The organism is Sporobacter termitidis DSM 10068, from assembly GCF_900130065.1.
In the GTDB taxonomy this organism is placed as follows: domain Bacteria; phylum Bacillota; class Clostridia; order Oscillospirales; family Oscillospiraceae; genus Sporobacter; species Sporobacter termitidis.
In genome coordinates this window covers 683,769-739,882 of record NZ_FQXV01000001.1, presented here as the reverse complement: position 1 = coordinate 739,882, position 56,114 = coordinate 683,769, and the positions used below count along the sequence as shown (strand labels likewise).

Here is a 56,114-nt window from a genome sequence, read left to right as displayed (position 1 = left end):
CGGAGCGTTTCCTCCATGGAGCCGCGGAATTCCTCGACGCCGATATTGAGCTTGGCCGTATACGTCTTTTTATTATGTACGAAAGCTTCCTTGGAAAAAATCTCGGTAATACTCTGCGCGGCGTTGAGGCAGCCGCTCAGGTTTGTCTCCGGCAAAAGGACGATAAAGCCCGTTTCGCCCCAGCGGCCGAGAAGATCGAGTTCCTTGAAGCTATCGCCCAAAAGCCGGCCGGCCCAGTCGGCGATATGGCGCAGCAGCTCCTGACTGCCGGCGCGGCGGAACTCCCGATCCAGGCTGACCTCCAGCAGGATGACGGAAAAAATATTCCCGTAGCGGTTATACCGTATGATCTCCCGCTGCGCTGCCTCGGCAAAGCCCTTTTTGTTGTAAAGGCCTGTCCCGCTGTCCTTGAAGCTGTAGAAATCCACAAGGTCGTTGATGGCGGACTTCGCCGCCAGAAGGCCGCTCAGCTCCTCGAACCGGGCGATGTGCGGCCGGATATCGTCGTAGCCGATATAAATCCGCCAGATGCTGTCCTCCAGGACGGCCTTTTTGCTGACGGTGTCCTTTTCGAGCCGGTCCATAACGGCGTTCTGCTCGACGGTATTGACGGAGAAGTCAATGACCTGCGGGTACGTCTGCCCGCTCAGCGTTTGATCGGCGGAGATGCTGTCGGCCTTGAAGGCGTATTCCTGCAGGACGTATATGCGCGACACGCCGCTTTGCCATTTGGCGAAGTCTTCCGGCGTGATGTTTTTCTTGTCCGTGGCGGTGATCAGGCCGTAGGCGCCCGGATAGTCGCGCTCCTTGAGGCAGCTGAAGTACCGCGCCAGCGCGTCTTTGGCCTGGGCGGGACAGAGCGTGTCCGGGTCCGGCGGCGGTTCGGGCGTTTCGTATGAGGCCGCCCCTTCGGGCGCGGGCCGGGCGTATGCCGCGGGGCGGGGCGGCGGCTCCGGCCTCAGGCGCCGCTGCGCGTCGTAGGCTTTTCTTTTCTCGCTGTCGCTGAGCGTGGCGTACGCCTCGTTGAGCTTCTTCATCCGGAACTCGGCGCCGAGGGTTTTGCTGACGTCGGGGTGGTATTTCTTCGCCAGACGTTTGTAGGCGCTCTCGATGACCTCAGGCTCGGCCAGATAATGCACCTGGAGTATTCTGTAGTAGTCCTCGAGTATCGCCATACATGTCCCACACCCTTACTTGCCGGAGAAACCGTGATTATTGACAGGCCGCCGGTGATCTTTATAGTCTTTTATCGGCAAAAAGCCTCCGGGCTTTACGTGCCGGGCCGGAAAGGAAACGCCGCGTTATTTCACAACGCCGTCATACGTCAGCAGCGCGCCGTACAGGTCGGGCCGCCGGTCGCGGAAAATTCCCCATTCAGCGCGCTGGCGGGCGAGCTTGTCCAAATCGAACTCGGCCGTCAGCACAACCTCCTCCGTCCTGCCGGCCTCGGCCAGCTTTTCCCCGGTGGGGCCGGCGATGAACGACGAGCCGTAAAAGGTGACGGCGGAATCGTCGATCCGCTCCGTCCCGATCCTGTTGGAGACGACGACGGGGACGAGGTTGCAGGCCGCGTGGCCGATCATGCAGCGCTGCCAGTGATCCCTGGAGTCCACCTCCGGGCTCTCCGGCTCGGAGCCGATGGCCGTGGGGTAAAACAAAAGCTCGGCGCCCATGAGGGCCATGCAGCGCGCCGCCTCCGGGAACCACTGGTCCCAGCAGATGCCCGCGCCGAGCCTGCCGTATTTCGTATTCCAGACCTTGAAGCCGGTGTCGCCGGGGTTGAAGTAATACTTCTCCTCATAGCCCGGCCCGTCCGGAATGTGGCTCTTGCGGTAGACGCCCAGCGTTTCGCCGTCGGCGTCGATGACGGCCAGGGCGTTGTACCGGGCGTTGTTGCGCTTTTCGTAAAAGCTGATGGGCAGCACCACGGCCAGCTCCTCCGCCACGGCCTTGAAATGCGTCACGGCCCTGTTCATCGCCGTCTCGGCGGCGTAGTCGTAAAATTCCGGCTTTTCCTTCTGGCAGAAATAAAGCGTCTCGAAAAGCTCCTGCAGCAGGACGATCTGCGCCCCCCGGGCGGCGGCCTGCCGGACAAGCCCCTCGGCGTTTTTGATATTCTCCTCGATCGAATCGGTGCAGCGCATCTGCGTGGCCGCCACTTTGACGAGTCTCATGCTGTTACCTCCCAACACGCTGAAATTTGTCATTCCGCCCGCAGCGAAGAAGCCTTCTCCGTTCGGTGTTAAGCTTTTTCGCCGCTTCGCTCCTCAGAAGAACAGGCAGCCGGCATCTGCTGGGTGATGCAGTGCACGTTGCCGCCCTCCCTGATGAGGGCCATGCCGTCCACCGCGGCGATGCCGCGGCCCGGAAACGCCCTTTGCAGTATCCCCCGGGCCTCGTCGTCCGTATCCGCCGCGTCCCCGCCGAAAACGGGGAGGACGACGCCGCCGTTGACGATATAGAAATTCAAATAGCTGAGCGTCAGGCGCGCATCCCGGTAAAACCGCGCCGGGGGCTGGGGAATTTCGACGATTTCCGGCGTTCTGCCGGCCGCGTCCCTCGCGCTGCGCAGAAGCTCCAGATTTTCTCCGGTGATTTCATAGTTCGGGTCGTCCCGGTCCCGGCACGCCTGTATCAGGATGACGCCGGGCGCCGCAAAGCAGGCGACGTTGTCCACATGGCCGTCCGTCTCGTCGCCGTAAAGCCCACGGTTCAGCCAGATGATCCGGGAGACGCCGAGGACGCTTTTGATTTCCGCCTCGATTTCCGCCTGGGTCAGGCGGGGGTTCCTGTTTTTGTTGAGCAGGCACTCCCTTGTCGTTAAGAGCGTGCCCGCGCCGTCCGTGTGGATGGAGCCGCCCTCCAGGACGATGGGGGATTCGTAAACCGGCACGCCGTAGTGCGACGCCGACCTGGACGCCACCTGATTGTCCAGGTCGTAGTGCGCGTATTTTTCGCCCCAGGCGTTGAACTGCCAGCTGACGGCGGCGCGCCCGCCCTCCCGGCTCAAAAGAAAGGTCGGGCCGTTGTCCCGGCACCAGGCGTCGTTATGGGGTATGGCGAGGTAATCCACGTCCCGCCCGCAGAGCGCTTCCGCCTCGGCGGCGGTGTCCTCATTCACGAGCATCGTCACTTTTTCAAACGCCGAAATGGCCCGCGCCGTCTCGGCGTAGCCGCGGCAGACCTCGCCGTAATTGTCCGGCCAGATAAGGGACGATTTCACCGGCCACTCCATCAAGGTCCGCTCGTGCCGCGCCCACTCGGCGGGCATGTAAAATTTACTGTCGTTTCGCATCCGGGGCTTCCTTTAATTTCAGATCACTTATTAATGTGCACAGTATACCAGAGTTTAACGCAGCGGTGAAGAGCTTTCCTGTTGACCGTCATTGTTATGTCCTAGCCCATGGGGGGCATCCGTTTCTATACCGGGAAGGCGGGGCTTGATAGACTCTGCAGGGGGAACGTGGATTCCCGCCTTCGCGGGAATGACAATGGGGCTGGGCGAATGACAATGGGGCTGGGAGGAATAACAGTGGTACTGGGAGGAATGACGGGGGGGCTGGGAAATGCAATGCAGGGGCGAACTGGGCTTCGGTCTGTTTCCGGTATACTAGTCCCGGTACAGTACAAAGTCCTGCATTTCACGGACGAAGCCGGCGCGCGCCAGGGCCTCGGCGGCCTCGGCGGGATATTCCCGCACCGTCAGGCGGGCGGCCTGGGGGAAGAGGCGGCGGCGGGCGTAATCGCGCGCAAAGGCCTTAAGCGCCTCCGGCAGGGCGTCCCGGTCAAAAACGCGCAGCGTCTTGCCCTGACGCTCGAAAACGGCCACGGGGATGCCGGCGCGCAGGGCCGCGGCGGTGCCGGGGACATTCATAAACGACCGGCCCTCCATGTGCCTGAGGCTCTTGCCCCACGGCTGCATGGGGTCCGCGGCGGGCAGCCAGAGCGTCCGGTCGTCCGGGTGCTCCAGGGCGGCCGTGATTCCGGCAAAAGCGCTGTCCCGGAGGTACTGCATGCCGGAAAGCCCCTCGATAAAGTACCCCCGCCGGACGCGGCCCGTAAATTCCCACACGCGCAGCACGCCGAGCGCGGCTGTCCAGTCCAAAACGCCCTGGGCCGTTTCCCGGCAGACGACGACAGACCGGTCAAAGAGCCGCTCCAGCTGCCGCTCTGTGGAAAGCGCCTTCAGCGGGCGTGTCAGCTCCCACCGGCCGGACGCCACAGTCATGACCCGCGCCCTCATTTGCCGCTTGACCGGCGCGTTTTCATATTTGTCTCGGCTCAGCAGCTGGCGCACCGGCATAAAGCTGTCGGCGGACGCCAGCCCCTTTTCGGCCATGCTCAAAAGCGCGCCGTAGGGCGACGCCCCGTCCGTCAGGTCGTTCAGCCGCTGGGCGAAGCTGGCGCCCGTTCTTAAAAGGACGCCGTAAACGCGCGCCTCGTTTTCGTCCAGCCCGTCCTCGGGCTCGTTCAAGTCGGCGTCCCAGTCGATATCGTCGTATGGGTGGAAGCTGAGGCCGGCCCCCGGGGCCATGCGCCAGAAAAACCTGCCTTGGCCCAGCAGCGCATCCAGCAGCTCAGGGCGGTAATCGTCCACCCGTGCGGGCAGGAGCACGCTCTCCCAGACGCCGGGCGGGAAGGAAAGACCGGAGAGCGCTGTCAGCGCCGCCGCCAGCTTTTCCGGCGGCGCGGCCGTTGTGCGGACGCTCTCCGCCAGGACGGCGGCGTAGCGCTCGGGCGGCTGCGTTTTGATCTGGCGGCGCCGGGCCTTGATCGTCTCCCGCTGGGCGCGGTCGAACAGCGCGGCGTGGTAATAAAGCCCATCGTGTAAAACGGCGGCGCCGTCCCGGCACAAAGCCGCCAAAACGTCCAGCGCCTCCCGCGCCGTCCAGAAATAGCGCTCGGCCAGCTGCCCGGCCGACTGGGCGCCCCGGTACCGCAGCAGCCGCCGCACGATGTCCGCGCGGGCCGCCGCGTCCTTTGAGCCCAGCGCGGCGCTATATTCCTGCGCCTGCTCGGCGGCGATCCACAGGCCCGGCTCGATATAGACGGCCCGCTCGCGGCGCTCCAGCGTTTCCAGCCAGTCCACCGGCACGTCGAGCTCCCCGGCGATAAGATCGCCCTCGATCATTAATAGCGTGTGCAGCTGGTTTTCGTCTTCCGGGAGGCGGGGCCTTCCGGCGGCCTGCGCCAGCTGCTCAGAGCCCGGCGGGATCGCCTGCAGCTGATCCAGCGATTCCCGGGAGGCCAGTTGGATGCCGGCGGTCGTCGGCGCGTAATCGTACATCATCGCCGCTTCCGTCTGGTGCCGGAGGGGCATCGACAGGGGCGAGGGCGTCTCCGTGTACACCTCGCGCACCCGGAGCGTCCCGGCCCTGACGCCGCTCAGGACGTACATAACGCCCGGCAGGTCCCAGTAATCCTCCAGGCATTCGCGCTTTGTCTCCCGGATGAGTGGGTGGCGCTCCTGCCGGACGAGCGCGTCCAGCATTTCGGCGCCGCGCATGCGCTGGACCCAGAGCGGCTGGCGCCCGGCCTTCCGCACGCCCATCATCAGCGCCCGGGCGGCGTTGTAGCGGAACGCCATGTTATAAAGCGGCGTCGCCGGCAGAACCGCCGAGAGGACGGACGCCGCCGAAGCCGGCGGGACGTCGTAAAGCAGCCCCCGGGGGAGCTCCCGGTCCTCATAGGGGAAGAGCAGAAAGCCGTCGTCGTCGGCCACAAAGCTGACGTTTGTATTGAGGCGGCGCCGGGCCTCCGCCGATAAAAGGATGGCCAGCGGCTCGTTTACCGGCCGGCCGAAGACGGAATGCACCATCATCTGGCGCGTCCCCGTTCCGTCATAAAAGTGCTCGACCAGCAGCGTCCTGTCGTCCGGCAGGGCGCCTGTGGCGGCAAGCTGCCGCTGCAAAAGGTCGCCCGCCAGCTCCGCCGACCTGCCGTCCAAGCCCAGCGCGCGCAGCGCTTCAAGGAGCGTCCCGCCGCCGTGGGCTTCGGCGAGGCTGCGTAAAAGCTCGCCGTAGCTCAGCCCCGTCTGCAGCCGGCGGCCTTTCATTTCGCCCTTCCAGAAGGGCGGCCGCGCGCCGCCGGGAGACGACTGCCCGACGACGACCATGTCCTTTCTGATCTCCTTGATCTGCCAGGCAAAGGTGCCCAGCAGGAACTTGTCGCCGATGCGCGCCTCGAAGACGAACTCCTCGTCCAGCTCGCCCAGCTTTACGCCGCTTTCCGTCTTGACGGCGAAAAGGCCCCTGTCGGGGATCGTGCCTCCGGCGGACACGGCCAGCATGCGGCTGTACGGGTCGCCGTCGACCCTGTCGTGGATGCGGTCGTACAGCACCCTGGGGCGGACGGGAATCTCCCGCTTGTGCTCATAATCGCCGGCCAGCATGGCCAGCACGTCCCGGATATCCTCCCGCGTCACGTCCCGGAAGGGATAGGCGCGCTTTAAAAGCGCCAGCGCGTCGTCAACGGTATACCCGTCGCCGGCGGCCATGGACACCAGGTGCTGCGCCAGAACGTCCAGGCAAAGCCGGGGCGGCCGGGAGTGCTCGATGCCGCCCCGGCGCACGACCTCCGCGGCCAGCCCGCTGTAAAGCCCCTCCGCGGCGGCGCGGGGGAAGATCGTCATGGCGCTGACCCTGTTCGGGTTGTGGCCGGCGCGGCCCAGCCGCTGCATCGTGCTGGAAATGGAGCGCGGGCAACCGATCTGAAAGACCTCGTCGATCTCGCCCACGTCGATGCCGAGCTCCATGGACGACGTGGCGCATAAAAGCCGGAGCGTCCCGGCGCGGAGCGCTTCCTCCGCCTCCAGGCGCTGTTCCCTGGACAGGCTGCCGTGGTGCGTGCGGGCAAAGCCCTCGCCGCCCAATTGGTTGACGTAATAGGCCAGCTTCTCGGCGTAGGCCCGGCCCTCCACAAACGCGACGACGGTGCGCGCGTTTTTGCAGCGGTTGTAGACGGCCTCGGCCAGCTCCTGCCAGACGGCGTCCTTTTGGGCGGTCCGCTTGCCGGACAGGGGGCTTGTCACCTCCAGCCGGATGTCCTTGCGCATCTCTGGCGCCGCGATGGTCACGGGCTCCGGCGAGAGATATTCGGCGGCCGTCTCCAGCGGCTCGATGGTGGCGGACAGGCCGATGCGCTGGAGCGGGGCGGGGCAGAGCCTGTCCAGCCGCGCCGCGGAGAGCATCAGGTGCGCCCCGCGCTTTGTGTCGATAAGGGCGTGCAGCTCGTCCAGGATGAGCCAGCCGGCCGTGCGCAGGAGGCTTTGGCCGGACTTGCCGGTCAGCATCAGGTACAGAGACTCCGGCGTCGTGATCAGGATATGGGGCGGCGTTTTGAGCATCCGGCGCCGCGCGCTCTGGGGCGTGTCGCCCGTCCGGACGGCCACCGTCAGCCCCGCCGGCTTGTCCTCGCCCTGTCCTTCCGCCAGGATGCCGTCGAGGGGGCGGCGGAGGTTTTCCCGGATGTCTCCGGCCAGGGATTTGAGCGGCGAGACGTAGATCAGCCGCAGCTCCTGCCTGAGCGTGCCGCGGCGCGCCTCGGCCATGAGCCGGTCGATAAAGACGAGAAAGGACGCCAGCGTTTTGCCCGTGCCTGTCGGCGCGGACACCAGCGTGTTTTCTCCCGCCGCGATTGCCGGCCACGCGGCTTCCTGTACCGCCGTCGGCGTCCCGACCTCCCGCGCAAACCATCGCGCGGTGACCGGATCAAAAATGTCCAGTGCGTTACCCATCGTCCGGCTCCTGTTTTTGATGTGTTTGGCTTAGCTGCTTCGGCCTGTTCTCATAAAAACTCTCACGCTGCGTTTACAGCTTCTCAAAGGTGCTTTTCAGTAACAAAGCGTCTTTCTCCACAAGGGGGCCTTCCGCGATGACGCAGCCCTTGACGGCAAAGTCCTTGAGGGCTTTTAGGCACGCGGTGTAATTAAAATCGCTTTCCTGTAACGGCAGATGCCGTTTTTCGCCTTTTTCATTATAGGCGATCCCGCCCATGTGGATGTGCATATCGTCCAGGGCGGGCCGGCCCAGCTCGGCCAGCACGTACCGCAGGATTTGGGCAAAGTCGTCATAGCTTTTGAGGCCGCCGTTCCGCCTGGCGTGTATATGGGCAAAGTCAATGCACAGCCGGCAGGAGCCGACCTCCCGGCAGAGGGAGACGAGCTCTTCCAGCGTCCCGAACTGCGTCCCTTTCCCGGTGGTCTCGAGCCTGTAGTCCACGCCCATGGCCGGGAGCTTCAACAGGTTTTCTTTTATGGCGCCGTACGCCTCCGCCCGCGTATCCTTCAGATAGAACCCCGGATGAAACACCAGGGTCCTGCCCCGGACCTTTGTCAGGGCCTCCGCCGCCTTTATGATTCTCTCCGCGGACTGTGCCTGTTTTTCGGGGTCGTCGGCGTTGAGATTGATATAGTGCGAGCCGTGGGCGGAAAGATAAAAATCATTGTCCAGCCTGGCCTCCAATATGGCGTGCTTATTTTTATCGGTCACATTGACGGCCCGCACGAACAGAAGCTCCATGGCGTCGAGCCCGATGGCTTTGAGATAGCCGATGGCGGCGGCATAGTTTATTTTCTTCGCGCCGCTCCATATGGGCAGCCCCGATATCCCAAATAATAATTTATCCGTATTTTTTCCCGCGCTTCCTGAGATTTTTGAGTTACGCGTATTCCTTGACGTTCTCCTCGCCCCGGAGGACGCGCAGGGCGCCTTCGGCCAGGGCGGCCAGCTCGTTTTCGCCGGGGTAGGTGATGACGGGGGCGATCTGGTCCACGCGCTGCTTGATGGACGCCGTGAAACGGTGGGAGTAGGCCAGGCCCCCGGTCAGGATGATGGCATTCAGGCGGCCCTCCAGCACGGCGACCATCGCCCCGATCTCCTTGGAGACCTGGTAGGCCATGGAGTCCATGACGAGGGCGGCGTAATCGTCGCCGTTGCGGATGTATTTTTCCGCAAGGCGCATGTCGTTGGTGCCCAGGTACGCCAGCATGCCGCCGCTTTTGCTGAGGAAGGCCGTCATTTCCTCCCTGGTGAACTTGCCGGAATAGCACATGTCGATAACGGGGCCGAGGGGCACGGTGCCGCAGCGCTCGGGGGAGAAGGGGCCCTCGCCGGAGATGCCGTCGTTGACGTCGATCACCCGGCCGTAGCGGTGGGCGCCGACGGTGATGCCGCCGCCCATGTGCGCCACCACAAAGCGCCCGTCCTCATATTTAACACCCAGCTCCCGGGCGACCTTGCGGACGACGGACTTGGCGTTGAGGGCGTGGAAAATGCTGCGCCGCTCGATGCCCGGGACGCCGCTGAGCTTTGCCAACTGCTCCATTTCGTCCACGACCACGGGGTCGACCACATAGGACGGGATGCCGTAGCGCTCGCCCAGGTCGGCGGCCAGCAGCCCGCCCAGGGCCGAGGCGTGGACGGTGGCCGAGTTGTCGATCAGGTCCTGCTTCATTTTTTCGTTGATGTGGTACGTCCCCGATTCGATGGGGCGGATGATGCCGCCCCGGCCCACGACGGCGTCGAGGCTCTCGGGCGGGATGCCGTGCGCCTCCAGCATCCGCATGACGTGGCCGTAGCGGATGTCCCGCTGCTCCAGCGTGCTGGCGCAGCCCTTGAATTCCTCCGGGCGGTGCTGGACGGACTGCTCCACCACCGGGTCGTCGTTCTCATAAACGGCGATTTTGGTGGACGTTGAGCCGGGGTTGATGACAAGGATGCGGAAGGTCTTAGACGGATTCATTGGCATCGGTTCCTTTCCCGGATATGGCGAGGGCGCCCGAGCGCACGACGTCGAGGAGACGGTCCTGCACGGGCAGGAGGAGCGCGTCGATGTCGCGGGGGGCTCCGGTGAGCTCAAAGCTGATTTCACGCGCGTCCCGCTCGAGAATTTTGGCGTCCCTGAAATACGCGGCGTCAAAATCGGCGGCCCTCATCCGGAGGAGCGCCAGCTCGCGGATGCAGGCGTTGTCGTCGCCGAGCACCCTGTACTCGGAGATGAAGTTGATATCGACAAGCTGCTGGCCCAGCTTGCCCACGTCGATGCGCTCGTCGTCCAGGACGATGCTGATCTGGGAGACGCCGCCCTTGGACCTGCCGGCGTTGATGCTGGTGATGTTAAAGCCGTTGCGCCGGATGAGGCCGGCGATCCGGTCCAAAACGCCGGGGCTGTCATAGACGCCCAGGCGGAGTATTGTGTTCATAGGTCACCTCGATAATTGTCGTCAGGCCTGGCCGAGGCGGCTGACGGCCTCGGCGCATGAAATGGAAAAGAGCTTGCTGGCGTCCGTATCCGAGCGGGAATTCAGTACGATGGGGGCCTTGGCGCCCATCACGAGCCCGCCGAACAGGCAGCCGCCGCCGTGGGTGAAAGCCTTCAGCGTGGCGTTGCCGGCGTCGATATTGTGCACCAGCAGGATATCGGCCCGGCCGGCCACGTCGGACGCGACGCCTTTATGCCGGGCGGCCTCCTCCGAGAGGGCCAGGTCCATGGCCAGCGGGCCGTCGACGACGCAGCCGGTGATCTGGCCGCGGCGGTTCATGGCGGTGAGCGCCGCGGCGTCCAGCGTGGCGGGCATGTCGGGATTGACGACCTCCACGGGGGCGATAACGGCGACCTTCGGGTTTTGGATGCCGAGGCCCTGCGCCGCGCGCACGGCATTTTTAATGAGCGCCGCCTTGGTTTTGAGGTCGGGATACGTCACCATCGCCGCGTCGGTCAGCAAAAAGCGCCGCTTCAGGATGGGGGAGTCGAGGACGCTGACGTGGGACAGGACGCCTTCGCCCCGGAGCCCGCTGTCCCTGTCGAGGACGGCCCGGAGCAGGTCGGCCGTCTGCACGAGCCCCTTCATCAAAACGTCGGCCCGATTTTCCCGGACGAGCGACACGGCGGCCGCGACGGCGGCCCGGGGCGACGGGCAGTCGACGAGCTCGAAGGGGGCGATATCAATATTAAAGGTCTCCGCTATCGCCCTGATTTTTTCCCGGCTGCCGCACAGGATGGGGACCGCCAGCCCGTGCGCGTAAGCCTGCGCGGCGGCGCTCAGGACGGTTTCGTCCTCCGCCGCGGCGACGGCCAGCCGCCGGGGCGCGGGGGAAGGCTGTATATCTGCGGGATTGAAAAGCGCCATGTTTTATCTCCTTTGGCGTCGTAATAATCACGCCCTGAGTATACAACAACATGCGCGCCGATGCTAGTGGGCTTTTGCGAAAACAACCGGCAAAAAAGACCGGGGTTTGAAAATCAAAACCCCGGTCCCGATGCTTTTGTTTTATTTGACGATCCGCACCGACATCGTCTTGAATATCGCATACAGCTCGTCCCCCGTCTTGATATCCATCTCGACGAGCGACCGCTTTGTGATCAGGGCGCACAGAGGGATGCCGACGTTCAGATAGACCTTGGCGCTCATGTCGTCGGCGTCGATCTGCGTCACCGTCCCGCGCAGCATATTCCGCGCGCTGCTGATAAAGGTCCCGGCGCTGAGAATGATGTCCTCCGGCCGGATCATGAGCCTGACGCGGCCGTCAAGGTCGGTGGCGACAAAGATCTTCACGGTGTTCACCAGCGCATACTTCGAATCGCCCTCGATGACGATATCGGCCTCAAAAATATTGTCGGCCTGCTTTGTGCTCAGCAGGTAAAGCTCGAGCTGCGACTCCGATATCCGGATGCTCCGCCCGATGCGGTGGGCCTGGATATCGCCATGCTTGATCATTTCATAAATAGTGTATCTCGAGAGCTTCAGCTTGCCGGCGATCTCCTCCGGGGTATAAAGCAATTCCTCCTGCATAAAAGCCTCCCACAGCATATCTGCCTACCAACAAGATACAGCATTGCGATTTATTTGGCAAGCGCAAAATATATCCCTGCCGGCGAGTTTGTTTTAGTTTGTTTAAAACATATTTTATAGGATATATATTGTTGTATTTAAGTTAAATTTAAGCTATAATGGAAAACATTCCGGGGTATGTCAATGCACCGTGTATCATTATAAGGAGGAATATCATGAAAAAGTTCAAAAAGCTGCTTACCATCCTGACCGCTGTCGCACTTGTTTTCAGCCTGTCGGCGATTATGGCGTCCGCGGCGGCCGTGACCGTTGCCGTTGACGGCAAGCCGGTCTCGATCTCCGCGTCCTACGGCGCGCCGTATGTCGATTCGGCAAACAGGACGCAGATACCGATCAGGGCCATTTCCGAGACCCTCGGCGCCACGGTTTCCTGGGATCAGAGCGCCCAGACGGCCGTTATCGACGGCAACATCAAGATCAAGCTCGGCGCCAGCACGATCTCCACGCCCAGCGGCTCCGTTACGATGGACACCACCGCTGTCGCCTCGAACGGCCGCATCTATGTCCCGTTCCGCTTCCTGTGCCAGGCCCTCGGGTATGACGTGGATTATACCACCTCGGGCGGCAACACCACCGTCAATATCGTCACCAAGGTTGAGCTGACCATCAATGCCGCCGCGAGCCTGACGGACGCGATGAACGAGGTGGCAAAGCTGTACAACGCCGAAAAACCCAATACGAAGCTGACCTTCAACTATGACGCCTCGGGAACGCTGCGCAAGCAGATCGAGCAGGGCGCGCCGGTCGACCTCTTCTTCTCCGCGGACACCAAAAACATGGATACGCTGAAAAATGAGGGACTTGCCGTCAACACGACGATTAAAAATCTCCTCGGCAACGACCTCGTTCTCGTCGTACCCAAGAACTCCACGCTCAAAATCAGTACCTTTGCCGACGTGGCGACCAGCGCCGTCAAGATGATCGCCCTCGGCGACACCACGAGCGTTCCCGCCGGCACGTACGCCAAGGAGACCTTTACATACTATAACGTCTGGGACGAGGTCCAGAAAAAAGCCACGTTTGACAACAATGTCAGAACGGTCCTCACCCATGTGGCGTCCGGAAACGTCGACTGCGGCGTTGTCTACAGGACCGACGCCCTGACCGAGCCGGACGTCAAGATCGTCTGCACGGCCATCGACGCGTCCCATACGCCGATCGTCTATCCCGGCGCCGTTGTCAAGGCGTCGGCGCATCAGGTCGCGGCGGCCGATTTCATGAACTTCATGTCCACGTCGGCGGCGAAGGCTGTTTTTGAGAAATACGGCTTTAAAACATTCTAAATAACCTGGAGGGCAAGAATGAGTTTTGATCTGTCCCCGGCATGGATATCCGTCAAGGTCACGCTTGTGGCCACGGTCGTCAACTTTTTCCTTGGGATAGCCATCGCTTGGGGGATGACAAAGCACAGAGGCAAGTGGCAGGGGCTGTTGGACGGCGTCCTGACACTGCCTCTGGTCCTGCCCCCGACTGTGGCGGGATTCGCACTTCTCATGCTCATCGGCATACACGGGCCGGTCGGCCGGCTCCTGGGGCTCTTCGGGGTCAAAATCATCTTCACGTGGTACGCCGCGGCGCTGGCGTCCATTCTGGTGGCGTTTCCGCTCATGTACAGGACGGCCCGGGGGGCTTTTGAGCAGATCGACCCGAACATCCTCAACGCGGCGAGGACGCTGGGCGTATCCGAACGGCGGATATTCTGGCGCGTGGCCGTCCCCCTGGCCTGGCCTGGCATCGCCGCCGCCACGGCGCTGTGCTTCGCGCGGTCGCTGGGCGAATTCGGCGCGACGATGATGGTGGCGGGGAATATACCGGGCAGGACGCAGTCGATCCCCCTGGCCATCTATTTCGCGGTGCAGAACGACGATACGAGGACCGCCCTCATCTGGGTGGGGATCATCTTCGTCATCTCCCTTGCCGTGCTGTTCTTCATGAACGCCCGGAGCACCGATAAAACGAAAAAAAGACTCGGCGCCGGGAGGAGCTGAATGGGACTCAACGTCGACATCGAGAAGCGGTTTCCCGGCTTCTCGCTCAAGATAAAGCTGGACTGCGCGCCAGGCGTTACCGGCATCCTCGGCGCGTCCGGCTCGGGAAAAAGCATGCTCTTAAACTGCATCGCGGGGCTCGTGAAGCCTGACGCCGGCACGATCGTCCTGGACGGCAGGATGTTTTTTGACGCGTCCAAAAGGATACATATCACGCCCCAGCACAGGAAAGCGGGAATCCTGTTTCAAAACTACGCGCTGTTTCCGCACATGACCATCAGGGACAACATCGCCTTTGCCCTTGACGGCCTGACGCCGGGGGAGAAGGACGAAAAGGTGGGCGCGCTGCTGAAGCGGTTCAACATCGCCGATTTCGCCGGCAGATATCCCGCGCAGATATCGGGCGGCCAGCAGCAGCGCGTGGCCCTGGCCAGAGCGCTGGCCGTCGAGCCGGACATCCTTTTGCTGGACGAGCCCTTTTCGGCGCTTGACCAGCATCTGAAAACGCGCATGATGAAGGATATGGCCGAGCTGCTCAAGGACTTTAAGGGCTGCGCCCTGTTTGTCACGCACAACATGGAGGAGGCCTATCGCCTGTGCGCCCGGCTCGTTATCATCAACAGCGGCAGGGTGGAGGCCTCCGGCCCGAGGCAGGAGATATTCGAGCGGCCGGAATCCTATGAGACGGCCGTGATCACCGGTTGCAAAAACATCAGGCCGGCGGTGCGGGTATCCGACCACAGCGTGCGCGTGCCGGACTGGGGCCTGACGCTGACGTCGGCCATGGAAATCGGCGCGGAAAAAGGCTTTGCCGGCATCAGGTCAAATCATCTGAGGCTGGCCGGGGAGGGCGACGCCGACAATTGCTTTGCGGCGTGGATTGCCGATGTGAGCGAGGCGCCCTTTACCACGACGCTCTATCTGAAGCCCGGCTCAAAGCCGGACGGCGCCGAGGATTATCAGCTGCAATGCGAGCTCAAAAGGGATCAGCTGCGGGAGATCGCCGATTTCTCTCAGCCCGTGACGCTGCATTTCGATCCGGCGCACGTCTTTTTTACGGAACACTGACGCTTGAAAGCGTATATGAAAGCGGGGACATCTGGGCTGCAGATTGTCCCCGCTTTTTTGAAATCTGACGTTATGATTTCGCCAATATTCAGCGATAATAGCAGTGAGAAAAGAAATTCAGGAAGAAAGGACTGTTACCCCATGAAAATCAGCGCACGAAACCAGCTCAAGGGAAAAATCACGCAGATCAAGGAAGGCGCCGTCAACGCGATCGTTACCCTCGATATCGGCGGCGGCAACAAGGTCAGCTCGACCATCTCCATGGACGCCGTCAAGGAGCTCGGCCTGAAGGTCGGCATGGATGCCTATGCCATCATCAAGGCCACCTCGGTCATGGTGGGTATCGACTGAGGCTTGCCGCTAAAGCCCGCGCACAGCGGGGAAAGCCTCGCAGAGTTTGCCGCCGGAGCGGCAAATAAATTCATGATTTGTCACGCAGGAGGACATGCGCCTCCGGAGTGACACTTCTCATGCGGGGAGCGGCTGAGCGGCGCCGCAATCCCCTTGTCGCTAAAGCCCTTCGGGCTTTAGCGATAGCCTCAGATGCCCGGTTTTGTTGAAACCGGGCATCTTTTTTACTCTTTAAATTTCGAGGCGTTTTTTTCCTCGTAAACCTTGATGCCGTGATAGAACATCCAGCACAGGGGCGTGTCGACGTTCAGCTCCTGGCCGAGCTGCAGCACCTTGCCGGCGAACATATCGACCTCCGTCGGCAGGCCGCGCTCCAGGTCCTGCAGGGTGGAGGGCTTGTTGGCGAAGGGGAGATGCCTGATCGTCTCCTCCTGCAGCTCGATGTCCTCTTCCCCCAGCGCGATGCCGAGGCAACCCGCCACGCGCACGACCTCCCACATGGCCTCGCGCCGGATGGCGTTGGCGTGGTCGCTCACCCGGTATGCGCCGAAGGGAATCCCCAGCAGGGCGCAGGTCAGGTTTTCTCCCACGTTGCACATGAATTTAAACCACATGCCCCGGATCATGTCCTCGTCGATCTCGCAGCCGATCCCGCAGCGGTCGAACAGGGCCTTGACGCGCCGGACCCTTTCGGACAGCGTGTCGTTTTTCGCCTCGCCGAAGTGTACCGTGCCGACGTCCGGATTGAAGTTTGCCGTGCCGTCCTTCATCACGATGGACACGCGCATGTAAGAATACAGGACGTTTTCCCAGCCGTAAACCTCCGCCACGCGCTCCTCGCTGTCGACCCCGTTCATCACGCAGAGGATCTGGGTCTCCGGCCCGACCTGGTTTTTAATATCGAGAATGGCCTGAGAAAGCCCCGCGTCCTTGACGGCGATGATGATAAGGTCGGCCGGGTCGCCGCTTGCCCGCGGCGTGATCACCGGGAAATGCCGGGTAACGCCGTTCAGTGTGACGCCGTTTGCCTCCAGCCGCGCCTTCCGCTCGCCGTCGGCAAGCACTCTGAAATGCCCCGCCGGCAGACAGTCGCTGAGCTTGGGCGCGAAGAACACGCCCATGGCGCCCAGCCCGATCAAGGTGACTTTTTTAATTTCCATCTCGTTATTCCTCTGCTCAGTAATTTTGCGTAAAACCGGGAGCCTTGCGGTTTGCTGCTCTGCCCATGGTTAAGAATATTTCTCGAACTTCACCAAATCGTCAAAGGGCTTGCGGGGCGGCTGCCGGCCGGGCGTTTTGGGGACGCCGACCGGCAGAACGGCGCGCACGGCGCGGCCCTCCGGTATGCCTAGGAGCGCGCTCAGCTTTTCCTGGCGCTCCGGGGTCATACCCGTTTCGCCGTCCGTCCAGACCGAGGCGTAGCCCAGCGCCGCGATGGCAAGGAGGATGTTTTCCGCCGCGGCGCCGTAATCCTTCAGCTCAAAGGACACCTTCATCGGCCCGAGCTCCTGATGCTCGGATACCAGCAGGATCAGCGCGGGCGCCGTGGCCACGCCCTTGTGGGGAAAGATTTCCGCGATTTCCGCCCGGACTCCCGCGTCCGTCACGACGAGGAAACTCTGGGTCTGCAGATTCCCGGCCGAGGGCGCCTTTGTGCCCGCCGTCACGATTTTGATCAGGTCCTCGCGCGGCATGGGCGCGTTCGTAAACTCGCCGCGATAACTGTAGCGCTTCTCGACCGCTTCAAAAAACTCCATGAAATTGGCCTCCCTTTCGCCGCAGAGCGGTTATTATTTTAAGCCCATTATACCGCAGCCTTTCAAAAAGTGAAAGCGGGAAATCGCCCGGCTGTCGATTAAAGCCCTTTGGGCTTTATCCGAAAGGGCTGCATGCAGCGCGCTCAGCCGCGCGCTGCATGCGAAGAGTCACTCCGGAGGCGCATGTCCTCCTGCGTGACGATTTTGAATTTATTTGCCGCTCCGGCGGCGAACTCTGCGAGGCTTTGCCCTCTGGATGCAGGCTTTTCGACAGCTAAAAAGGCTGCCTCACGGCAGCCTTTTTTGTGCTCTTTGTTTATTGCTCGTTGATCAGCTGTAAAATGTGCTTTCGCTTTTGATGAAAGCTTTCGGTATAGCGCGTGTCGTCCGAGTTTTCCGTGACGATGTCTTTCGTGAAATGCACGGGCAGGTCGGCGATGATTTTGCCGGGATGCTTCGACATGACCAGGATGCGCGTTGCCAGGAGGAGCGCCTCGTCCACGTCATGGGTGATGAAGAAGATGGTTTTCCCGGAGCTCCACCATATTTTTCGTATCAGGCCCTGCATCTGCTCCCTTGTCAGGGCGTCCAGCGCGCCGAAGGGTTCGTCCATCAACAGGATTTCCGGGTTGTTGATGAGGGCGCTGGCGATCGCTGCGCGCTGCTTCATCCCGCCCGACAGCTCATACACCTTTTTATCCGCAAATTCCGTCAGGCCGACCTTTTCAAGGTAGGTCGACACCTCTTCCCGGATTTTGCTCTTCGGCACCTTTTTCATCATGGGGCCGAAGGCAATGTTCTTCCGGACGGAATACCACTCGTAGAGGGGCGGCTGCTGGAAGACGACGCCCCGGTGCCAGTCGATGCCTTTGATTTCGGTCTGGTTGAGCTTCACCGTTCCGCCGGTGGGCGGAATGAAGCCGGCCAGGATGTTGAGAAGCGTGCTCTTTCCGCAGCCGCTGGGCCCCATCACGCAGACGAACTCGCCCGGGTAGATATTCACGTTGATATTGTCGATGGCCGGCACAGCGCCCGCGCCCTTGTCGTAGACAAGAGACACGTTTTCCATGGAGATCAGCTCGTTTGCCGCCTCGAAGAAATTTTCCACCGTCTTGTTCTGTTCGTTGTCCATGATGCCCCCCGCCGTTATTCCGCTCACAGCCTCAGCTTATTTTAATGCCAGTGATACAAAGGACGGATCAATGGCGTCCTCAAAGGCCTTGACGTCCGGGGCTTTGCTGATGTTGCCCTGGTCCGCGTGGAAGTCCGCGATCGTCTTCAGGATCTCTGCCAGAGCGCCCTTTTTATCCGCCGTGCCGAGGTAATCGGCGGTGAGCTGGTCCTCGCCGGATATCCAGATGTTGTCGGTGACCTGTCCCTTGGCGCCGTCCGTGGAGATGCCTTCCCAGTCGGCGACGTCTTTGGCGGCCTGCTCCGGGTTTGTCTTGACGAGGTCATAGGTGTTGATCAGCGCTTTCACGTACTGGCTGACGAGCGTCGGGTATTTTTGGGCGAATTCTGTTCTGGCCACGCCGATTTCCGGGATTTTCACGCCCTGCTCGGCCAGCTTGCCGTCGTTGATGACGATATTGCCGTCCTTGACGATCTCGTCCAGCGCCGGGCTCCAGATATATGCCGCGTCGATATCGCCGCGCTGCCAGGCGGCCACGATGTCCTGCCCGCCCATATCGAGGAGCGTCACGTCGCCCGCGCTGAGACCGGCCAGCTTCAGGGCGTTCAGCAAGGCGTAGTGGGACGTCGTCCCGAACGGGGCGGCGATCCGCTTGCCCTTGAGGCCGGCCACGTCGGTGACGCCCAGGCTATTTTTCACGGCCAGCGCCTCGATGTTGCCGCCCTCGATGTAAGAAACGAAGATCGCTTTGTAGTTGATGTTGTTGGCAATGCCCAGGGCGATCGGCGAGGCGCCGAAGCAGGCCACGTCCACATCCCCCGAGACGATGGCGTTGTTGATGTCGGTCCCCGCCGAATACGTCACGGCGTTCACCTTCACGCCGATGCCGCTGAAATAATTCTCCTGAGTCAGAATGGCGGACTCGGGGCCGCCTTCGATGACGCCGATATTGATGACGTCCGGATAAGCTTCCCCGGTAACGGGGTCTTTTGTGCTGTCCGCCGACCCCGTGCCGGTCCCCGCCGAGACGCTCGCGGAGGGCGACGCCTCGGTTTTTGCCGGAGAGCCGCACGCCGCGAGTTGGCCTCCCAGGACCAGCACAAGACCCGCGACAAGCAGACTTTTTACCAATTTCATTTCAATGACCTCCTGTTTTTTAACTTTTGCCTTTCCAAAAGACGATTTTCTTTTCTAAGTAAAGCAATATTCTGTCAAGCAAAATGCCTGTAACACCCATGATGATAATGCCCACGAATATAACGTCGCTGCGCAGATATTTGCTGGCGTCCAGCACCATCCAGCCGATGCCCGACACGGCCGCCACCATTTCCGCCGCCACGGAGGTCGCGTACGCGCCGCTCATGGCGTTCCTCAGGCCGACGAATATATCCGGCAGGGAGGAGGGCAGAATGACGTGGAAGAAGACCTGCCGTTTGCCCGCGCCCAAGGTCCTGGCGCGGTTGATATAGTCCTGCTTGACGCGCGTCACGCCCGCGACGCACGAGACGAAAATCGGGGCGAAGGCGCCGAGATACAGCAGAAAAATCTTGGAGCTGTCGCCGATGCCCATCCACAGGATAATGATCGTGTAATAGCCTAAAGGGGGGAGCGGCCGTATAAAAGCGATGATCGGCTCAAAAACCGCGCGTATTTTGTCCGAATAACCGCTTAAAAGCCCCAGGGGGATGGCGGTGCCCACGGCAAGGACGTACGCGATCAAAAGCCGCCGCAGGCTTGCGAACAAATGCTCCCACAGGGTATGGCCCTTATAGCCCTTTTCCAAAAGCTCCAGGAAGGTATTCCACATCTCGGCCGGTGAGGGGATGATGATACTCGAAATCCTGTGGTTCCAGGTCACCACTGTCCAGAGAATCAGGATGACGACGCCGGTTAAAATACTGATGAGGTATCTTTTGCTGATAGTGTTTATTCTCCGCCCCTCCAATTCATAGTAAATACATATGTTTTATATGTATTTTACTTTAACTCAAAACCGTGCCGAATGGAATACCCTTTCGCTGCATATGGGGTATTCAATATTTTCATAAAGCTCCGGGCGGCGGCTTTTTCCGCCCGAACTTGACGACCATTAAAACACCGGCGAGCAGGACCCCGATGCTCACGGCCTCAAACGCCGTGGGCAATTTTTTGAATATCAGGATACTGAGGAAAATGGACCAGATGATGTATGTAATGTTCAGGGACATCGCCTTTGGCGCGCCCGTCACGCTGATGGACTTATAGTAGAGGAGGTAGGAGCCCGTCTCCAGGAGCGCCGTGAGGACGAAAAGCAGGAGGACCCTGTCGGTCAGGACCTGCCCGGTAAAGCCCCAGGCGCGCAGCAGGGGAAGAAAAAGCGCGGCGTAGCATAAAACCGACGTCCACTGCCGGATTTGCAGGGCCGTTTCAAACGGCACGTTTCCCTGCTTCATGGCGTGGGACGAGACAACCGCCTCCAGGCCCCAGAACAGCGCGCAGGCAAGTGAAAAAACGTAATAGACGGGGTGGCCGCCGCCCCGCGGCAGGCCCACCATGCCGATCACCCCCGCGGCGCTCAGAAGGATGCCGGCCAGCTGCTTTCGGGTGAGGTCCTCCTTCAGGAATAAACGGGCGAATATCGAGCCCAGCACCGGATACAGGGCGGAGATGACGGCGGTATCCGCCGGGCCCACATAGCTCAGCGACAGGACATAGGCGCTCATGCCCAGCGGCCCGCCGAACAGCCCGCTGAGAAGCAGCCACTTTCCGGGCCCGGTCCGGAGCGCGTGAAGAACGCTGTTGCCCCGAAACCGCCTGCTCGACTTCCTGAACAAAAGCAGCCAGACGCCCGATACGGCGTCGTTCAGAAAAGCCCCGACGAAAGGCGCCAGATAAATCGCCTGCGCCGATTGTGTAAAAATCCCGGCCCCCAGCACGACGGAGAGCAGGACGGTCTGCGCCGCCCACAGGAAGCCCGACCCTAAGCCATAGAACAACGCTATTCCTCCGCCTGACTGATGTTTTTGATCTTCTTGACCGTTTCCTTGATCACATTCAGCACGATCCTGTCGATCTTGTTCGGCTTGTATTTCACGCTTTCCACGTAGCCGACCTCGAACGCCAGACTCTTGTTGGAGATGGGCAGCCGTTTTATCAGGCCGCTCTGGACGTAAACGTCGTTTTCGGACATGTATCTCGGGAAAAACGCGACGTAATCATTGTGGGTGATCATGCTTTTGATGGAGTCCAGGTTATCCGTCCGGAAGATGATGTTCGGGGGCCTGTCGGGTCCGATCATGTTTGTCAGGCCGCCGTTATACTTTTTGAATTCGTCGCGGTAGGCGATGTACGGCGCGTTTGCCAGTTCCCCGTAGGCGATGCTGTCCTTTTCCCAGTAGGGGGAGCTTTTGCCCACGTAAAGCATATATTCGTCGCGGAACAGCGGCGTGTATCTGAGGTCCGTGTTGCGCTCCAGCTCCCCGTAGTTGATCAGGATGCCGATTTCCGAGATCCCGGACGACACGTCGTGGGCCACCTGGCTGCTTTCCGCCGTGGTGATGGACAGCATGATGTCCGCCGACCGTTCCTTCAGGCGCTGCAGCGCCTTGGGAATGATCCAGTCGCAGATGCAGGGGATGCTGGTGATCTTGACCTCGCCGGCGTCCCGCTGCTCCTTTGTCATTTCAACGATCTCGTCGACCGCTTTGAAAATATCCTCTGTTTTCTGCAGGACCAGCTCGCCCGTCTGCGTGGGCGTGACGCCGGCGTTGGTGCGCTTGAGCAGCTCGGTGCCCAGCTCCTTTTCCAGATTGATGATCGCGTAGCTGACGGAGGATTGGGACATGTAATTTTTTTCGGCGGCAATGGAAATGGAATTATATTTCACCGCCTCCTTGAAAAAATACAGCTGCTCGAATTTCATGGCGAATCCTCCTGGATTATAAATCATATATGTTTAATATGAATACTATACCTGCATCCTGGCCGTTCGTCAACAGCTTTCCGGCGGTGTTTCGGGCGACGTTATCGTGGTTTTCGATATCCCGTATGCTTATTTGACGCTGTCCAGGCGCCGGGCAATCGGCTATTATAGTATGTAGATATGTATAGTATGTTATGGCGAACGATACCTGAGGTTGAAGCTGAGCATTGTACGTCTGAAAATGGAGGTTCAAATGAACAGAGATGCGCGGACAAAAAAACTGATTATCCTGGGCGTGGACGGGATGGACCCGGCGACGACCAAAAGGCTGGTTGATGCCGGCCGGCTGCCCCATATCAAAAACTATATTGAGCGCGGCGCCGCGAGAAAAGAGCTCAATATGCTGGGGGCGCATCCCACCATCACGCCGCCCTGCTGGACGACGCTGGCCACGGGCGCCTACCCGGGGACCCACGGCATCACCTGCTACTGGCGCCAGTCCCCCGAGAGCCTGGACGCCGTCGTGTACAATATGGACTCCCGAAACTGCAAAGCGGAGCAGCTGTGGAACGTGACGGCGGAAGCCGGCCTGAAGACGATGGTGTGGCACTGGCCCGGCTCGTCCTGGCCGCCGACCTCCAAAAGCCCGCAGCTGCACGTGGTGGACGGGACGCAGCCCGGCTCCGTGAACATGGGCGTGGCGCAGATGGACTGGGAGAAGATCGTTTACGCCTCGAGCGATACGGAAAAGCTGCGCTTTATCCCGCACACGCAAAAGGCCGCCGGCGTGGGCTGCAACATTACCGATATCGGCGAGGTCCTGTCGTCCGGCGGGGACGACGACGCCGACGAGATGATGGAGCTCTGGTGGGGGGACGAGGCGCGCAAGGGCGGCGAGATCAGAACCTACGTCAATACCCTGGACGACACGGAGATGATGATCGGCGCAAAGGTGGCCTACGACATGGTCTTTTCGCCCATCGCGCCGGCGCGGGATTGGGCCGGGTCGCCGGACGGCGCGCTGGAATTCACGCTCCTCATTTCAAACGGCAAGGAAAACCGGTACGGCCTCATCACGAAAAACAGGGACGGCGTTTACGATTCTGTCTCCCTTTACCGCGCCAAGGCGGACAAGGAGCCGTTCGCGGTGCTGGAAAACGGCAAAATGGTTTCCGGCATCATCGACAGCGCCACGAAAAAGGGCGCGACGAAGCCGTGCTGCAGGTCGTATAAGCTCCTGGAGCTGAGCCCGGATGGCACATCGCTGCGCCTGTGGATCAGCAACGCGCTGGATACGACAAATAACATGCTCTGGCACCCGGTGTCCCTGCACGGAAAGATTACGGAGAACGTCGGGCCCATCCCGCCCGTCAGCCTCATCGGCGGCGAGGATTCGGAGCTGGTGGAGCAGGTGTTCGAGCCGTCCTGGGATATCTACTGCAAGTGGCAGGCCGACTGCCTGGAATACCTGCTGGACCGCGGCGGCTACGACGTCGTTTTCAGCCATCTGCACAACGTGGACTGCGCCGGCCATCAGATCTGGCATCTGGGCAAAACGCTGGAGCCATGGAACCACACGGACGAAAAGGTTTATCAGGCGCTCATCGACCGCTTTTACGAGCAGACGGACCGGTATCTCGGCCGCTTCCTGCGCTATCTGGACGAGGAGTACACGATTTTGATCGTGTCCGACCACGGGCTGCTTGTGGGCGAGAACGTGCCGCCGATCCTGGGCGAGTACGCCGGCGCCAACATCAAGGTCATGGAGGAGCTGGGCTACACCGTGCTCAAAAAGGACGCGTCCGGGAATTCGCTCAGCGAGATCGACTGGGATAAAACCCGGGCCGTCCAGATACGCAGCAACTATATCTATTTAAACCTAAAAGGCCGGGATAAGCAAGGCATTGTCGACCCAAAAGACAAATACGCCCTGGAGGAGCAGCTCATCTCGGACCTGTATAACTACAGGGACGACCGCACCGGCAAGCGCGTCGTCGGCATTGCCCTGAGGAATAAGGACGCCGTCCTGCTCGGCGTCAGCGGCCCGGAATGCGGCGATATTTTCTTCACGGTTGACGAGGGCTTCAACCGCCTGCACGGCGACGGGCTGACCACGGCGGAGGGATACTACAACACCTCGGTGTCGCCGGTATTTATCGCGGCGGGGCAGGGGATAAAGCCCGGCTTCACCACGGAGCGCGTCATCCGGCAGGTGGACGTGACGCCCACCGCGGCCGTTCTGCTCGGCACCAGGATACCGGCCCAGTGCGAGGGCGCGCCGATCTATCAGATTTTGTCCGATGCGCTGTAAGGAGCTGAAGCAATGTCGGTTATCGTTCAGTTTGTGTCCGATGACGTCTGCGCTTTTTAACGTGGGACCGCAGTCAAAAGACGTATTCCAATTGGAGGACAGTCATGAAGCTCAACACCGCGCTTCTGCACGGCGTGCAGAACGCTTTTGATCCCACCGGCTCCACGCTGCCGCCGGTGTACCAGGCCTCGGCCTTTGCCCACGAATCCGCCGAAAAGCTGGAAAAGGTCTTCGGCAATAAGGCGCCGGGCTTTGCCTATACGAGAATATCCAACCCGACGGTGGCCGCCTTTGAAAAGAGGCTTGCGTACATAGAGGGCGGCGCGGATGCGGTGTCCTGCGCCTCCGGGATGGCGGCGATCGCCATGGCGCTTTTGAATATTCTGCAGAGCGGGGACGAGGTCGTCTCCGGCAGCGGCCTGTTTGGCGGGACCTTGGATCTGCTGGAGGATTTAAAGTCCTTTGGCATCGGCACGCGGTTTGTGAGGAATGTGACGGCCGAAGAGATAGAGCAAAGCGTCACGCCGCGGACAAAGGTCATATTTGCCGAGCTGATCGGCAACCCGCGGCTGGATGTGGTCGATATCCGTCAGATCGCGGCGGTGGCGGAAAAATACAAAATCCCGCTCATCATCGACAGCACCTCCGCCACGCCGGCGCTCGTCAACCCGCTGGCGCACGGCGCGAGCATCGTCGTGCATTCCTCCTCCAAGTACATCAACGGCAGCGGCGACGCCATCAGCGGCGTGATCGTGGACGGCGGGAGATTTGACTGGGACTTTAAAAAATTCCCGGCGCTGGCAAAATACAGGCCCATGGGCAAGCTGGCCTACACCGCGCGGCTCAGGCAGGATATCTGGCGGAATTTCGGGCCGTGCCTCGCGCCGCAGAACGCCTACCTCAACTGCATCGGGCTCGAAACCATGGGCATCCGCATGGAGCGGCTCTGCGCAAACGCGCTGGCCCTGGCGGAATTCCTGTCGGAAACCGGGGCACTCGACAATGTGAATTATCCCGGGCTTGAAGAAAGCCCTTATAAGCCGCTCGTTGAAAGCCAGATGCAAAACGGCATGGGCGGCGCGATCCTGACCGTCCGGGCGGGCTCCAAGGAAAAGGCTTTCGCGCTGATAAACGGCCTGAAGTACGCGCATATCGCCACGAATATCGGCGACGTCCGGACACTGGTGATCCATCCGGCGTCCACGATCTACGCGCACTCCACCGGCGAACAGAAGCAGAGCGCCGGCGTTTATGACGACCTGATCCGCATCAGCATCGGCCTGGAGGATATCGAGGACCTGAAAGAGGACTTCGCGCAGGCCATACAAAAAATGAAAAAGGGTGATTGAATTGGCGAGTGTAGATTACAAGGCGCTGAAGAACGGCGGGTTCATGCGCCAGGTGCAGAAAAATAACTTTTCCCTGCGGCTGAAGGTGGTGGGCGGCAACCTGACGGCGGCGCAGCTGGCGACCATTGCGGAAATGAGCAAGAAATACGGCGACGGGCACGTGCATCTCACCTCCCGCCAGGGCGTGGAGATCCCGTTCATCAAGCTGGACGACGTGGAAAAGGTGAAAGAGGAGCTGCTGGCGGGCGGCGTGTCCACCGGCGTCTGCGGCCCCCGGGTGCGGACGGTGACGGCCTGCCAGGGCAGCGCCATCTGCCCCTCCGGCTGCATCGATACATATAATCTGGCCGTGGAGATCTCCGACAGGTATTTCGGCCGCGAGCTGCCCCATAAATTCAAATTCGGCGTGACCGGCTGCATGAACAACTGCCTGAAGGCCGAGGAAAACGACGTGGGCATCAAGGGCGGCTATACCATCGAATGGGACGAGAGCGCCTGCACGCTCTGCGGCGTCTGCGTCAAGGCCTGCCGCGAAGGCGCGCTCACCGCCTCGGACGGCAAGCTGGAGCTGAGCGAGAGCAAGTGCACAAACTGCGGCCGCTGCGTGAAGTCCTGCCCCTTCGACGCGTGGAAGGGCACGCCGGGCTATATCCTCTCCTTCGGCGGCACCTTCGGGAATTTGATCGCCAAGGGCGAGCAGGTGGTGCCCATCATCCGGGACAAGGGGACACTGTTCCGCGTGGCGGACGCGGCGCTGAGGTTTTTCGACGAGCACGCCAAGCCCAGCGAGCGCTTCCGGGTGGCCATCGACAGGGCGGGCTGGGACACGTTCAAAGCCGCCATACAGGAGGCGTACCATGGCTGATTATACCATAGACGAAACGGTGGATATCACCGACGTTGTCTGCCCGGTGACCTTCGTCAAGGCAAAGGTGGCGCTGGAGGAGCTTGACGAGGGGCAGATACTGTCCATCCGCATGAACGATGGGGAGCCGGTTCAAAACGTCCCCAGAAGCATCAAGGAGGAGGGGCATCAGATATTGAAGCTCCTGGACAACGAAGACGGGACCTATAACCTGATTGTGAGAAAGGCGGCGGACTGATGGCGGTCAAGGTCACGGCGGATAATTTTCAAAGCGCGCTCGCCGCCGGCGGCGTGCCGGTGCTGGTGGATTTCTATTCGGAGGGCTGCGTGCCCTGCAGGAGAATGTCTCCCGTCCTGGCGGAGCTGGAGGAGGAATACGACGGCAGGGTGAAGCTCATAAAGGTCAATGTGGCCGCCGGCACCGCGCTGACGGACAAGTATGAAATCCTCGCCGCGCCGACGCTTGTTTTCTTTATGAACGGCCAGGAGCGCGCGCGCCTGTCCGGAGTTAACGGCAAGGGTGTATTGCGCGGGATCATCGATAAAATTCTGGAGGAATCGAAATGACGATAACGGTAGCGGGCAATAAGAAGGACTATCCCGGGGCGCTGACGGTCCAAAAGCTCATCGAGCTGGAAAACGTGGAGATGCCGCTGTATGTCACGGTGTCATTAAACGACGAGTTTGTGCCCGGCGGCACATTTGAAACGACCGAGCTGCACGACGGGGACAGCGTCGAGTTCCTGTACTTCATGGGGGGCGGACGCTGATGGCCTTCAGTAATGAACAGCTGGAGCGCTATTCCCGCCACATCATCCTCAAGGAGGTCGGCGTCAAGGGCCAGAAAAAGCTTTTGGAAAGCAAGGTCCTGATTATCGGCGCCGGGGGGCTGGGCGCGCCCGCGGCCCTTTATCTGGCCGCCGCCGGCGTGGGCACCATCGGCATTGCCGACGCGGACGAGGTGGACCTGTCCAACCTGCAGCGGCAGGTGATCCATACGACGCTGGACCTGGGCAAGGCCAAGGTGCAGTCGGCCAGGGAGACGATGGAGGCCGTCAACCCCGACGTCAGGGTCCGCGCCTACCAGACCTTTGTGGCGGCAGACAATATCATGGAGCTCGTCAGGGACTATGATTTTGTCATCGACGGCACGGACAACTTTCCCGCCAAGTTCCTTATCAACGACGCCTGCGTCCTGGCGAAAAAGCCCTTTTCCCACGCGGGGATCATCCGGTTCAGGGGCCAGCTCATGACGTATGTGCCGGGGCAGGGGCCCTGCTACCGCTGCGTCTTCAAGGCGCCGCCCCCGCCGGACGCCGTGCCGACCTGCCGCCAGGCGGGCGTGATCGGCGCCATGGGCGGGGTGATCGGCTCGCTGCAGGCCATGGAGGCCATCAAATACATCGTCGGCAAGGGCGAACTGCTCACCGGCGCGCTGCTGACGTATGACGCCCTGACGATGGAGTTTCGCAAAATCAAGCTGCCGGGCAACGGCTCCTGCGCCGTCTGCGGGCAGAACCCGACGATCCTGAAGCCCTTTGACTATGAACAGGCGGGGTGTGAGATAAAAGCATGACGGTAAAGCTGAAGCGGTCGGATTACGACGCCATCATCGCCCACGCGAAGGCCGGCCTGCCCAACGAGGCCTGCGGCCTGATCGCCGGGACGATCGACGGCGGCGTGAAGACGATTGAAAAGGTTTATCTTTTAAAAAATATTGACGAGAGCCCGGAGCATTTTTCCATCGACCCCAGAGAGCAGCTGGCGGCGGTAAAGGATATGCGCGCCCTCGGCCTTTCGCCGCTGGGGAACTTTCACTCCCACCCGGAGACGCCCGCCAGGCCCTCGGCGGAGGACATCCGCCTGGCCTACGACCCGAAGGCCAGCTATCTGATCCTCTCCCTGGCCGGGGAAGCGCCGGACCTGAAGGCGTTCGAGATCGAAAGCGGCGCTGCCACCCGCCAGACGCTGGTCGTCCAGATGTGACACAAGGGAAAAGCCTCGCAGAGTTTGCCGCCGGAGCGGCAAATAAATTCAACATTTGTCACGCAGGAGGACATGTGCCTCCGGAGTGACTCTTCTCCTGCAGCGCGCGGCTGAACGCGCTGCATGCATCCCCTTGTCGATAAAGCCCCGGGGCTTTATCGACAGGTTGGCCCTCGCTCCAGCTGGAGCAGGGCCGTTTTCTTTTCAAGACCGCCCGCGTAGCCCGTCAGGCTTCCGTCCGCGCCGACGACCCTGTGGCAGGGGATCAGTATGGAGATGGGGTTGTGCCCCACGGCGCCCCCGACGGCTTGGGCGGACATCGACGGGAGACGCCTCGCGGCGGCCAGCTGCTTCGCAATCTCTCCGTAGGTGGTGACGCGGCCGTACGGGATTTGAAGCAGGATGTCCCAGACGGCCTTCTGAAAGGCCGTCCCTTTTGGCGCGAGCGCGGGGAGGGGCGCGTGACGTCCGCCGGAAAAGTAGTCCGCCAGCCATTCCCGAAGGGTGTTGAAAACAGGCGCGTCGGGCGCGTCGGCCCAGGCGTCCGTGCCGGACGGGTAATATTTCTGTCCCACGAACCAGAGGCCCGTCAGCGCGTCCTGCTCCGCCGATGCCCGCACCGGGCCGAGGGGGGTATCGATGATGCTTGTATGTGTCATTGGTCAGACAGCTCCTTGCCGTTTATTTTCTTTTCTTTAAGAGAATTCCACAGGCTGACCGTCGCGTAGGAACGCCACGGCCTCCAGGCCTGCGACATGTCCAGAAGCTCCTGGGGCGTCCTGCCGGCGAGCGCTTTTTTCACCCCGTAGTCGGTGTGGGGGAAAGCGTCCGGCCAGCCGAAGGCGCGCATCCCGATATATTGCACGGTCCATGGGCCGAAGCCGGGCATGTCCAGGAGCTTTTTCATCTCAAGCTCCGGGTCCGCGCCCGGCGTAAAAAGGACCGTGCCCGCGGCGACCGCTTCCGCCAGAGCAAGGATGGAGCGGGCCCGGGCGCCTGTGATGCCCAGCGGTCCCAGCCGGTCCTCCACGGGGGCGGCAAGGCCGCAGATGGTATCCGGGCCGGGAAAGGTGTATCGGAGCTCCGCCAGAGGCGTGCTGATTTCCCCGCCGAAGGCGGCGGCAAAGCGCATGGCCAGCGTCCGCGCCGCCTTGACCGTCACCTGCTGTCCCAACACGGCGCGCACGGAAATTTCAAAAGGGTCAAAGCAGCCCGGCAGGCGGAGGCCCGGCACGCACAGATCCGGCGCCAGCGTATTCATGCCGGCAAGCCTGCCGTATATTTCGGTGGGATCGCAGTTTAGATCAAAGAGACACCGAACTCTGGCCAGCACCTTTGGCAGGACAGGCAAAAGGGAACAGGAGAGCGTCATCGCTATGGCATTTTGCTTCGGCCTGTTGGCCGCTGTGAGCCAGCCGCGGTATGTCTCGTCCCCGTTTTTTACCGTGACCGTCCGGCTGTAAGCACCGTCTTTGACAAGCTCGACGCCGGGGATCGCGCGGTCGGAGAGAAAGCCGATCAATGCGTCCCACGCGTACGGCGGCCGGTAGCCGAGCGTCAGGGTCACGGCGTCTTTGTCCCGGGGGATTTTGCCGGAGCTCCTGAAAGCGCTGGGCGTGGCCCTGTAATATTTCTTGAACAGGTCGTTGAACCGCCGCAGGCTCCCAAAGCCGGCAAACATCGCCGCGTCGGTCACGGGGAGCGCCGTGTCGGCCAGTAGGCATTTTGCCAGAAGGAGCCGGCTGGTCTGCAGGTACTGAACGGGCGAGACGCCGAACTCGGCGCAGAAGGCCCGCCGCAAATGCCGGTCCGTGATATGCAGCAGGCCGGCAAGCTCGGAGATTTTAAGGTCGGCAAGGCAATTTTCGTCCATGAGCATCGCCGCCTTCCGGGCGATTCGGGAGGTGCTGTCGATGGGCGCCAGGCCCGGCGCCAGCTCGGGACGGCACCGGCGGCACGGCCTGTAGCCGGCGCTTTCGGCGGCAGCGGCGCTGATGAAAAAGGTGCAGTTTTCTTCCTTCGGCAGCCTGACACGGCAAACCGGGCGGCAATAAATCCCGGTGGAGGACACGCCGACAAAAAATCGGCCGTCAAAGCGCGCGTCATGTGCCTTCAGCGCGGCGTAGCACGCCTTGCTGTCAAGATGGATAAGCTCTGTTTGTGACATAAGCATCGCCTCCGGTGATCTGATGCTTCATTATAACGCCCGGAAGGAAAAGCGTCCGGCTGTTTTCGGACATCATGACGCGGCGGCATACTGTACGGAGCCGGAACGGCAATGATATATAGCTTCAGGATCGTAATATTACTGATTTTACCATTAAGGCATGAGAATATCAATGTTATTAAAAGACATGAGTACTTTACACTATTAAGTAGATGTGCTATGATGAACATATTCTGTACCTAATAATGTTAAGTATCTGAGGTGAGGCTGCTTTGAACAGCGAAATGTTGAAGGGCACGATTGATATTCTGATATTGAGTGTCCTAAACGAACAGAATAATTACGGATATGAAATTTCAAGAATTATTAAAGCGCGGACAAGGGGCGCTTTTGAGATTTTAGAAGCAACCATGTACCTGGCCCTCAAAAGATTGGAAAGTCAAAAAGCAATCGAGTTTTACTGGGGAACTGAAACGGGCGGCGGACGAAGAAAGTACTTCAAGATTACCGAGGAGGGCAAAACGCAGCTTTCCCAATTGATCAGTGACTGGAAAGAAACGTCTCATATCGTGGAAAGCTTCATATAGGAGGGCTCATTTGTGAATTCATTTTTAAACAAGGTATTCAGACTTTCGGATATCCGGTATTTTTGGCTGCTTTTGGCATCAATGCTTTTTTTCGTGTTTGCCTTACTTAATAATAGGCTGAAGCCTGATATCAGCACGACGGAAGAGTGGATAACATATGGGGGCGCTCTCGCGTGTGCCTTTGTATGGGCTGTGCTGAACTACGTCGGCCAGATCAAAATCAATGCGCTGTACCGAAAACGGAACAGTATCGGGGCGTATGTCGACAGCCTGGCAATGAAAAAGGAAGAGAAAGCCGACCTGCTGACATATTTGCACGATTATGTCAAGGACCTGGAAGCAAACGGCAAATCGGAGGAAGAGGCCGTAAAGACGGCGATCGGTCAGTTTCAAATTCGGGAGTTTCTGGAGGTATCGAGGTATAGCGGACTTTTTGAGCTGCCGGCACATTACTACCTCCTGGGGTATGCCATTGTTTTTCTGGCGGCAATCATCGTCATCCAATGTTTGCTCGGTGCGGTTTTTCCGGATATGTTCCTGCTGCAGGCATTTAAATTTATGTTAATCTTATACGCTGCTGCCTTTGTCCTGCTGCCGATTTTATATAAGGTGGCGGATGTTTTGGTAAGAAAGAAAATGATATCTTAACAGTTCCCGTACGTGAGGTCCCCGCTCCGCGGCAGATCTGCCCCGGCATGGAGCGTTTGATAAAAAATCCTGTGAGTACTTTACATTGTTGAGTACATATGTTATACTCAGACTTGCGGACTACTTAAAATAATTAAGTAGTTTGCGGACTCGACTTAGCTTGGGAGAATATACATGGAACAGATAATCGTTGACATCATCGATCAATTTGGCTACATCGGCGTTTTTTTACTGATAGCACTCGAAAATATTTTCCCGCCGATTCCGTCCGAGGTCATTTTAACCTTCAGCGGTTTCATGACGACTTTCAGCACCATGAAGGCCTGGGGCGTTATTGCTGCCGCCACATTCGGATCGCTTGCGGGCGCGGCAATCCTATATATCATTGGCAGGGTACTGAACACGGAGCGTCTGGGGCGCTTATTTGAAAGCAGGCTTGGCAGGGCGCTGCATTTAAAAAAAGAGGATGTCAAGCGCGCGGAAAACTGGTTTATAAACCATGGCGGCAAAACTGTTTTTTTCTGCCGGTTTGTCCCGATTGTACGCAGCCTGATATCCCTTCCGGCAGGCAGCTCAAAAATGAAATTAAGGGCATTTCTGCCCTTAACTTTGATCGGCACTTTTATCTGGAATACGGTGCTGGTTTTCCTGGGCAGAATTGCGGGGAATACATGGGAGACAATAGCCGATTATGTTGATATCTATTCGATAATAGCTGCCGCTCTTTTCGCGCTGGCCGCCGTTTTTATCGGTATACGCTTTATCAAAAAGAGGTTTCTCGAAAGGGACCATGATGACGAAGGACCGGGGCAATCATGACGCGGAAAGCTGGCCGCCGGCGTCCTGGCTTGTCAGCAGCAGCTTCAGCATCTTCGCCGCGGTGCTGAGCGGCTGGCTCATATTTTCCACAAGATAGATATAACGGGGCGGCGGCGGCTCGGCCAGGTCGATTTGAAGCGCCTGCCCGGACCTCAGCGCGCTCTCCGCAAAGTGGCCCGGGATAAACGCGAGGCCCTGGTTATGCAGGACCAGCGACAGCATCAGATTGACGGAGGATACCTCGATATCCGGCTTCAGCTTCAGCTTGTTGGATATATAATACTGCTCGATAAAATCGTAGGTCAGCGTCCCCGGCGAAAGGCAGATCAGGGGATACTTTTCCAGCTCCCTGAGAGACCGGGTCTTTTCCCGCAGCGCCGCGAACTGGGGTCCGGCGATCAGGATATCGTGGAACTTTTTCAGCCGTGTTTTGCGCAGCGGCTTATCCGCTTCCAGCTCGGTCGCCGCGACGACCGCCAGGTCCACATGGCTGTTTTTCAGGCTTGTTATCGCTTCCTGATTTGTGCTGTCCGAGATTTTGAGCCGGACGTTCGGGTAGAGCCGATGATATTTGTCCAGCGCGTCCAGAAGGAGCTCCTGCAGGGCCGTTTCGCTCGTGCCGATGTAAAGGCTGCCGTTTTCCAGGCCGATGGCGCCGGCCAGCGCGTTTTCTCCCTGGGTGATAAGGTCGTACGCCGGGGCGATATAGGAATACAAAATCTGCCCCTCGGGGGTCAGCGTCACGCCTTTCGTCGAACGGATGAACAGCCGGCACCCCAGCTCCTGCTCCAGGCAGTGAAGACAGCGCGTCACCGCGGGCTGGCTTGTCATCAGAAATTTTGCCGCCTGCGTGATGTTTTTATATTTAGCTACGTAGTAAAGCAGTCTGTAGTAGTCTAAATTAACATTCATCCGGGCGGCACTTCCATATCATTTTGTTATAGCAAGGATAACATAATAGTATTTTTATAATTACGGCAATGGTAGTATACTGCACTAAGTTCTGTAAAAACAAGTCAATAATAACCAGATCTCAAAAAAGCTGTTATTATGTAAAGTTGTTGCCCCGACGGTAATTACGCAATTCATAAAAATCCGGCCTGAGAATAGTCAGCAGTGATGCTGCACTCATTTTCTCACGGCCGGATTTTCGTTTGGAAAAGTGGTGAGGGAAATGCACACGATATTACTTTCCAGTTATGTAAAGCTTCCGACAAATACGACGGCGCAAAAGGTGTACGACCAGCTGGTATTGGTCGCCGTGGTCGAAAATGACACGGGGAGGATCACCAAAGTCGATTGCTCCATGGTCACAGAGCTGGCCAGAAGCTTTCTGAACCAGATCATGGTCGGCTATAACCTGAATTCGGGGGCGGCGGAGCTTCAGGAAATATTGGAGCGCTGGTACTTCGGCCATTTAAAAAAGGCGCTGCTGACGGCGGTAAAGCTGCTCAGCATCGAATTTGACAAATACAAAATGCAAAGCGAGGCGGAGGTCATTAAAAAACAGGCATAAATAACCGTTTTGATAAAGAGCAGCCGTCACAACGGTTTGCGGATTTTATTAAAAGCCGGATAAATCCAGAATTCCATTCTGGATTTATCCGGCGCTTTTTTTATTCCAAGGAGAGAGAATATGACGACTTTAACGGTAATCGGGATTTTTTGCGTGCTGGCGCTGATCATCGGCGTGGGTATTCTGTCCAGCCGCAAGGTAAAGGATGAAAAGGATTTTATCAACGGCGGCGGCAAGGCGGGCTCCCTGCTGCTGTGCGGCGCCATCATGGGCAGCCTCGTGAGCAGCCAGGCGACCATAGGCACCGCCCAGCTGGCCTTTAACTACGGCCTTGCGGCCTGGTGGTTTACGCTTGGCGCGGGCATCGGCTGCCTTTTTCTGGCCGTGGTCTACGTCAGGCCGCTCCGGCGCAGCAGCTGTATGACGGAATTGCAGGTCATATCGGAGGAATACGGCGCGCTGCCGGGCAAGCTGGGTTCCGTTTTGTGCTCCATCGGTATTTTCATCAGTGTTTTGGCCCAGGTCGTGGCCTGCGCTGGTTTGATTACCGTACTTTTTCCGCAGGTGAGTATCCCCGCCGCCGCCGTGCTTTCAATTGCGGTCATGTGCGTTTACGTCATTTTCGGCGGGTCCTGGGGCGCCGGCATGGGGGGCGTGGTAAAGCTGATACTGCTGTGTATCGCGTCCATTGCCGGTTTGATATTTGTCCTTGTCAGCAGCGGCGGCGTTTCCGGCCTGCTGGGCGGCCTGAAGCATCTGCTGGCGGGGACCGACCTCGGCCTGATACAGAAATCGGCGAACGGGCTGAATAACCTCAATACGGCGTCCGACGTATCCAACCGGTTTGTCAATCTGATTGCCCGCGGCGCCGCGAAGGACCTGGGGTCCGGCCTATCCCTGGTGCTGGGCGTTTTATCCACGCAAACATACGCGCAGGCCATATGGTGCGGAAAAAGCGACAAGGTCAGCAGAAGAGGGGCGTTGCTGAGCGCCTGCCTGATACCGCCCATCGGCATCGCCGGCACAGCCATCGGGCTTTTTATGCGCGCGCACTATATTACCCAGGCGGAAGTGGCTGCCCTGGCCAACGCGGGGCTGCCGGCGCCGCAGCTGCCCGTCCTGGCAAATACCATACAGGTGTTTCCTTCGTTTCTTCTCAATCACATGCCGCACTTGTTTGCCGGCATCGTGCTCGGCACGCTGTTTATCTCCGTCGTCGGCGGGGGCGCGGGCCTATCCCTGGGCATGGCGACCATCATGGTCAAGGATATTTTTAACAAAATTACATTTAAAAATTCGGAAAAACGGCGCACCGGCGCGCCGCGTACGGAGCTGCTTGTCACCAGATGTACGATTGCCGGGATTTTGCTTGTCTCCGCCGTGATTGCGGCCACCGTTTCGGATACGACGATCAATGACATGGGCTTCCTGTCTATGGGGCTGCGCGCCGCCGTGGTGTTCGTCCCGCTGTCCTGCGCCCTGTTCCTGCGGGGAAGGATCAATCAGCGCTGCGCTTTGCTTTCCATCGTTATTTCTCCGCTTGCCGTAATATTCGGCAGCTTCCTGAACCTGTCCTTTGATCCTTTGTTCCTGGGGTTGGCGGTGGCGCTGCTGATCTGCGCCATCGGGTACTTCATACCGCGCAAAAAGGAAGCGGTTCTCCAGGGCAAGAGGGAGGAGGCGACCCTGTGAAAAATAAGGTTCCGGCACGCGCTTTATTCCAATAATGTCAATGAAAAGAGGTTTATAGAATTGAAAACAAAAATGTCAGGCATCGGATACGGCTTTTTGGCCCTGCTGGTTCTCGCCCTGCTGACAGGGATGTGCTTTATCGTCTATCATAACAGCAGCTACGCCGCAACAGCCTCCTATGTCGTACCCTCGTTAATAGACGCGGCGCTGATTTTATTCCTGCTTTGCGTATCCTTTTACGGCAAAATCAAAACTCCGGCCGAAGGAAAACAGAATCCCGTTACATATCGGGAGGCTCGCGATGAGGATCAGGCTTCGGACTTATAATACGTTATGAAATACGAAAAACGGGGCTGAGCTTCAGTCCCGTTTTTATGTTGCGGCATCAGCCGCCCTGACGGCTGGGGGGATAAAGGGCCTTTTTTAAGGCGTCGATCCGCCCTGCGACGCTCTGGCGCACAACAGCGCTGTCCAGGGCAATGTCAAACCCGTGGACGGTTCCCTTTGTTTCCATCAGCTCCGCCGGGACGCCGGATGCCCGCAGAGCGTTGGCAAAATTGACGGCCTCATCCCGCAGACAGTCAAATTCCGCAACCTCAATATAGGCGCCGGGTAAACGCTCCAGCGACAGGGCCTCTATCGGAGAGGCGTACCCTCTGCCGCAATCCGGTGCATCCCTGAGATAAAGCTTCCACATTTTTTTGTTCAGCGTTGAATTCCACATTGGCGTGTCGTCATAGCGTTTTATGGATTCGGTCAGCTGCCGCGCGTCGGTTACCGGATAAATCAGCAATTGAAAACAGGGCGCCGCCGTATTCCTGTCCCGCGCCATCAGGCAGATGCCCGCGGCAAGAGCCGCCCCCGCGCTGTCACCGCCGACGGCGATCCGGCTTTTATCAACGCCCAGCTCTTCCGCGTGCTCCAGAACATAGGCGTAAGCGGAATAGCAGTCTTCTGCGCCCGCGGGGAACGGGAATTTCGGCGCCAGCCTGTAATCGACAAAAACCACGATGCAGGGCGTCCTTTTCGCATACGCGCATACCAGGGCCTTGTGATAGGGCGCCGCCTTCAGGGCAAAGGCGCCTCCGTGCATGTAAATGAGGCAGGGGAGAGGGCCCGCGGCATCGGCGGGTTTATAAATACCGATATCGATAAGGCCGTTTCGCCAGCCGGCAAGCTGCCTTTTTTCTGAAAGGACGCCCGGCCCGGTATCGGCCCTGTCCGTACTTTTTGCCAGGAAGGTGTTGATCAGAGGCAGCCGCATCGGGTGAAGCGAAAGCCTCGTATGTTCATATTTCCTGAAATCCGGATGGATATCATACTTGCGCATTACATCACCGTTATTTCTTTCATCCTGTATTTTTGGCGTTGCCGCGCCGGCAATTGACAGCCGCGGCGTGATTTAATCATATCACGCGCTGCCGAACGCGGCAAGCCGTGTTGTTTTAAGCGGCGGGACATGTACTTTCCGCGCATTGAAACTGTACTCAGGTACAATTGAAGAGGCGCTGAAAAAGTGCAATAATTAACTCAGTTCTATATATAAAGGTATAGCCGATAATGATGAAATACAGGATACTTGGCAATATTCTGGAGATAAACAATAAACGGGTCAATCTGAATTCTGAAATAGGAAATGTTCTTTTGTACGATCAGCTTTTGCTGGTGCGCATATACAATCCCTCGGCGACAAGACCGATAGAGCAGCCGTTTAATAATATTTACGCGTTTAATAAAAACGCGGAAATCGTCTGGAAAATAAACGGCATCATACATCAGAATACATATTATGGCGCCATGAGATTGGACGGGGACAACAACGTGGTCGTTGTTGATCTTTCGGGTGTTCAGTACACGATTGATATCGGCAATCGAGAGGTCGTTCATAAACGGGGAATCAGGTAAAACGAGTTATTTAACCGGAGAGCTGCTGCCTGCCGGTGAGCAAAAGAATATGGAGGAGAAAAATCATGTCTGTTGGCTTAAGAGTTTGGACGATATGGTATGAAGTTGGTACTGCGGACTTCTTTTATTCATTTCTCTCCACAGTCAGTTATCGCCTGGAGTCGGATGGATGGGGAAGCAAGTACCCGATTATTATGCAGAGCCTGTACGACGGCAAGCTTGAATACGAGCACGTGCCGGCCGCTGCCGCGGAGCTGACGAATATCCAGGCCGCCTTGACAAAGCTTGCGCCTTCGGACGTCGTCTGGGATATTGAGGACCTGTCCAAACAGCCGCCGTGGGGCGACAAAATCAGCAAGTCGATTACGAGCCTGGCCAATTATTTTGTCACCAGTGACGGCAAGGATTTAATTAAGGTTATATTTAATGCCTTTGACCGCGCCCGGGAATTAAAAACTGATGTTTACATAGAGTGAGGTGCCCGGTGAAGCGGGATTAATTAAAAGCACAGTATTCAAAGCCTGGATACTGTGCTTTTGTGTTGTGCGGCCCTAGCCGTCGGTTCAACTTTTTGTTACATGGTGCCGTCCCACGGGCACGATAAAGGGCGAACCGGATACTGGGTCCCGGATCACCGTGCACTTTAGCCCGAAAACCTGCTTCATCAGCTTTGCGGTAATGATCTCCGACGGCGTCCCCTGGGAAATCAGGCTGCCTTTTTCAACGGCGAATATGTAATCCGCATACCGGGCGGACAGATTGATGTCGTGAAGCACCATGACGATGGTGGTCCCCCTCTTTCTGTTTAAATCCGTCAGCAGGTCCAGGATTTCGATCTGATAGGTGATATCCAGGAACGTGGTCGGCTCGTCCAGAAGCAGGATGTCCGTCTGCTGGGCGAGGGCCAGGGCGATCCAGACCCTCTGCCGCTGGCCGCCCGACAGCTCGTCTACGCTTCGGTTGGCGAGCTCCGTGATCCCCATGATCTCCAGGGCTTCTTCCACCGCCTCGTAATCCTTTTTCCCCAGGCCTTTAAAAAAGCTCTGGTAGGGGAAGCGCCCCCTGGAGACAAGGTCGGAAACCGTGATACCTTCCGGCACCACCGGCGACTGGGGCAGCAGCCCCAGCACCCGGGCCAGCTGCTTGGGAGGGATGGTACCGATCTGTTTTCCGTCGATGACCACTTCTCCCGAAACAGGCTTGAGCAATCTGGCAAAGGTCTTCAGGAGCGTTGATTTGCCGCAGGCGTTGGCGCCGATGATGACGCTGATTTTGTTGCGCGGGATCACCATGTCGATATCGTTGATAATAATTTTCTTGTCGTATCCGGCAACGACGCTGCAGGCCGAAAGCCGAGGTGTTTTGTTCATGCGGCTCCTCCGGTTCGATTCATGCGTATCAATAAATACAGAAGATATGGCGCGCCCAGGATTCCCGTGATGATCCCCACAGGAAAACGGGTATCAAAAGCAAACTGCCCCGCGATATCGGCCAAAAGCACCATGGCCGCGCCCGTCAGGCCGGCCGGCACCACATTGGAGAAGCCCGTGCCCGTCAGCCTGCCCGCGATGGGGCCCGCCAGAAAGGCGACAAAGGCAATCGGGCCCGTCACCGCGGTTGCATAGGCGATCAGGAAAACGGCGCTTAAAACCAGGAGCAGCCGTACCCGGTCTGTTTTTAAACCCAGGGTTATGGCGAACTGCTCCCCCAGCTCAAGGATTTTCAGCCGCCGCCCCAGCAGAATCAGCACGCATCCGAATACCAGCACGACGACAAGGAGCCCAGGGATATTTTTCATCTGCATGCCGTTTAAGCTGCCGCTGAGCCACCGGAGCGCCGCCGGCACATCGTACTGATTCGCTCTCAGCAGCAAATATGATATTACCGCGCTCAGCATGGCCTGGATGCCGATGCCGATCAGAATCAGCCGCCCCCCGGAAAAGCTGCCGCCCCGGGAGAGTGTGTATATCAAAAGTGCCACAGCCAGCCCCGAGATTACCGCGGCCATGGAAACAGAATTTCCGCTGACGTTCAAAACGAGGATGCAGAAGACGGCCGCCACGCTGGAGCCGGACGTGACGCCGATGATGTCCGGACTTGCCAGAGGATTTCTGAGCATCGTCTGAAAGGTGTTTCCCGCCATGCCAAACGCCATCCCCGCCAAAAGTCCGGAGAGCATCCGGGGCAGCCGCAGTGTGCCCACGGCAAAGGCGGCGCCGCTGATCTGCTCGCCCAAAAGAACGCGGACGATCGTCTCGGGGGAATACCGGGTGTTCCCCAGGTAAAGCATGCCGCCGCAAAGCAGCAGCGTCAAAACAGCCAGAATGGCTGTCACGGTTATGAAACGGACCTTTCTTTTGTGAAAGCCCGCTTTTACAATATTAAGATTATTTTCAGTCATAATGAACGGACCTTTGCTCTCCTGGCGATCAGTATCAGAATAGGCGCGCCGAAAAAAGCCGTCACGATCCCGGCCTCCAGCTCGCCGGGACTTCCAATGAGCCGGCCTATGATGTCCGAGGCCGTTAAAAGAATGGCGCCGCCTAAGGCGGACAGGGGCAATATGTACAGCATGTTTGTCCCGCAGATCAGCCGCACGGCGTGGGGAATCATCAGCCCCACAAAACCGATGGGCCCTGCCAGGGCCGTTGTCGCGCCGCAAAGCAGAACTCCCGACGCCGCGCCCATGATTCTGACCATTCGGGTCCGTACGCCCAGGCCCGTTGCCATATCGTCGCCCAAGGCCAAGGCGTTCAACGCGGGCGCGGACAGAAGCCCGATGAGCAATCCGGCGGCCAGAAACGGGGACACCGTCAGGATGCCGCCCCAGGTGGCGCCGCTGACGCTGCCCACCTGCCAGAAGCGGAAGGCGTTCATCACATCCGTTCTGGGCAGGAGCACGGCGCCGACCAGGGACGATAAAGCGGCGCTCGTCGCCGCGCCCGCCAACGCCAGCTTTATGGGCGTTGCGCCGCCATACCCCATGGAGCCTATTCTATAGACAAAAACGGCAGTCACCGCGGCGCCCGCCAGTGCCAACCAGATATATTCGCCCGCCGTGTCGATATGCAGAAACGCGATTCCGCTCACCACAAACAGGGACGCGCCGGTGTTCACCCCTAAAATACTGGGGTCCGCGATCGGATTGCGGGTGACCGCCTGCATCAGAGCGCCGGAGACCCCGAGGGAAGCTCCGGCGATAATGCTGAAAACAGTTCTTGGTATACGCTCGTGAACGACCAGCGTGTCGAACCCTCCGCTGTCGGCATGGAACAAGGCGCGTATAATTTCACCAAGCCCGACATTTCGCGAACCGAGCGCCAGCGAAGCAAAGACACACAGCAGAGCACCAACGGCAAAAGCGCTTATCAGCAGGATGAATTTCGTGGATTTCATTTTGCTTTATCGGCGGCTGCTCCGATGACGCTCAGGTAGTCGTCGATGGTTGCGGGGATGGAAAGGGCGCTGGGCGTGCCGGCTGCGGCCAGCGATGAGCCGTCCTCAAAAAGCGCCACGGAACCCCGCTGGACGGCCGGGATCGTTCCTGTAAGGGGGTCGGCCTGCAGGCTTTGCAGCAAGGAGGCGTCGCCGTAAGCGATGATAATATCGACATCCTTTAACATGTCGGCATTTTCCGCGCTGAGCTCGATGGCAAAGCTTGCGGAGTCCTTCGCCAGGTTCAATACACTATCGGGCACTTTCATTCCCAGATCGGTCAAATAAGCCGCCCGGGGATCTGTGGGGAGATAGACATAGAACTTGCCTAAATCCGAGGGATTAAAATAAAAGAAGGCGGCGCTTTTCCCGGCAATCTGGGGGTACGCGGAGACTTTTTCCGCAATCAGCTTTTCCAGGTCCGCGACCAGCTGCTCGCCCTCCGCTTTCATGCCCATGCCCGTGGCGTCCATGATGATCTGGTCGCGCCAGAGCGTCTGCCACGCCAGGGTCGGATACGGAACCACGGGAGCGATTGCGCTTAATAAATTATATTCGTCCTGGGTCATTCCGGAATATGCCGCGAGGATGACATCGGGCTGGACGTCGCTGATCGCCTCGAAATCCAGGCCGTCGGTATCGTTAAAAAGGACGGGGTTCTCCACGCCCAGCTTTTTAAAGCCTTCCGCCGTCCAGGGCAATAAGCGGCTGCCGTCGGGTACGCCGTAATTGGCCTCCGAGACGCCGACGGGAACCACGCCCAATGCCAGCGGCACATCCTGGTTTCCCCAGGAAATGGTCGCGATTTTCTGCGGCTTGCTTTTGATAACGGTTTCGCCGAACGCGTGCTTTATGGTTATGGGATATTCCGCTTCGGACGACGGCGTGGCGCCCGAAGCATCCGAAGGCGTCGCCGAGACTTCCGCATTGGCCGTCCCGTCATTCCCGGACGTATCCGCCGTGGTGCCGGCGCACGCGGTTAAGATGATGGATAAAGCGATTGCCAGGGTTAGACCCGCCATTTTTTTAAACGTCATAAATTGACTCCTTTTGAACACTGTAATGCTTATGTATGTTAGAGCGCTCTAACATTTGACAGATTAACATCCCCGCCCGTTTTTGTCAAGTACCATGCAGCTGTTCCACAAAACATCGAGAGCGGAGTACGAAAAACGTACTCCGCTCTTTTTTGTCAGAGAATATTACCGGCACAGCCGGCGATAATGACTCTTCCTGCACTTCTCCGGCTTTACTGAAAAACCGGGAGCTATCGTATTTTAACTTCCAGCCAGGACTTATAGACATCCTCGGCAAATAAAACCGGATCGTCGATTTCGGGCAGATTGACAATAGCACGACGCGCTTCCTTGCCGCCAAAATTTAATATACCGCTCTTTAGCTGCTGCGGACCGGACGTAAGATACTGCGGATTGTCCTTAAATAAACCCGGTTCGGCCAGGTAGGCCGCCGCAACCACGTCCCAATTGTAGAAACCGTCGATATTGAATCTCCGCGTCATATTTTCAAACCAGTAAAAGCATTTGTCAAAGATATACCGGGCTATCGGCCTGCTGTTCCCTTCAAGCCTTTGCCGGAATTCATTCACCGTAAAATAGGCTTTGAGGCAGTTGTTTCCCGTAATGCTCGAAGCCTTCCCGCTGCGAAGCACGCAGTCCGCCGCGGCGGGATCGCAGGAAAAATTCAGTTCGTCCAATATCCGGCCGTTTATAGTCAATTCCTCCGTAATGCCGCCCATCAGGACAATTTCGGCCGTATAATCAAAAAAGTCCCGATCCAGCTGACAGGCTGAATATAAATTTGTCAGCGAGCCGGTGGCCAGTATGGAGATATCGCCCTTGTGCGCTTTGGCTGTTTGCACCAGATATTCCGCGGCCTCGCTTTGCAGGTGTCCTTTTCCGGGGCAGCCCCTGAGCAGGGGAATGTCTGTCCGCCCCAATTCGCGAAGCATTAAGTCTGTATTTTTATATACGGTGTCAATGTCGCTGTTGCCATACGTCGTCGTGATGCCGCACAATTCAATGCGCTCTTTTCCCAGGAGATAAATGAGCGCCAGGCCGTCGTCGACGTCACAATCAAATACGCCCATGGTGTTGTCGCAGTCATAGATAACTTTTTTTGCCATTCGTCGTTCCTTTACAATGGTTACTTTTTATAAAAAATCCCCTTGCGGTAATCTATATCGATTGCCACAGCGTCTCCGGCCGTAATACCAATATCCCCGTTCGAAACGAAACGCAGCGCCGTCCGATCACAGGAAACCCGGAGTTGTGACCGTCCACCGAGATAACCGACGGATGTGACGTTCCATGGCCCCGGCTCTTTCCTGAGCCGGATCAGATGCGGTTTTATCATCAATAAATAGTCGCCGTCCTCCAGCGGTACCTCAAGCCTTTCAGGAAGCAGCGGTGCAGGACCTGTGAAACAGCCGTTTTTCACGGTGCCTTCAATATAATTCATGTCGCCGAAGTAGTCCGCGACCTCCGGGCTTGACGGAAATTCGTAAATATTCTTCGGCGTATCGAACTGCACGATTTGGCCGTTCAGCATCACTGCGACCCTGTCGGACAGCATTAAAGCCTCCTCCTGATCGTGGGTGACCAGGACCGTCGTTAAATTCAATTCACGGTGCAGCGCCAGCACGAGCTCTCTCATTTTCTGGCGCAAATGATTGTCCAGACTGGAAAAAGGCTCGTCCAGCAGCAGCAGCTCCGGCTTCCCGGCCAGCGCCCTGGCCAAAGCGACCCTTTGCTGCTGGCCGCCGGAAAGCTCGTGAATCTTCCGTTTCTCGTAACCGGAAAGACCGACCTTGTCCAACATTCGCGTTACAGTTGCACAGCGTTCTTCCTTCTGGATTCCTTTCATTTTCAGTCCGAACTCTATGTTTTCGGCGACGTTCAGATGCGGAAAGAGGCGCAAATCCTGAAAGACAATGACGGCCCCGCGTTTTTCCGGCGGCACATTGTTTACCCTGATGGCGTTGATATGGATTTCCCCTTGCTCCGGCGCGATCAGCCCTGCCGTGGTCTTCAGCAGCGTGCTTTTCCCGCAGCCGGACGGGCCAAGCAGGGATACAAGCTCTCCTTTTTTAACCTCAAAATCAATGCCTTTTAAAATACTGCAGCCGCCCAAGGCGACATGCAGCTTGCTTATTGAAAAATAGTCCATTCTGCCCTCAATTCAACTGAAGAAAAATACATCTTCGATATTGTAGTATTTCTTTATCCGGCGCTCAAGCACGATAAACACCAGCAGCGTTGATAGAACAAACAAGAGGCTGTAGGCCGCCGCAATGGTCCTGTCTCCGCTTTGGATATACGGGAACATAAACATTGCATAGGTTGTGACAGTCCCCCCGCCGATCAACAGGGTCACGAAATATTGGCTGAAAGAGACGATAAACGCCATGCAAAAAGCGGAAATGATGCCGGGCATGGCCAGCGGGAAGGTAATACTGATAAGGGTTTTCTTCGGCGACGCCCCCAATACCCGCGCCTGCGCCTCCAGCCTGTCTCCTGTGGCCGCCGTCACCTCGGACATTATCCTGACCGTATACGGCAGGCACAAAATGATATGAATGAGGATGACCCCGACGACGGTGTCGCTTAAGCCAACTCTTATAAAAAGCATATGTACGCCCATGGCAAACGCTGTGGCCGGAACGATCACCGGCAGGAGGACGATAAATTTCAGGAAGTCCTTTCCCCAAAAAGCTGTCAGGACGATCGCTCTGGCGGCAGGGACGCTGACCGCAATGGCGATAAGGGCCACGGCCGTGGACAGCAGGATACTCGAAAGCAATACCTGAACGGCCCCGGAATATCCGCCGAACAATTCGCCCAGAGCCCTGGCGGAAAACGTTTCCGGCAGTAGATGCGGCCAGGACCACCTGCCGGTAAAGCTCCAGACAAATAAAATCAACAGCGGAAACAGGACTAAAAAATAACTCAAACAGATCAAGGCCCGGGATAATCGATGCCTTTTTTTTCCTGTTTTTGTCGGAACGAACGCAGATTTATCAGCTTTAAGCCGGTTCATTCTTGCCCCCCGTCCTTTTAAGCCTGCTCTCCAGCCTGTAATAGAAATAAGATATAAAAACTGTAAAAACGATCATGATGCTGTTCAGTACCATCGCGTACGGCCGGTGCGCCAGATCGGGATATATATATTCCACATAAGCCTGGACCGGCAGAGCTTTCGGCTGGGTGGCGCCTAACAAAAACGGCAACTCATATGCCCCAAAGGAATAGGCAAAAATTATAATAAATGAAGTCGCTATAGAAGGCAGGCAGAGGGGGAGGGTGACATTTATGAAAACCTTCCATTTGGACGCGCCCAGATTTTGCGCCGCCTCGCCAAGGGACCCGTTGATATTGGCCATAACAGTGACGACGACCAATATGACGAAAGGAATCTCTTTCCACAAATAAGCCAGGATAATACCGAAGGAATTTTTGTCGAACATAATGGATAAAAATTCTTCCTGGTTCTGAATTAAACCTATTTGAAACGCGATTCTCGCCAGCAAACCGCTTTGGGAAAACAGATTCAGCATCAGCAGCGCGCAGACAGTATGCGGGACAATCACCGGGAGCTTGACGATCTGAAAAAATTTACTCCTGGCCAAGCCGCCGACTGTCGCCGCCGTGCTGACAAGGACCCCGGCCGCAACGGCAAAAACCGAGGCGGTCAGGGAGATATACAGGCTGAGCAGCAGGGAAGCGGTAAGACCGCTGTCCTGAAAAACCTCCTGATAATAAGAAAATGTCAGTTTCGTCAGCCCGGCTGCCGGGAAAACCCCAAAGCTCTCCATCACGCCGTTTATAAGGCCGATAAAGAAGACGGCCATAAGAATGCTCAAGGGGAGAAGCATCAGGCATATTTTCAATTTGGAATAGCTCATTCTAAATCCTTTATTTGAGGGGAAACCCTGCCAACACGAAAAGAAACGGTCCGACGGGCTGGCAGGGTATCCCCTAAAGATATTTATTTGTTCGGTATTTCGGACTGCCAGATCTCCTCGATGATCGGCACGACACTGGCGGGCAATTCCGGCTGGCGCTTGCTTAACAGCGTCGATTGGGGAATAACGCCTTTACCCAGCGGGATTTTGTCAAATAGCTGTTTTTCACTGTCGCTGAGCTTGTTATTATCCAGGACAGGCAGCGCGCCCCAGTTCGACGGGTCATATTTGGAAGCCTGCAGCTCCGGCGTCAAAATGGCGTTAATAACGGCCATGGCCCCTTCCTTATTGGGCGCATTGGCGGGGATCGCAAGAAAGCTGGTGTTTCCGATCATGCCTTTGTCAAAGATAAAATCCCGGGCCGTATCCTTTACCGTACCTTTGTCGATCATCGCGGCCACGGTGTTGGGATCATAATTCATATCCATTACAACCTCGCCGTCGGCAAACATATTATCCAGCTGTCCGCTGGAAGCCGGATAGGTTTTGCCCTCTTTCCATAAGTAGGGCTTGAGCTCCTTTAAATAATCCATAGCCGGCTGGATGGCCGCTTTAATTTTTTCTTTATCCGTTCCGGCGGCATTGACTTTGTCATAACCCACGACATCATAGATGATCTGGCGGACAAATACGCTGCCGGTGAAATCAGGCGGCGCGGGATAAGTCACCTTGCCCTTATATTTTTTGGCATACTCCAAGAGCTCCTGGGCGTTTTTCGGCGTTTCCGGGGTAACGGAAGAATCATTGATAAATACGAACTGGGCCTTGGCATACGGCGCTTCCATACCATCGACGGTAACGCCGAAATCATATTTTATATCATCCGAATCCTGGTCTATGTATTTCTGAAAGTTGGGAAGCTCGGCCGTAAACGGGCCGTAAAACAGGCCGTTTTCCTTGGCTGTATAGAAGTTTTCGCCATTGACCCAGAGCATGTCGATCGAGCCCTTGTCCACGCCCGATTGCTTCTCGTCCATCAGCTTGGTGATTGCGGTTTGGGTGTCGTCCATCGGTATGCGTTTTAAAGTGATGCCATAATTGTCTTTAACGTTTTTAGCCAGTACCGTGTCGATCCACTTGTTGATTTTTTCGTCTCCGCCCCAGGAATAAAAATTGACGGTGGTGCCCTTTGCCGCGCTGACAACGGCGTCAAAGCCCTTCTGGTTCTGAGGCGGCGCCGCATTTCTGCCGCAGCCGGAAATAAATAACGTAAAGCCTAAGATCAGCGCAAGTAATAAAGCGGCAACTCTTTTTAGTTTCATCAAATTATGTGTGACTCCTTTTTCATTTAATACGGATACATGCCATTATGTGGGAGCATATCATATATATTGAAAAATTTCAATATGAAAGACAAAACCTGCAAATCGGGTTGGTTTCCAAGCAGCAGCAGTACGCCCTGTTTGACATACATCAGCATAAACTGTTCATGCCAGTGCGGCGGGAAAATTGATCCGTTTTCCTTAAAAAAATAATGCTCTATATGAACCGGGATTGATTTGTTCTTTCCCGAAGCGTGGCCATACATATTTTCATCAATTATCAAATCAGCTATCACATACACCTCAATTGTTCGTGTTCAAGAAACTAAAGTCAGACAATTTTAAAAGATTTTTATGGTACCGGCCCTTTTTTATATAAAAAACTGTACCGGGGTACAATTGAAAAATAATTGTAAAAATGTAACAATCAAACCAATCAATCAATGTGGATAAATAGAAGGGGAGCAAATAATGCTGGAATACAAAAAACATAACAATATTCTGGAGATTAACAATAAACAGATTAACCTGGATTCTGAAATAGACAATGTTATTTTATATGATAATCTTCTGATAGTACGTTTATATAATTCCATGGCGACAAGGGTAATACAGCAGCCATTCAATAATATTTACGCGTTTAACGAAAAAGCAGCGATTATTTGGAGAATAAATGATATTATAAAGCAGGATACATATTATGGTATAATGAGGCTTAATGAAAACAATAATTTAGTCGTTGTTGATCCTATAGGCATTAATTACACCATCGATATACGGAAAAGAGAGGTGCTTAATATGCGGGGCCAGATAGGAGATAAACTTATTTATGACATAGGTGGCGGCCAAAAAAGCGGGATATGATTAACTATACAATTCGAAATAGGACTATAGCAGATGCTGATAAAAAAGAAATTATTGATTATATTGATTATTATATAACAAAATAAGTAGCTAATACAGTGAAAGTGAAGAGTCATTGTTTCTAAACACAACTCTTCATTTTTACTGCTCAACGCTGGTTTCAGCAGTCAATTTCGGCAGGTCATCTTAAAAAAGGCGGGTGTATCTTCATTAGAAAATACACCCGCTGATTTTGAAAGGTAATCTCTTGTCTATTGCGGAATCAAAAGGCCTTCATCCGTCACAGAATAAACGACGTCTTTGTCTTTGCAGCGAATGGTAACGGTAAAATCGGCCGCATGGGGTTCTTCAGCATAATCGAATCCGGTTGTGTAATTATCGGCTTCAAACAGAAATTTAGAGGGCTGAATAGCATATGGCTTAAGAATGAAGCCTGTCGCGACCTTAGAGCCGCCCGCATTTTCACCATAGGTGAACTCGGCTTTTACATTCAGGGCTTTGCCGTTGGTAAGCTCAAGCGTGATCACCCCCGCCTGACTGAGGGGATTTGTATAGACTGCTATATCGCTTGAGCTTGCCGGCGTACCGATAGCGAAAATCCAGGCCAGAATTCCAAATACGATAATGATCGCAATACATCCGATTGAAATGCTCCTGATCGTTCTTGACTTTATTCTTTTAAGAAAGTTGATCTCCTTTACGTCAGCTTTAAACGGCGTCTGATCCATCGGGGCTTTCATCTGTTCATAGATTAATCGGCAATCGCTGCAGTCGCGCAGATGGTCGTTCACATCTTTTTCTGTTTCCGCGCTGATCAATCCGTCAACATAGCCTGGAAGAAGATCTTTTACAATATAACACTGCATTAATTATAACGCCTCCATAATTTTTTGCTTTGCGCGATAAAAGGTTGTTCGCGCCCAATTCTCACTTTTACCGAGGATTTCGCCGATTTCAGCAAATGAAAATTCTCCGGTTAAGCGCATATGAATAACCTCCCGCATGGGCTGGTTCAGCGCGTGAATGGCCTTATACAAGGCAGCTTTTTCGCTTTTAAGTATGAAATTCATCTCCAGCGTCTCCTGCGCGGGTATATCGTCAGTCAGCTCTGTCGTTTGTCGTTTGTTCATCCTATGAAGCTCCTGATACCATACATGCTTTGCTACTTGACATAACCAAACCGACATTTTGCATGTTCCGTTATAGTTTTTTATTGAGCCTATGGCACGATAGAACGTTTCTTGTGTGAGTTCTTCCGATACATTACTGTCATGTGTGAGACTAAGCAAGTATTTATATACGCTTTGTGCGTATTCTTTGTAAATTTGCTCGATGTCGTAACCACTCACTATTTCACCTCCTTGGCCTCCGCTTATATATCCGAAAAAATGGGCTTTCGTTACAACGGTTAAAAATTTTTAACGTCGGGATAAGTAAAAAATAGTCCAAAATCATAGACGTATCATCTTAAAATGCCGCTAAAAATCGAGGCAAAAAATGCCTCGATTTTTGCTTACTTTTTATTTCAAATTCGCTACATATATACATCGCTTAAGAAACTGAATAGCTATTTTTGTGAATCGAGTATAAATAGAGATGCGTCATGACCCATGAATATTTTTCTGCCCTGATAGAGCGTTTTGGATTGAATACTCTTGTATCCTATATTCAGCATAATATCAGCCAGCGCTTTTTGATCAAAGCCACTGTGAACCATATCTGAAACTACTTCGTCATTTTTATTGAAATCAGTAATTATTAAGTGTCCTCCCGGATTCAAAACATCATATAGCTTGAGTAAAACTGACTTAAAATCACGAATGTGAAGCAGAACCTGAGCCATAAAAATATAATCGGTATGCAAATCAGACAAGCTGTCTTTTTCGAAATCAAAGCACAGCGTATCTGCATTCGGTTTTTTCAGCTTTATTTGATGAATCATGTTTTGTGATGTATCCAGAAACAATATTGATTTAAAATCATTCAGCAGATTCAGGCCGACAAGACCGGTGCCGCACCCGAAATCAATGGCAGTCTTACTTTGCGCGTCAACTAAACATTCGCGAATGGCATCTGCTGATATCTTTGCGATTTGCCGCCTTTCGGGCGTGTCATATATATCGGCTATCATTTCAAACTTATCCGTATTTCCCATTATTACCACTCCATCATGTCAAGTGCCGTACGGCATATTTTTTCGTCAATATGCCGTACAGCTTCAGTAATGCGTCATTATATCGTTTTTGGTATTGAGTTTCAAGTTACTGGATAGGGTATTTTATCTCGGCGCCAGAAGATATTTTTTTATCGTGCTGCTTATCGTCATTGAAGCGCAATTTGTCGAATGTTGTTTACAGGCATATCGCTTTCGTATATAATGTGCCTGACAGTTCCCGAAAATAGCAAGAACCGTGCCTCCGGTACCCTGCGATTTTCGGGAATTGATATTATACGTACAACGGCGTGCGTAAGAAATCAGGAGGCTAAAAATGAATCTGCAACAGCCTAATGGCAACGACGCCACTAGGACAGCCAACCGCTCTAGGAGCATTGTACCGTCAAGCGGGCTATGCTCAAGGTGTCTGGACGGCTGCAAGGGAAACTGCGAGGTCTTCAAATCCGCCTTTAGGGGAAGAGAACTGATTTACCCGGGCCCGTTTGGAGACATTACGGCAGGCGGCGACAAAAACTACCCCGTTGACTATTCCCACCTCAACATCCATGGCTATGCGCTGGGCGCGAAGGGTCTTCCCGAAGGCGTCAGGGGCGATTCCGACACCGCGCTTTTCCCGAACGTTTCCACGGAATGTGAATACGGCTGGGACAAGAAGGTCAAAATGAGCGTTCCGATATTCACGGGAGCGCTCGGCTCCACCGAAATCGCCAGGAAAAACTGGGAGCATTTTGCCGTCGGCGCGGCAATTTCAGGTGTTACCATAGTCTGCGGGGAAAACGTGTGCGGCATCGACCCCGAGCTTGTTTTGAGCAAGGACGGCAAGGTTATGCAAGCGCCCGACATGGACAGGCGCATTGCCGCTTACCGTAAATATCATAGAGGTCTCGGAGAAATTCTGATCCAGATGAATGTTGAGGACACCAGACTCGGTGTTGCCGAATACATAATCGACAAGCACGGAATTGAAACAATAGAGCTCAAATGGGGACAGGGCGCTAAATGTATCGGCGGCGAAATCAAGGTTTCGAGCTTAGAGCGGGCGCTTGAGCTCCAAAAAAGAGGCTATATAATTACTCCCGACCCGTCAGACCCTATTAATCAGGCCGCATTTAAAGACGGAGCCATTAAGGAATTCGAAAGGCACAGCCGCCTTGGCTTTGTTGACGAAGAGGGCTTCATGAAGGAGGTCGCACGCCTCAGAGCCTTGGGCTTTAAGAGGGTGACCCTTAAAACAGGGGCATATGGGCTTCGCGAGCTTGCCATGGCCATAAAATGGTCTTCTAAGGCAAAAATTGACCTTCTTACCATAGACGGCGCTTCCGGAGGAACCGGAATGAGCCCGTGGCGAATGATGGAAGAATGGGGCATGCCTCCGATTTACCTGCACTCGGCCGCTTATGAATTTGCCGATATTTTGAATAATAGCGGCGAAAGAGTGCCTGACATGGCTTTTGCCGGAGGCTTCAGCTCGGAAGACGGTGTGTTCAAGGCTCTGGCGCTGGGCGCGCCGTACACGAAGGCTGTCTGCATGGGCAGGGCGCTTATGATACCCGGTATGGTCGGAAAGAACATAGAGCAGTGGATGAAGGACGGCGAGCTGCCCAAAACCGTCAGCGATTTCGGAAGCACAAAGGAAGAAATCTTTGTTTGCTATGAGAAGGTCAAAGACCTTGTGGGGGCAAGCGAAATCGATAAGATACCGCTCGGAGCCATCGGCATATACAGCTATTCGGACAAGATCAAGGTAGGCCTGCAGCAGTTTATGGCCGGCGCAAGATGCTTCAGCACTGCGGCTGTTAGCAGAAACGAGCTGATGTCTCTTACCGAGGAATGTGCCAAGGTTACAAAGATCCCTTATCTTATGGAGTCGTACCGGGCGGCGGCCATGGATATTTTAAAAGGCTGATTTTATCCGCATAATGCTATCGCAGGAAACCCCGCAGCTTTTAAAGCTGCGGGGTTTTGCAGTTTATTGATGTGGCGGCATGCTTCTCAAAACCTTCTCCATCGGTTTACCCTTTGCAAGTTCGTCCACCAGCTTGTCTAACCAGCGTACCTTCTGCATCAGCGGGTCTTCGATTTCCTCGACGCGGACTCCGCAGATGACTCCGGTGATTTTGGGCGCGTTCGGATTGATTTGAGGGGCTTCGGCAAAGAAGGTCTCAAAGTCCGCTTCTCTATTAATTTGAGACTGCAATCCCTGTTCATCGTAGCCTGTCAGCCATTGGATGACGGCATCGACTTCCGCTTTCACGCGCCCCTTACGCAGGGCCTTTTGAATATACAGGGGGTAGACGTCGGAGATTTTCATTTTGTATACACGTTCGTTATTCACTCTTTATCCCTCCGCTTGCTTTTGGCGCTTCCGTAGCGGCGACAGTCCAGTGCACGCCGAATCATATTTTCCCACAATATCTATTTGATACGCACCCATCGGTGATTTACCAATAGAAACACGACAAGCAATATTACTAAAGCTGTTAATACCGCAGCGAGTACATTTTCCTGATCCAGCCTCCATATATGGACATTTTAAAGCTCTTAAAAGCAATTTGCAATTCTAACATAATCAGCACAGCTGTAAGAATACCGCCTGCAAAAAGTGACAGGCGGTAAAGAGCATATTATGGTTACATACATTAACTTTTCCAGCCGCACCATCGTCTCCACGTGCCTTGAACGGTCAAAAAAGATGCCGCTTGAAGCTGTTACCCCCTTGGAGGACCAGTATCTTCATGAAATGAGTACCCTTTAGCTTCATTTTCGCAATAAAACCTTCAAATGCACTTTTGGTTGAAAGCTTTATTCATCACAATTTTCTTTAATTATAGGGTTCATGAAACGCCTTGTCAAATCGCATTGCATTCAGCATAATTAAGTGGAAAGAGTGGTTTATGAGTAGTCGGTGTGCGCAAATAAGAGCTATGTCGAATACCCACGGAGGCCAACGTATAATAGATTGAAATGCGCCCATAGATGCAATATAATAAAACATCCAAATTCAAAGATGATCACGGCGCTTCAATAGCGATACGGTATCCGCGGTATCTGCGCTGTGCTATTGGAGGTACAGCTTGCTGAAAAGAACTGTTACAGTTATACTGATCATCCTGTTATTTCTTGCGCTTTTATTGCTGTCCCTTCCCAATCGTGCGGCGTTGCATAACAACGGGTTGCAGGCTGTAAACGGCAGATTGGAGCTTGCTCATTGGGATACGGAGCGCACGGAAATCCTCCGCTTGGACGGCACATGGGAGTTTTATTGGAATCAGCTTTTGTTTCCTGCGGATTTTGCGGGGGAAACCCCGAACAAGCCGGCGCTTACCGGATATATAGAGGTACCTTCTTTATGGAACGAAAGGGCTGTAGGCGGCGAAAGGCTGCCGGCTTTTGGCTGTGCTACCTATCGCCTGATATTGGAACATCCACCGCGCCATGGTGTATTCGGGCTGAAAAAGAATAATGCGCGTTTTTCAAGCAGGGTCTATGTAAATGGCGAGGAATTGCTTTCCGACGGTGTGCCGGGGGGACGGGTCGAGGATTATGAATCAGGTAACACCCCGCAGGTTGGTTTTTTCAGCAGTAACGGAGGTAAGCTGGAAATCCTCGTGCAGGTCGCAAACTATGACTATCCGAATTCCGGAATACCGGTTTCTCTGGAGCTTGGCAGCGAAAACGCCATGCTGCGACAGTCGCAGAGAAATTCTTTGTTTTCAATTGCGATTCTGGCGATTCTGTTGACGACTGCTTTTTTATATTTCAATTTCTTTGTTGTTGCGAAGCTCAACGGTTTGAATGAGTACCTGATGCTCCTTTTTTCCGTTTTTTGCCTTCTTTTCTCCTTGATAAATGCCTTGGCCGATCAGCGTCCTTTACTGCAGCTGTTTCCTGATATTCCCTTTGCGCTGGCCTTTAAAGCAAAGGATTTTCTTTTGCTGGCCAATTTTATCGTGATACTTTGGCTTTTTCATATGTTTAAAAAGGGACTTTTGCCCTTAAAACCCATCCGTATCATCTCGGCTGTATATGGCGTTTCTCTGATTGCCATTGTGCTTCTCCCCATCCGTATATGCAAATTTATTCCTTCTTAATGGTCTGCAATACCGTTATTTTACTGCTGCTGCTGATCCAGTCTATTCGATTGTACATACGTGATGCCGAAGGATTTTTGATTTTTATCGCGATACTGGCAATTAATCTGTATTCCGTGGATGCCATCCTGTTTTCGCTCGGGTTTAAGACGGACTCCAGTTTTTTGCAGGTGTATATCATGATCTTTGCCGCTGTGATGGTATTCCTGTTGTCCGTGCAGTACTTTACCGCAATCAGACATTTGCAGTCCTCTATCAAACAAACTCAAGACGCGGAAATTGCTTTTTTGCGCGCGCAGATCAACCCCCATTTCCTGTATAACGCACTCAACTCTGTCGCCGCGCTCTGCGCAACGGTACCGGAAAAGGCAGAGGAGGTGGTCCTGGAACTGTCCAAGTATTTGCGCCGAAGCTTTGATTTCAAAAGAATGGATGCCATGTCCACACTGGCACAGGAGCTTGAACTGCTGGAAGCGTATCTGTACATTGAGAAGACCCGCTTCGGCGACCGCTTGGAAGTGGTATATGACATTGACGAAACGTTGAATTTTCCGGTTCCCCCGCTCGTGCTGCAGCCTCTGGTCGAAAATGCGGTGAAGCATGGCCTGATGGGCAGCATCGTTGGGGGGACAGTGAAGATATCCATACGACCCGAGGGAGACGAGGCTGTTTTCACAATTGAGGATAACGGCATCGGTATGGAAACCGGGAAGCCGGGTCAACTGCTGGAAGAAAGCGCTCAAACAGGCGGAATCGGCGTGCGTAATATCGATCGGCGGCTGAAAATGTTATATAGTAGAGGACTGTCGATCAGAAGTGAAAAGGGCCGCGGGACGCAGGTGCGCTTTGCGCTTCCCCTTCGGCAAGAAGAGCACCGGAAAAAAAGGATCTTGCCGTGGAGGTGATAGGGTTATGAAAGCGATCGTTGTGGATGATGAAGAGCTGGCCCGCAGCCGCCTTTCCAGTTTGTTGGATAAGCTGGACGACATAGAGCTTTGCGGTTGCTTCGGAACAGCAGGGGAAGCATTGCGATATCTCGAGGCAAACGATACCGATGTCGTTTATCTTGACATCAGCATGCCGGAAATGGATGGGATGGCGTTTGCCAATGTGCTGCTGGAGAAGGGCAACCCTGCAAGGGTGGTTTTTGTCACCGGATACGACGCGTACGCAGTGCAGGCATTTGAACTGGCGGCGGCAGATTATCTGCTCAAACCTGTCAGCCGGGAACGCCTTGAAAAAACGGTGCAACGTCTGCGGCGGCTCGGTCCCAGCCGGCCATTCGGGCAAAAAATGAAGGTAGCCTGCTTCGGCGGTTTCAGCGCCGTTGTGGTCGGCGACGGTTCCAGCGTTGTGAATTGGCGCTCGCCGAAGACCGAAGAGCTGTTTGCTTTTTTAATCTTAAACAAAAA

Annotated in this window: 60 protein-coding genes (2 of these 60 cut by a window edge); 26 read left to right on the top strand and 34 right to left on the bottom strand. The window is 56.2% G+C overall.

From position 1 onward, the window contains the following. The 9 genes from BUB60_RS20735 to BUB60_RS03415 form a co-directional block, all read right to left on the bottom strand. On the bottom strand, positions 1-1,175 hold the 5' portion of the coding sequence (locus BUB60_RS20735) for a GGDEF domain-containing protein (protein ID WP_073076212.1). 79 nt of this gene lie to the left of the window's left edge; the window shows 1,175 of its 1,254 coding nt (coding positions 1-1,175); its start codon is at positions 1,173-1,175; the stop codon falls past the left edge of the window. A 126-nt stretch (positions 1,176-1,301) separates the two neighbouring features. Then, positions 1,302-2,174, bottom strand: a complete 873-nt coding sequence (gene aguB, locus BUB60_RS03450; protein ID WP_073076211.1) for an N-carbamoylputrescine amidase — start codon at positions 2,172-2,174, stop codon at positions 1,302-1,304. Between the two features lie 68 nt (positions 2,175-2,242). Beyond that, positions 2,243-3,295: an agmatine deiminase family protein gene (locus tag BUB60_RS03445; protein WP_073076210.1), complete on the bottom strand. Its 1,053-nt coding sequence runs from the start codon at positions 3,293-3,295 to the stop codon at positions 2,243-2,245. A gap of 315 nt (positions 3,296-3,610) precedes the next feature. Next, positions 3,611-7,735, bottom strand: coding sequence for a DEAD/DEAH box helicase (locus BUB60_RS03440; RefSeq protein ID WP_073076209.1), 4,125 nt, complete (start codon positions 7,733-7,735; stop codon positions 3,611-3,613). 73 nt (positions 7,736-7,808) lie between these two features. Next, positions 7,809-8,651, bottom strand: coding sequence for a TIM barrel protein (locus BUB60_RS03435; protein ID WP_073076208.1), 843 nt, complete (start codon positions 8,649-8,651; stop codon positions 7,809-7,811). A gap of 7 nt (positions 8,652-8,658) precedes the next feature. Beyond that, positions 8,659-9,741 carry a butyrate kinase gene (buk, locus tag BUB60_RS03430; RefSeq protein ID WP_143162247.1) on the bottom strand — a complete coding sequence of 361 codons (1,083 nt, stop codon included), beginning with the start codon at positions 9,739-9,741 and terminating at the stop codon, positions 8,659-8,661. Then, a complete protein-coding gene (locus BUB60_RS03425; protein ID WP_073076206.1) occupies positions 9,728-10,201 on the bottom strand; it encodes an ACT domain-containing protein in 474 nt (157 codons plus the stop codon). Before BUB60_RS03425 ends, buk begins: the two co-directional genes overlap by 14 nt. Before the next feature lie 21 nt (positions 10,202-10,222). Beyond that, entirely contained in the window at positions 10,223-11,128 is a 906-nt protein-coding gene (locus tag BUB60_RS03420) for a bifunctional enoyl-CoA hydratase/phosphate acetyltransferase (RefSeq protein ID WP_073076205.1), read from the bottom strand. Between the two features lie 141 nt (positions 11,129-11,269). Then, complete coding sequence (locus tag BUB60_RS03415; RefSeq protein WP_073076204.1) at positions 11,270-11,791, bottom strand: helix-turn-helix domain-containing protein; 522 nt, start codon at positions 11,789-11,791, stop codon at positions 11,270-11,272. 215 nt (positions 11,792-12,006) lie between these two features. On the opposite strand from BUB60_RS03415, the gene modA reads away from it, so the two are divergent. The 4 genes from modA (at position 12,007) to BUB60_RS03400 (ending at position 15,258) form a co-directional block, all read left to right on the top strand. After that, on the top strand, positions 12,007-13,134 hold the full coding sequence (modA, locus tag BUB60_RS03410) for a molybdate ABC transporter substrate-binding protein (protein WP_073076203.1): 1,128 nt from the start codon (positions 12,007-12,009) through the stop codon (positions 13,132-13,134). An 18-nt stretch (positions 13,135-13,152) separates the two neighbouring features. Next, positions 13,153-13,839, top strand: a complete 687-nt coding sequence (gene modB / locus BUB60_RS19495; protein ID WP_084726208.1) for a molybdate ABC transporter permease subunit — start codon at positions 13,153-13,155, stop codon at positions 13,837-13,839. Next, positions 13,840-14,907, top strand: coding sequence for a sulfate/molybdate ABC transporter ATP-binding protein (locus BUB60_RS19490; protein ID WP_084726207.1), 1,068 nt, complete (start codon positions 13,840-13,842; stop codon positions 14,905-14,907). Between the two features lie 141 nt (positions 14,908-15,048). Further along, positions 15,049-15,258: a TOBE domain-containing protein gene (locus tag BUB60_RS03400; protein WP_073076202.1), complete on the top strand. Its 210-nt coding sequence runs from the start codon at positions 15,049-15,051 to the stop codon at positions 15,256-15,258. A 224-nt stretch (positions 15,259-15,482) separates the two neighbouring features. Here BUB60_RS03400 and BUB60_RS03395 read toward each other — a convergent pair whose 3' ends face one another. From BUB60_RS03395 to BUB60_RS03365, 7 genes are all read right to left on the bottom strand, one after another. Continuing rightward, on the bottom strand, positions 15,483-16,418 hold the full coding sequence (locus tag BUB60_RS03395; RefSeq protein ID WP_073076201.1) for a ketopantoate reductase family protein: 936 nt from the start codon (positions 16,416-16,418) through the stop codon (positions 15,483-15,485). A gap of 69 nt (positions 16,419-16,487) precedes the next feature. Beyond that, positions 16,488-17,015 carry a nitroreductase family protein gene (locus BUB60_RS03390; RefSeq protein ID WP_073076200.1) on the bottom strand — a complete coding sequence of 176 codons (528 nt, stop codon included), beginning with the start codon at positions 17,013-17,015 and terminating at the stop codon, positions 16,488-16,490. Between the two features lie 316 nt (positions 17,016-17,331). Then, positions 17,332-18,147, bottom strand: coding sequence for an ABC transporter ATP-binding protein (locus BUB60_RS03385; RefSeq protein WP_073076199.1), 816 nt, complete (start codon positions 18,145-18,147; stop codon positions 17,332-17,334). A gap of 36 nt (positions 18,148-18,183) precedes the next feature. After that, positions 18,184-19,284 carry a taurine ABC transporter substrate-binding protein gene (locus tag BUB60_RS03380; protein WP_073076198.1) on the bottom strand — a complete coding sequence of 367 codons (1,101 nt, stop codon included), beginning with the start codon at positions 19,282-19,284 and terminating at the stop codon, positions 18,184-18,186. A gap of 19 nt (positions 19,285-19,303) precedes the next feature. Then, positions 19,304-20,092, bottom strand: a complete 789-nt coding sequence (locus BUB60_RS03375) for an ABC transporter permease (protein WP_073076197.1) — start codon at positions 20,090-20,092, stop codon at positions 19,304-19,306. Between the two features lie 97 nt (positions 20,093-20,189). Continuing rightward, complete coding sequence (locus BUB60_RS03370) at positions 20,190-21,122, bottom strand: DMT family transporter (RefSeq protein ID WP_073076196.1); 933 nt, start codon at positions 21,120-21,122, stop codon at positions 20,190-20,192. 2 nt (positions 21,123-21,124) lie between these two features. After that, the gene (locus BUB60_RS03365) at positions 21,125-22,048 is read right to left on the bottom strand and encodes a LysR family transcriptional regulator (RefSeq protein ID WP_073076195.1); all 924 of its coding nucleotides are present in this window, start codon (positions 22,046-22,048) and stop codon (positions 21,125-21,127) included. A 253-nt stretch (positions 22,049-22,301) separates the two neighbouring features. On the opposite strand from BUB60_RS03365, the gene BUB60_RS03355 reads away from it, so the two are divergent. The 8 genes from BUB60_RS03355 (at position 22,302) to BUB60_RS03320 (ending at position 28,559) form a co-directional block, all read left to right on the top strand. After that, on the top strand, positions 22,302-24,359 hold the full coding sequence (locus tag BUB60_RS03355) for an alkaline phosphatase family protein (RefSeq protein ID WP_073076193.1): 2,058 nt from the start codon (positions 22,302-22,304) through the stop codon (positions 24,357-24,359). A gap of 104 nt (positions 24,360-24,463) precedes the next feature. Further along, a complete protein-coding gene (locus BUB60_RS03350; protein WP_073076192.1) occupies positions 24,464-25,708 on the top strand; it encodes an O-acetylhomoserine aminocarboxypropyltransferase/cysteine synthase family protein in 1,245 nt (414 codons plus the stop codon). Between the two features lies 1 nt (position 25,709). Continuing rightward, positions 25,710-26,573, top strand: a complete 864-nt coding sequence (locus BUB60_RS03345; protein ID WP_341444113.1) for a 4Fe-4S binding protein — start codon at positions 25,710-25,712, stop codon at positions 26,571-26,573. Then, positions 26,566-26,811, top strand: a complete 246-nt coding sequence (locus tag BUB60_RS03340; protein WP_073076191.1) for a sulfurtransferase TusA family protein — start codon at positions 26,566-26,568, stop codon at positions 26,809-26,811. Before BUB60_RS03345 ends, BUB60_RS03340 begins: the two co-directional genes overlap by 8 nt. Continuing rightward, positions 26,811-27,140, top strand: coding sequence for a thioredoxin family protein (locus BUB60_RS03335; protein ID WP_073076190.1), 330 nt, complete (start codon positions 26,811-26,813; stop codon positions 27,138-27,140). Before BUB60_RS03340 ends, BUB60_RS03335 begins: the two co-directional genes overlap by 1 nt. Further along, the gene (gene thiS / locus BUB60_RS03330) at positions 27,137-27,343 is read left to right on the top strand and encodes a sulfur carrier protein ThiS (protein ID WP_073076189.1); all 207 of its coding nucleotides are present in this window, start codon (positions 27,137-27,139) and stop codon (positions 27,341-27,343) included. Before BUB60_RS03335 ends, thiS begins: the two co-directional genes overlap by 4 nt. Then, positions 27,343-28,149: a HesA/MoeB/ThiF family protein gene (locus tag BUB60_RS03325; RefSeq protein WP_073076188.1), complete on the top strand. Its 807-nt coding sequence runs from the start codon at positions 27,343-27,345 to the stop codon at positions 28,147-28,149. Before thiS ends, BUB60_RS03325 begins: the two co-directional genes overlap by 1 nt. Then, positions 28,146-28,559: a M67 family metallopeptidase gene (locus BUB60_RS03320; RefSeq protein ID WP_073076187.1), complete on the top strand. Its 414-nt coding sequence runs from the start codon at positions 28,146-28,148 to the stop codon at positions 28,557-28,559. The genes BUB60_RS03325 and BUB60_RS03320 overlap by 4 nt, the downstream gene beginning before the upstream one ends. Before the next feature lie 155 nt (positions 28,560-28,714). On the opposite strand, the gene BUB60_RS03315 is transcribed toward BUB60_RS03320, so the two are convergent. Then, positions 28,715-29,218 carry a methylated-DNA--[protein]-cysteine S-methyltransferase gene (locus BUB60_RS03315; RefSeq protein WP_073076186.1) on the bottom strand — a complete coding sequence of 168 codons (504 nt, stop codon included), beginning with the start codon at positions 29,216-29,218 and terminating at the stop codon, positions 28,715-28,717. After that, positions 29,215-30,726 carry a DNA-3-methyladenine glycosylase 2 family protein gene (locus BUB60_RS03310; RefSeq protein WP_073076185.1) on the bottom strand — a complete coding sequence of 504 codons (1,512 nt, stop codon included), beginning with the start codon at positions 30,724-30,726 and terminating at the stop codon, positions 29,215-29,217. Before BUB60_RS03310 ends, BUB60_RS03315 begins: the two co-directional genes overlap by 4 nt. Positions 30,727-30,998: 272 nt before the next feature. Here BUB60_RS03310 and BUB60_RS03305 point away from each other — a divergent pair, with 272 nt between their 5' ends. The 3 genes from BUB60_RS03305 (at position 30,999) to BUB60_RS03295 (ending at position 32,780) form a co-directional block, all read left to right on the top strand. Beyond that, positions 30,999-31,313, top strand: a complete 315-nt coding sequence (locus BUB60_RS03305) for a PadR family transcriptional regulator (RefSeq protein ID WP_073076184.1) — start codon at positions 30,999-31,001, stop codon at positions 31,311-31,313. 276 nt (positions 31,314-31,589) lie between these two features. Next, positions 31,590-31,961: a hypothetical protein gene (locus tag BUB60_RS19645; RefSeq protein WP_143162246.1), complete on the top strand. Its 372-nt coding sequence runs from the start codon at positions 31,590-31,592 to the stop codon at positions 31,959-31,961. Between the two features lie 174 nt (positions 31,962-32,135). Then, a complete protein-coding gene (locus BUB60_RS03295; protein WP_073076182.1) occupies positions 32,136-32,780 on the top strand; it encodes a DedA family protein in 645 nt (214 codons plus the stop codon). On the opposite strand, the gene BUB60_RS03290 is transcribed toward BUB60_RS03295, so the two are convergent. Continuing rightward, the gene (locus BUB60_RS03290) at positions 32,775-33,692 is read right to left on the bottom strand and encodes a LysR family transcriptional regulator (protein ID WP_073076181.1); all 918 of its coding nucleotides are present in this window, start codon (positions 33,690-33,692) and stop codon (positions 32,775-32,777) included. The genes BUB60_RS03295 and BUB60_RS03290 overlap by 6 nt on opposite strands. Positions 33,693-33,954: 262 nt before the next feature. On the opposite strand from BUB60_RS03290, the gene BUB60_RS03285 reads away from it, so the two are divergent. From BUB60_RS03285 to BUB60_RS03275, 3 genes are all read left to right on the top strand, one after another. After that, positions 33,955-34,296, top strand: a complete 342-nt coding sequence (locus BUB60_RS03285) for a DUF3870 domain-containing protein (protein WP_073076180.1) — start codon at positions 33,955-33,957, stop codon at positions 34,294-34,296. A 120-nt stretch (positions 34,297-34,416) separates the two neighbouring features. Beyond that, positions 34,417-35,988 carry a sodium:solute symporter family protein gene (locus BUB60_RS03280; RefSeq protein ID WP_073076179.1) on the top strand — a complete coding sequence of 524 codons (1,572 nt, stop codon included), beginning with the start codon at positions 34,417-34,419 and terminating at the stop codon, positions 35,986-35,988. 60 nt (positions 35,989-36,048) lie between these two features. After that, positions 36,049-36,315: a hypothetical protein gene (locus BUB60_RS03275; RefSeq protein ID WP_073076178.1), complete on the top strand. Its 267-nt coding sequence runs from the start codon at positions 36,049-36,051 to the stop codon at positions 36,313-36,315. A gap of 58 nt (positions 36,316-36,373) precedes the next feature. Here the strand turns inward: BUB60_RS03275 and BUB60_RS03270 are convergent, their stop codons facing one another. Further along, entirely contained in the window at positions 36,374-37,318 is a 945-nt protein-coding gene (locus BUB60_RS03270; protein ID WP_073076177.1) for an alpha/beta hydrolase, read from the bottom strand. 230 nt (positions 37,319-37,548) lie between these two features. On the opposite strand from BUB60_RS03270, the gene BUB60_RS03265 reads away from it, so the two are divergent. Next, positions 37,549-37,893 carry a DUF7957 family protein gene (locus tag BUB60_RS03265; RefSeq protein ID WP_143162245.1) on the top strand — a complete coding sequence of 115 codons (345 nt, stop codon included), beginning with the start codon at positions 37,549-37,551 and terminating at the stop codon, positions 37,891-37,893. A gap of 65 nt (positions 37,894-37,958) precedes the next feature. After that, the gene (locus BUB60_RS03260; protein ID WP_073076175.1) at positions 37,959-38,369 is read left to right on the top strand and encodes an immunity 70 family protein; all 411 of its coding nucleotides are present in this window, start codon (positions 37,959-37,961) and stop codon (positions 38,367-38,369) included. Between the two features lie 87 nt (positions 38,370-38,456). Here BUB60_RS03260 and BUB60_RS03255 read toward each other — a convergent pair whose 3' ends face one another. The 10 genes from BUB60_RS03255 to BUB60_RS03210 form a co-directional block, all read right to left on the bottom strand. Further along, complete coding sequence (locus tag BUB60_RS03255; RefSeq protein WP_073076174.1) at positions 38,457-39,263, bottom strand: ABC transporter ATP-binding protein; 807 nt, start codon at positions 39,261-39,263, stop codon at positions 38,457-38,459. Further along, on the bottom strand, positions 39,260-40,294 hold the full coding sequence (locus BUB60_RS03250; protein ID WP_073076173.1) for a FecCD family ABC transporter permease: 1,035 nt from the start codon (positions 40,292-40,294) through the stop codon (positions 39,260-39,262). Before BUB60_RS03250 ends, BUB60_RS03255 begins: the two co-directional genes overlap by 4 nt. Beyond that, positions 40,291-41,289 (bottom strand): FecCD family ABC transporter permease, encoded by a 999-nt coding sequence (locus tag BUB60_RS03245; RefSeq protein WP_073076172.1) that lies wholly within the window; start codon positions 41,287-41,289, stop codon positions 40,291-40,293. The genes BUB60_RS03250 and BUB60_RS03245 overlap by 4 nt, the downstream gene beginning before the upstream one ends. Continuing rightward, positions 41,286-42,365 (bottom strand): iron-siderophore ABC transporter substrate-binding protein, encoded by a 1,080-nt coding sequence (locus BUB60_RS03240; RefSeq protein ID WP_073076171.1) that lies wholly within the window; start codon positions 42,363-42,365, stop codon positions 41,286-41,288. The genes BUB60_RS03245 and BUB60_RS03240 overlap by 4 nt, the downstream gene beginning before the upstream one ends. A gap of 230 nt (positions 42,366-42,595) precedes the next feature. Further along, complete coding sequence (locus BUB60_RS03235) at positions 42,596-43,471, bottom strand: nucleoside hydrolase (protein WP_073076170.1); 876 nt, start codon at positions 43,469-43,471, stop codon at positions 42,596-42,598. Between the two features lie 20 nt (positions 43,472-43,491). Beyond that, complete coding sequence (locus BUB60_RS03230; protein ID WP_073076169.1) at positions 43,492-44,514, bottom strand: ABC transporter ATP-binding protein; 1,023 nt, start codon at positions 44,512-44,514, stop codon at positions 43,492-43,494. 12 nt (positions 44,515-44,526) lie between these two features. Continuing rightward, positions 44,527-45,297 carry an ABC transporter permease gene (locus BUB60_RS03225; protein ID WP_242941134.1) on the bottom strand — a complete coding sequence of 257 codons (771 nt, stop codon included), beginning with the start codon at positions 45,295-45,297 and terminating at the stop codon, positions 44,527-44,529. A 73-nt stretch (positions 45,298-45,370) separates the two neighbouring features. Further along, positions 45,371-46,249, bottom strand: a complete 879-nt coding sequence (locus BUB60_RS03220) for an ABC transporter permease (protein ID WP_073076168.1) — start codon at positions 46,247-46,249, stop codon at positions 45,371-45,373. A gap of 83 nt (positions 46,250-46,332) precedes the next feature. After that, positions 46,333-47,571 carry an ABC transporter substrate-binding protein gene (locus BUB60_RS03215; RefSeq protein WP_073076167.1) on the bottom strand — a complete coding sequence of 413 codons (1,239 nt, stop codon included), beginning with the start codon at positions 47,569-47,571 and terminating at the stop codon, positions 46,333-46,335. A gap of 26 nt (positions 47,572-47,597) precedes the next feature. Beyond that, positions 47,598-47,867, bottom strand: a complete 270-nt coding sequence (locus BUB60_RS03210) for a hypothetical protein (RefSeq protein ID WP_143162244.1) — start codon at positions 47,865-47,867, stop codon at positions 47,598-47,600. Positions 47,868-48,042: 175 nt separating this feature from the next. Between BUB60_RS03210 and BUB60_RS03205 the strand changes: the two genes are divergently transcribed. Beyond that, entirely contained in the window at positions 48,043-48,435 is a 393-nt protein-coding gene (locus BUB60_RS03205; protein ID WP_073076165.1) for a DUF7957 family protein, read from the top strand. Between the two features lie 251 nt (positions 48,436-48,686). Here the strand turns inward: BUB60_RS03205 and BUB60_RS03200 are convergent, their stop codons facing one another. The 3 genes from BUB60_RS03200 to BUB60_RS03190 all read right to left on the bottom strand — a co-directional run bounded on the left by BUB60_RS03200 (position 48,687) and on the right by BUB60_RS03190 (position 50,590). Then, positions 48,687-49,301 carry a zf-HC2 domain-containing protein gene (locus BUB60_RS03200; protein ID WP_073076164.1) on the bottom strand — a complete coding sequence of 205 codons (615 nt, stop codon included), beginning with the start codon at positions 49,299-49,301 and terminating at the stop codon, positions 48,687-48,689. A 3-nt stretch (positions 49,302-49,304) separates the two neighbouring features. Next, complete coding sequence (locus BUB60_RS03195; protein WP_341444112.1) at positions 49,305-49,784, bottom strand: RNA polymerase sigma factor; 480 nt, start codon at positions 49,782-49,784, stop codon at positions 49,305-49,307. A 218-nt stretch (positions 49,785-50,002) separates the two neighbouring features. Then, positions 50,003-50,590, bottom strand: coding sequence for a class I SAM-dependent methyltransferase (locus BUB60_RS03190; RefSeq protein WP_073076162.1), 588 nt, complete (start codon positions 50,588-50,590; stop codon positions 50,003-50,005). 334 nt (positions 50,591-50,924) lie between these two features. Between BUB60_RS03190 and BUB60_RS03185 the strand changes: the two genes are divergently transcribed. After that, positions 50,925-52,517, top strand: coding sequence for an FMN-binding glutamate synthase family protein (locus BUB60_RS03185; RefSeq protein ID WP_073076161.1), 1,593 nt, complete (start codon positions 50,925-50,927; stop codon positions 52,515-52,517). Positions 52,518-52,580: 63 nt separating this feature from the next. On the opposite strand, the gene BUB60_RS03180 is transcribed toward BUB60_RS03185, so the two are convergent. Then, a complete protein-coding gene (locus BUB60_RS03180) occupies positions 52,581-52,946 on the bottom strand; it encodes a DUF2200 domain-containing protein (RefSeq protein WP_200796592.1) in 366 nt (121 codons plus the stop codon). Between the two features lie 291 nt (positions 52,947-53,237). Here BUB60_RS03180 and BUB60_RS20730 point away from each other — a divergent pair, with 291 nt between their 5' ends. From BUB60_RS20730 to BUB60_RS03170, 4 genes are all read left to right on the top strand, one after another. Then, positions 53,238-53,366, top strand: a complete 129-nt coding sequence (locus BUB60_RS20730; protein ID WP_278277456.1) for a hypothetical protein — start codon at positions 53,238-53,240, stop codon at positions 53,364-53,366. A gap of 319 nt (positions 53,367-53,685) precedes the next feature. Then, the gene (locus BUB60_RS20560; RefSeq protein ID WP_242941133.1) at positions 53,686-54,702 is read left to right on the top strand and encodes a hypothetical protein; all 1,017 of its coding nucleotides are present in this window, start codon (positions 53,686-53,688) and stop codon (positions 54,700-54,702) included. Between the two features lie 77 nt (positions 54,703-54,779). Next, a complete protein-coding gene (locus BUB60_RS20555; RefSeq protein WP_242941132.1) occupies positions 54,780-55,607 on the top strand; it encodes a sensor histidine kinase in 828 nt (275 codons plus the stop codon). A gap of 7 nt (positions 55,608-55,614) precedes the next feature. Then, positions 55,615-56,114: the beginning of a response regulator gene (locus BUB60_RS03170; RefSeq protein ID WP_073076160.1), read on the top strand. Its footprint extends 589 nt past the window's final position; 500 of the gene's 1,089 nt are visible here — the first part of the coding sequence; it begins with the start codon at positions 55,615-55,617; its stop codon lies off the right edge, out of view.

Coding starts and splice junctions, on each gene's coding strand:
- aguB (WP_073076211.1), bottom strand. CDS start 2,174: ATGAGACTCGTCAAAGTGGCGGCCACGCAGATGCGCTGCACCGATTCG.
- BUB60_RS03445 (WP_073076210.1), bottom strand. CDS start 3,295: ATGCGAAACGACAGTAAATTTTACATGCCCGCCGAGTGGGCGCGGCAC.
- BUB60_RS03440 (WP_073076209.1), bottom strand. CDS start 7,735: ATGGGTAACGCACTGGACATTTTTGATCCGGTCACCGCGCGATGGTTT.
- buk (WP_143162247.1), bottom strand. CDS start 9,741: ATGAATCCGTCTAAGACCTTCCGCATCCTTGTCATCAACCCCGGCTCA.
- BUB60_RS03425 (WP_073076206.1), bottom strand. CDS start 10,201: ATGAACACAATACTCCGCCTGGGCGTCTATGACAGCCCCGGCGTTTTG.
- BUB60_RS03420 (WP_073076205.1), bottom strand. CDS start 11,128: ATGGCGCTTTTCAATCCCGCAGATATACAGCCTTCCCCCGCGCCCCGG.
- BUB60_RS03415 (WP_073076204.1), bottom strand. CDS start 11,791: ATGCAGGAGGAATTGCTTTATACCCCGGAGGAGATCGCCGGCAAGCTG.
- modA (WP_073076203.1), top strand. CDS start 12,007: ATGAAAAAGTTCAAAAAGCTGCTTACCATCCTGACCGCTGTCGCACTT.
- modB (WP_084726208.1), top strand. CDS start 13,153: ATGAGTTTTGATCTGTCCCCGGCATGGATATCCGTCAAGGTCACGCTT.
- BUB60_RS19490 (WP_084726207.1), top strand. CDS start 13,840: ATGGGACTCAACGTCGACATCGAGAAGCGGTTTCCCGGCTTCTCGCTC.
- BUB60_RS03400 (WP_073076202.1), top strand. CDS start 15,049: ATGAAAATCAGCGCACGAAACCAGCTCAAGGGAAAAATCACGCAGATC.
- BUB60_RS03395 (WP_073076201.1), bottom strand. CDS start 16,418: ATGGAAATTAAAAAAGTCACCTTGATCGGGCTGGGCGCCATGGGCGTG.
- BUB60_RS03390 (WP_073076200.1), bottom strand. CDS start 17,015: ATGGAGTTTTTTGAAGCGGTCGAGAAGCGCTACAGTTATCGCGGCGAG.
- BUB60_RS03385 (WP_073076199.1), bottom strand. CDS start 18,147: ATGGACAACGAACAGAACAAGACGGTGGAAAATTTCTTCGAGGCGGCA.
- BUB60_RS03380 (WP_073076198.1), bottom strand. CDS start 19,284: ATGAAATTGGTAAAAAGTCTGCTTGTCGCGGGTCTTGTGCTGGTCCTG.
- BUB60_RS03365 (WP_073076195.1), bottom strand. CDS start 22,048: ATGAAATTCGAGCAGCTGTATTTTTTCAAGGAGGCGGTGAAATATAAT.
- BUB60_RS03355 (WP_073076193.1), top strand. CDS start 22,302: ATGAACAGAGATGCGCGGACAAAAAAACTGATTATCCTGGGCGTGGAC.
- BUB60_RS03350 (WP_073076192.1), top strand. CDS start 24,464: ATGAAGCTCAACACCGCGCTTCTGCACGGCGTGCAGAACGCTTTTGAT.
- BUB60_RS03340 (WP_073076191.1), top strand. CDS start 26,566: ATGGCTGATTATACCATAGACGAAACGGTGGATATCACCGACGTTGTC.
- BUB60_RS03335 (WP_073076190.1), top strand. CDS start 26,811: ATGGCGGTCAAGGTCACGGCGGATAATTTTCAAAGCGCGCTCGCCGCC.
- thiS (WP_073076189.1), top strand. CDS start 27,137: ATGACGATAACGGTAGCGGGCAATAAGAAGGACTATCCCGGGGCGCTG.
- BUB60_RS03325 (WP_073076188.1), top strand. CDS start 27,343: ATGGCCTTCAGTAATGAACAGCTGGAGCGCTATTCCCGCCACATCATC.
- BUB60_RS03320 (WP_073076187.1), top strand. CDS start 28,146: ATGACGGTAAAGCTGAAGCGGTCGGATTACGACGCCATCATCGCCCAC.
- BUB60_RS03315 (WP_073076186.1), bottom strand. CDS start 29,218: ATGACACATACAAGCATCATCGATACCCCCCTCGGCCCGGTGCGGGCA.
- BUB60_RS03310 (WP_073076185.1), bottom strand. CDS start 30,726: ATGTCACAAACAGAGCTTATCCATCTTGACAGCAAGGCGTGCTACGCC.
- BUB60_RS19645 (WP_143162246.1), top strand. CDS start 31,590: ATGAAAAAGGAAGAGAAAGCCGACCTGCTGACATATTTGCACGATTAT.
- BUB60_RS03295 (WP_073076182.1), top strand. CDS start 32,136: ATGGAACAGATAATCGTTGACATCATCGATCAATTTGGCTACATCGGC.
- BUB60_RS03290 (WP_073076181.1), bottom strand. CDS start 33,692: ATGAATGTTAATTTAGACTACTACAGACTGCTTTACTACGTAGCTAAA.
- BUB60_RS03285 (WP_073076180.1), top strand. CDS start 33,955: ATGCACACGATATTACTTTCCAGTTATGTAAAGCTTCCGACAAATACG.
- BUB60_RS03280 (WP_073076179.1), top strand. CDS start 34,417: ATGACGACTTTAACGGTAATCGGGATTTTTTGCGTGCTGGCGCTGATC.
- BUB60_RS03270 (WP_073076177.1), bottom strand. CDS start 37,318: ATGCGCAAGTATGATATCCATCCGGATTTCAGGAAATATGAACATACG.
- BUB60_RS03265 (WP_143162245.1), top strand. CDS start 37,549: ATGATGAAATACAGGATACTTGGCAATATTCTGGAGATAAACAATAAA.
- BUB60_RS03260 (WP_073076175.1), top strand. CDS start 37,959: ATGTCTGTTGGCTTAAGAGTTTGGACGATATGGTATGAAGTTGGTACT.
- BUB60_RS03255 (WP_073076174.1), bottom strand. CDS start 39,263: ATGAACAAAACACCTCGGCTTTCGGCCTGCAGCGTCGTTGCCGGATAC.
- BUB60_RS03250 (WP_073076173.1), bottom strand. CDS start 40,294: ATGACTGAAAATAATCTTAATATTGTAAAAGCGGGCTTTCACAAAAGA.
- BUB60_RS03245 (WP_073076172.1), bottom strand. CDS start 41,289: ATGAAATCCACGAAATTCATCCTGCTGATAAGCGCTTTTGCCGTTGGT.
- BUB60_RS03240 (WP_073076171.1), bottom strand. CDS start 42,365: ATGACGTTTAAAAAAATGGCGGGTCTAACCCTGGCAATCGCTTTATCC.
- BUB60_RS03235 (WP_073076170.1), bottom strand. CDS start 43,471: ATGGCAAAAAAAGTTATCTATGACTGCGACAACACCATGGGCGTATTT.
- BUB60_RS03230 (WP_073076169.1), bottom strand. CDS start 44,514: ATGGACTATTTTTCAATAAGCAAGCTGCATGTCGCCTTGGGCGGCTGC.
- BUB60_RS03220 (WP_073076168.1), bottom strand. CDS start 46,249: ATGAGCTATTCCAAATTGAAAATATGCCTGATGCTTCTCCCCTTGAGC.
- BUB60_RS03215 (WP_073076167.1), bottom strand. CDS start 47,571: ATGAAACTAAAAAGAGTTGCCGCTTTATTACTTGCGCTGATCTTAGGC.
- BUB60_RS03205 (WP_073076165.1), top strand. CDS start 48,043: ATGCTGGAATACAAAAAACATAACAATATTCTGGAGATTAACAATAAA.
- BUB60_RS03200 (WP_073076164.1), bottom strand. CDS start 49,301: ATGCAGTGTTATATTGTAAAAGATCTTCTTCCAGGCTATGTTGACGGA.
- BUB60_RS03190 (WP_073076162.1), bottom strand. CDS start 50,590: ATGGGAAATACGGATAAGTTTGAAATGATAGCCGATATATATGACACG.
- BUB60_RS03185 (WP_073076161.1), top strand. CDS start 50,925: ATGAATCTGCAACAGCCTAATGGCAACGACGCCACTAGGACAGCCAAC.
- BUB60_RS20730 (WP_278277456.1), top strand. CDS start 53,238: ATGGTTACATACATTAACTTTTCCAGCCGCACCATCGTCTCCACGTGC.